The organism is uncultured Mailhella sp. (assembly GCF_944324615.1).
Taxonomy (GTDB): domain Bacteria; phylum Desulfobacterota; class Desulfovibrionia; order Desulfovibrionales; family Desulfovibrionaceae; genus Mailhella.
In genome coordinates, this window is the sequence record NZ_CALUWY010000010.1 from 1 (window position 1) to 56,797 (window position 56,797).

Annotated in this window: 50 protein-coding genes, 1 tRNA gene and 2 pseudogenes; 22 read left to right on the forward strand and 31 right to left on the reverse strand. The window is 60.5% G+C overall.

The features are described 5' to 3' along the window. Positions 1-298 precede the first annotated feature (298 nt). Entirely contained in the window at positions 299-808 is a 510-nt protein-coding gene (locus Q0K07_RS03970) for a DUF721 domain-containing protein (RefSeq protein WP_294556744.1), read from the forward strand. Between the two features lie 45 nt (positions 809-853). Here Q0K07_RS03970 and lptB read toward each other — a convergent pair whose 3' ends face one another. The 4 genes from lptB to Q0K07_RS03990 are packed head-to-tail and all read right to left on the reverse strand — an operon-like array spanning position 854 to position 3,403. Further along, on the reverse strand, positions 854-1,582 hold the full coding sequence (gene lptB, locus Q0K07_RS03975) for an LPS export ABC transporter ATP-binding protein (protein ID WP_294556746.1): 729 nt from the start codon (positions 1,580-1,582) through the stop codon (positions 854-856). After that, complete coding sequence (gene lptA, locus Q0K07_RS03980; protein ID WP_294556749.1) at positions 1,582-2,115, reverse strand: lipopolysaccharide transport periplasmic protein LptA; 534 nt, start codon at positions 2,113-2,115, stop codon at positions 1,582-1,584. Before lptA ends, lptB begins: the two co-directional genes overlap by 1 nt. Continuing rightward, complete coding sequence (gene lptC / locus Q0K07_RS03985; RefSeq protein ID WP_294556751.1) at positions 2,112-2,813, reverse strand: LPS export ABC transporter periplasmic protein LptC; 702 nt, start codon at positions 2,811-2,813, stop codon at positions 2,112-2,114. Before lptC ends, lptA begins: the two co-directional genes overlap by 4 nt. After that, entirely contained in the window at positions 2,810-3,403 is a 594-nt protein-coding gene (locus tag Q0K07_RS03990; RefSeq protein WP_294556754.1) for an HAD family hydrolase, read from the reverse strand. The genes lptC and Q0K07_RS03990 overlap by 4 nt, the downstream gene beginning before the upstream one ends. 295 nt (positions 3,404-3,698) lie before the next feature. On the opposite strand from Q0K07_RS03990, the gene Q0K07_RS03995 reads away from it, so the two are divergent. Beyond that, positions 3,699-4,655, forward strand: coding sequence for a glycosyltransferase (locus Q0K07_RS03995; RefSeq protein ID WP_294556757.1), 957 nt, complete (start codon positions 3,699-3,701; stop codon positions 4,653-4,655). 170 nt (positions 4,656-4,825) lie between these two features. Here the strand turns inward: Q0K07_RS03995 and Q0K07_RS04000 are convergent, their stop codons facing one another. The 5 genes from Q0K07_RS04000 to Q0K07_RS04020 form a co-directional block, all read right to left on the reverse strand. Next, positions 4,826-6,439: a polysaccharide biosynthesis/export family protein gene (locus Q0K07_RS04000; protein ID WP_294556759.1), complete on the reverse strand. Its 1,614-nt coding sequence runs from the start codon at positions 6,437-6,439 to the stop codon at positions 4,826-4,828. Positions 6,440-6,511: 72 nt separating this feature from the next. After that, positions 6,512-6,865: a DVU3141 family protein gene (locus tag Q0K07_RS04005; RefSeq protein WP_294556762.1), complete on the reverse strand. Its 354-nt coding sequence runs from the start codon at positions 6,863-6,865 to the stop codon at positions 6,512-6,514. A 321-nt stretch (positions 6,866-7,186) separates the two neighbouring features. Beyond that, positions 7,187-8,167 (reverse strand): UDP-glucose 4-epimerase GalE, encoded by a 981-nt coding sequence (galE, locus tag Q0K07_RS04010; RefSeq protein WP_294556765.1) that lies wholly within the window; start codon positions 8,165-8,167, stop codon positions 7,187-7,189. 277 nt (positions 8,168-8,444) lie between these two features. Further along, positions 8,445-9,770 carry a glycosyltransferase N-terminal domain-containing protein gene (locus Q0K07_RS04015; RefSeq protein ID WP_294556767.1) on the reverse strand — a complete coding sequence of 442 codons (1,326 nt, stop codon included), beginning with the start codon at positions 9,768-9,770 and terminating at the stop codon, positions 8,445-8,447. A gap of 242 nt (positions 9,771-10,012) precedes the next feature. Next, the gene (locus Q0K07_RS04020; protein ID WP_294556769.1) at positions 10,013-11,731 is read right to left on the reverse strand and encodes an FAD-dependent oxidoreductase; all 1,719 of its coding nucleotides are present in this window, start codon (positions 11,729-11,731) and stop codon (positions 10,013-10,015) included. A 172-nt stretch (positions 11,732-11,903) separates the two neighbouring features. Between Q0K07_RS04020 and Q0K07_RS04025 the strand changes: the two genes are divergently transcribed. The 7 genes from Q0K07_RS04025 to Q0K07_RS04055 all read left to right on the forward strand — a co-directional run bounded on the left by Q0K07_RS04025 (position 11,904) and on the right by Q0K07_RS04055 (position 21,802). Next, positions 11,904-12,197, forward strand: a complete 294-nt coding sequence (locus Q0K07_RS04025; protein WP_294556771.1) for a hypothetical protein — start codon at positions 11,904-11,906, stop codon at positions 12,195-12,197. Between the two features lie 528 nt (positions 12,198-12,725). After that, positions 12,726-13,685: a TRAP transporter substrate-binding protein gene (locus Q0K07_RS04030; protein WP_294556871.1), complete on the forward strand. Its 960-nt coding sequence runs from the start codon at positions 12,726-12,728 to the stop codon at positions 13,683-13,685. 58 nt (positions 13,686-13,743) lie between these two features. Beyond that, on the forward strand, positions 13,744-15,594 hold the full coding sequence (locus tag Q0K07_RS04035; protein ID WP_294556773.1) for a TRAP transporter large permease subunit: 1,851 nt from the start codon (positions 13,744-13,746) through the stop codon (positions 15,592-15,594). Between the two features lie 145 nt (positions 15,595-15,739). Next, positions 15,740-18,253 carry a glycyl radical protein gene (locus Q0K07_RS04040; protein WP_294556775.1) on the forward strand — a complete coding sequence of 838 codons (2,514 nt, stop codon included), beginning with the start codon at positions 15,740-15,742 and terminating at the stop codon, positions 18,251-18,253. A gap of 153 nt (positions 18,254-18,406) precedes the next feature. After that, positions 18,407-19,345, forward strand: a complete 939-nt coding sequence (locus tag Q0K07_RS04045) for a glycyl-radical enzyme activating protein (RefSeq protein WP_294556777.1) — start codon at positions 18,407-18,409, stop codon at positions 19,343-19,345. 27 nt (positions 19,346-19,372) lie between these two features. After that, the gene (locus tag Q0K07_RS04050) at positions 19,373-20,212 is read left to right on the forward strand and encodes an amidohydrolase family protein (protein ID WP_294556779.1); all 840 of its coding nucleotides are present in this window, start codon (positions 19,373-19,375) and stop codon (positions 20,210-20,212) included. 186 nt (positions 20,213-20,398) lie between these two features. After that, on the forward strand, positions 20,399-21,802 hold the full coding sequence (locus Q0K07_RS04055; RefSeq protein WP_294556781.1) for a sigma 54-interacting transcriptional regulator: 1,404 nt from the start codon (positions 20,399-20,401) through the stop codon (positions 21,800-21,802). Here Q0K07_RS04055 and Q0K07_RS04060 read toward each other — a convergent pair. Continuing rightward, the gene (locus Q0K07_RS04060; RefSeq protein WP_294556783.1) at positions 21,799-22,677 is read right to left on the reverse strand and encodes a DMT family transporter; all 879 of its coding nucleotides are present in this window, start codon (positions 22,675-22,677) and stop codon (positions 21,799-21,801) included. The genes Q0K07_RS04055 and Q0K07_RS04060 overlap by 4 nt on opposite strands. A 443-nt stretch (positions 22,678-23,120) precedes the next feature. On the opposite strand from Q0K07_RS04060, the gene Q0K07_RS04065 reads away from it, so the two are divergent. After that, a complete protein-coding gene (locus Q0K07_RS04065) occupies positions 23,121-23,849 on the forward strand; it encodes a sulfite exporter TauE/SafE family protein (protein ID WP_294556785.1) in 729 nt (242 codons plus the stop codon). Between the two features lie 70 nt (positions 23,850-23,919). On the opposite strand, the gene Q0K07_RS04070 is transcribed toward Q0K07_RS04065, so the two are convergent. From Q0K07_RS04070 to Q0K07_RS04085, 4 genes are all read right to left on the reverse strand, one after another. Next, positions 23,920-25,071 (reverse strand): alanine--glyoxylate aminotransferase family protein, encoded by a 1,152-nt coding sequence (locus tag Q0K07_RS04070; protein WP_294556787.1) that lies wholly within the window; start codon positions 25,069-25,071, stop codon positions 23,920-23,922. 167 nt (positions 25,072-25,238) lie between these two features. Continuing rightward, complete coding sequence (locus Q0K07_RS04075) at positions 25,239-26,426, reverse strand: class I SAM-dependent rRNA methyltransferase (protein ID WP_294556789.1); 1,188 nt, start codon at positions 26,424-26,426, stop codon at positions 25,239-25,241. Positions 26,427-26,541: 115 nt separating this feature from the next. Then, positions 26,542-26,916 (reverse strand): diacylglycerol kinase, encoded by a 375-nt coding sequence (locus Q0K07_RS04080; RefSeq protein WP_294556791.1) that lies wholly within the window; start codon positions 26,914-26,916, stop codon positions 26,542-26,544. A gap of 2 nt (positions 26,917-26,918) precedes the next feature. After that, the gene (locus tag Q0K07_RS04085) at positions 26,919-27,482 is read right to left on the reverse strand and encodes a hypothetical protein (RefSeq protein ID WP_294556793.1); all 564 of its coding nucleotides are present in this window, start codon (positions 27,480-27,482) and stop codon (positions 26,919-26,921) included. 209 nt (positions 27,483-27,691) lie between these two features. On the opposite strand from Q0K07_RS04085, the gene Q0K07_RS04090 reads away from it, so the two are divergent. From Q0K07_RS04090 to Q0K07_RS04110, 5 genes are all read left to right on the forward strand, one after another. Next, positions 27,692-28,069, forward strand: a complete 378-nt coding sequence (locus tag Q0K07_RS04090; RefSeq protein WP_294556795.1) for a hypothetical protein — start codon at positions 27,692-27,694, stop codon at positions 28,067-28,069. After that, positions 28,070-28,375 carry a ribosome biogenesis factor YjgA gene (gene yjgA, locus Q0K07_RS04095; RefSeq protein WP_294556798.1) on the forward strand — a complete coding sequence of 102 codons (306 nt, stop codon included), beginning with the start codon at positions 28,070-28,072 and terminating at the stop codon, positions 28,373-28,375. It abuts the gene before it with no gap. Between the two features lie 81 nt (positions 28,376-28,456). Next, positions 28,457-28,532, forward strand: a tRNA-Ala gene (locus Q0K07_RS04100). Positions 28,533-28,586: 54 nt separating this feature from the next. Beyond that, a complete protein-coding gene (locus Q0K07_RS04105; protein WP_294556800.1) occupies positions 28,587-29,264 on the forward strand; it encodes a phenylalanine--tRNA ligase beta subunit-related protein in 678 nt (225 codons plus the stop codon). A 2-nt stretch (positions 29,265-29,266) separates the two neighbouring features. Beyond that, positions 29,267-30,133, forward strand: a complete 867-nt coding sequence (locus tag Q0K07_RS04110; RefSeq protein ID WP_294556802.1) for an EamA family transporter — start codon at positions 29,267-29,269, stop codon at positions 30,131-30,133. 50 nt (positions 30,134-30,183) lie between these two features. Here the strand turns inward: Q0K07_RS04110 and mgtE are convergent, their stop codons facing one another. The 14 genes and pseudogenes from mgtE to der form a co-directional block, all read right to left on the reverse strand. Continuing rightward, positions 30,184-31,563 carry a magnesium transporter gene (mgtE, locus tag Q0K07_RS04115; RefSeq protein ID WP_294556804.1) on the reverse strand — a complete coding sequence of 460 codons (1,380 nt, stop codon included), beginning with the start codon at positions 31,561-31,563 and terminating at the stop codon, positions 30,184-30,186. Between the two features lie 819 nt (positions 31,564-32,382). Continuing rightward, complete coding sequence (gene hisA / locus Q0K07_RS04120) at positions 32,383-33,120, reverse strand: 1-(5-phosphoribosyl)-5-[(5-phosphoribosylamino)methylideneamino]imidazole-4-carboxamide isomerase (protein ID WP_294556806.1); 738 nt, start codon at positions 33,118-33,120, stop codon at positions 32,383-32,385. Continuing rightward, positions 33,117-33,752, reverse strand: a complete 636-nt coding sequence (locus Q0K07_RS04125) for a nucleoid-structuring protein H-NS (RefSeq protein ID WP_294556809.1) — start codon at positions 33,750-33,752, stop codon at positions 33,117-33,119. The genes hisA and Q0K07_RS04125 overlap by 4 nt, the downstream gene beginning before the upstream one ends. Then, positions 33,752-34,351: an imidazoleglycerol-phosphate dehydratase gene (locus tag Q0K07_RS04130; RefSeq protein WP_294556873.1), complete on the reverse strand. Its 600-nt coding sequence runs from the start codon at positions 34,349-34,351 to the stop codon at positions 33,752-33,754. The genes Q0K07_RS04125 and Q0K07_RS04130 overlap by 1 nt, the downstream gene beginning before the upstream one ends. Positions 34,352-34,353: 2 nt before the next feature. Next, positions 34,354-35,661, reverse strand: a complete 1,308-nt coding sequence (gene tatC, locus Q0K07_RS04135) for a twin-arginine translocase subunit TatC (RefSeq protein WP_294556812.1) — start codon at positions 35,659-35,661, stop codon at positions 34,354-34,356. Between the two features lie 88 nt (positions 35,662-35,749). Beyond that, positions 35,750-35,950, reverse strand: a pseudogene (gene tatB, locus Q0K07_RS04140) (Sec-independent protein translocase protein TatB); the annotation flags it as partial. 110 nt (positions 35,951-36,060) lie between these two features. After that, positions 36,061-36,357, reverse strand: coding sequence for an MGMT family protein (locus Q0K07_RS04145; RefSeq protein WP_294556816.1), 297 nt, complete (start codon positions 36,355-36,357; stop codon positions 36,061-36,063). A 161-nt stretch (positions 36,358-36,518) separates the two neighbouring features. Then, positions 36,519-36,992, reverse strand: a complete 474-nt coding sequence (locus Q0K07_RS04150; RefSeq protein WP_294556818.1) for a GNAT family N-acetyltransferase — start codon at positions 36,990-36,992, stop codon at positions 36,519-36,521. A 136-nt stretch (positions 36,993-37,128) separates the two neighbouring features. Continuing rightward, entirely contained in the window at positions 37,129-38,109 is a 981-nt protein-coding gene (gene guaA, locus Q0K07_RS04155; RefSeq protein ID WP_294556820.1) for a glutamine-hydrolyzing GMP synthase, read from the reverse strand. A gap of 38 nt (positions 38,110-38,147) precedes the next feature. Next, positions 38,148-39,707, reverse strand: a complete 1,560-nt coding sequence (gene guaA, locus Q0K07_RS04160; RefSeq protein WP_294556822.1) for a glutamine-hydrolyzing GMP synthase — start codon at positions 39,705-39,707, stop codon at positions 38,148-38,150. Positions 39,708-39,766: 59 nt separating this feature from the next. Continuing rightward, the gene (guaB, locus tag Q0K07_RS04165; protein ID WP_294556823.1) at positions 39,767-41,224 is read right to left on the reverse strand and encodes an IMP dehydrogenase; all 1,458 of its coding nucleotides are present in this window, start codon (positions 41,222-41,224) and stop codon (positions 39,767-39,769) included. A 623-nt stretch (positions 41,225-41,847) separates the two neighbouring features. Then, a pseudogene (locus Q0K07_RS04170) lies at positions 41,848-42,330 on the reverse strand (DUF1269 domain-containing protein); the annotation flags it as partial. Positions 42,331-42,415: 85 nt separating this feature from the next. Beyond that, on the reverse strand, positions 42,416-42,928 hold the full coding sequence (locus tag Q0K07_RS04175) for a GNAT family N-acetyltransferase (RefSeq protein ID WP_294556825.1): 513 nt from the start codon (positions 42,926-42,928) through the stop codon (positions 42,416-42,418). A 244-nt stretch (positions 42,929-43,172) separates the two neighbouring features. Then, a complete protein-coding gene (der, locus tag Q0K07_RS04180; RefSeq protein WP_294556828.1) occupies positions 43,173-44,597 on the reverse strand; it encodes a ribosome biogenesis GTPase Der in 1,425 nt (474 codons plus the stop codon). A 372-nt stretch (positions 44,598-44,969) separates the two neighbouring features. On the opposite strand from der, the gene Q0K07_RS04185 reads away from it, so the two are divergent. The 5 genes from Q0K07_RS04185 to Q0K07_RS04205 all read left to right on the forward strand — a co-directional run bounded on the left by Q0K07_RS04185 (position 44,970) and on the right by Q0K07_RS04205 (position 51,157). Further along, on the forward strand, positions 44,970-46,235 hold the full coding sequence (locus Q0K07_RS04185; RefSeq protein WP_077071475.1) for a phenylacetate--CoA ligase family protein: 1,266 nt from the start codon (positions 44,970-44,972) through the stop codon (positions 46,233-46,235). Between the two features lie 866 nt (positions 46,236-47,101). Continuing rightward, positions 47,102-48,310, forward strand: a complete 1,209-nt coding sequence (locus Q0K07_RS04190; RefSeq protein ID WP_294556830.1) for a dicarboxylate/amino acid:cation symporter — start codon at positions 47,102-47,104, stop codon at positions 48,308-48,310. A 2-nt stretch (positions 48,311-48,312) separates the two neighbouring features. Next, positions 48,313-49,134: an amino acid racemase gene (locus Q0K07_RS04195; protein WP_294556832.1), complete on the forward strand. Its 822-nt coding sequence runs from the start codon at positions 48,313-48,315 to the stop codon at positions 49,132-49,134. Continuing rightward, entirely contained in the window at positions 49,131-50,132 is a 1,002-nt protein-coding gene (locus Q0K07_RS04200; RefSeq protein ID WP_294556834.1) for a D-cysteine desulfhydrase, read from the forward strand. Before Q0K07_RS04195 ends, Q0K07_RS04200 begins: the two co-directional genes overlap by 4 nt. A 353-nt stretch (positions 50,133-50,485) precedes the next feature. Continuing rightward, entirely contained in the window at positions 50,486-51,157 is a 672-nt protein-coding gene (locus tag Q0K07_RS04205; RefSeq protein WP_294556836.1) for a GntR family transcriptional regulator, read from the forward strand. A 113-nt stretch (positions 51,158-51,270) separates the two neighbouring features. On the opposite strand, the gene Q0K07_RS04210 is transcribed toward Q0K07_RS04205, so the two are convergent. The 3 genes from Q0K07_RS04210 to Q0K07_RS04220 all read right to left on the reverse strand — a co-directional run bounded on the left by Q0K07_RS04210 (position 51,271) and on the right by Q0K07_RS04220 (position 54,101). Beyond that, entirely contained in the window at positions 51,271-52,326 is a 1,056-nt protein-coding gene (locus Q0K07_RS04210) for a L,D-transpeptidase family protein (RefSeq protein WP_294556838.1), read from the reverse strand. Positions 52,327-52,473: 147 nt separating this feature from the next. Continuing rightward, positions 52,474-53,772, reverse strand: coding sequence for an adenylosuccinate lyase (gene purB, locus Q0K07_RS04215; protein WP_294556841.1), 1,299 nt, complete (start codon positions 53,770-53,772; stop codon positions 52,474-52,476). Positions 53,773-53,780: 8 nt separating this feature from the next. After that, entirely contained in the window at positions 53,781-54,101 is a 321-nt protein-coding gene (locus Q0K07_RS04220; RefSeq protein ID WP_294556845.1) for a zinc ribbon domain-containing protein, read from the reverse strand. A 478-nt stretch (positions 54,102-54,579) separates the two neighbouring features. Between Q0K07_RS04220 and Q0K07_RS04225 the strand changes: the two genes are divergently transcribed. Both Q0K07_RS04225 and coaE read left to right on the forward strand, forming a co-directional pair. Beyond that, positions 54,580-54,984, forward strand: a complete 405-nt coding sequence (locus Q0K07_RS04225; RefSeq protein ID WP_294556847.1) for a PaaI family thioesterase — start codon at positions 54,580-54,582, stop codon at positions 54,982-54,984. Next, positions 54,977-56,617: a dephospho-CoA kinase gene (coaE, locus tag Q0K07_RS04230; protein ID WP_294556851.1), complete on the forward strand. Its 1,641-nt coding sequence runs from the start codon at positions 54,977-54,979 to the stop codon at positions 56,615-56,617. Before Q0K07_RS04225 ends, coaE begins: the two co-directional genes overlap by 8 nt. The last annotated feature ends 180 nt before the right edge of the window (positions 56,618-56,797 follow it).

Consider the following 56,797-nt stretch of genomic DNA (forward strand, 5'->3'; position numbering starts at 1 on the left):
GTGCACACACGTTCTTTTCGGCCATTTGTCTCGCTGCCATTGTCATCTTTTATATTTAATGAGTCCTGAACCTAAGCTCCGCCATCTCTCGCGCGGCCGCTTTTTGCGGAAACGCGGGAAGACAGGATGCGTTTCAGCCCCGCGCCCTTCGGCGCGGGGCTTTTGGTCACGGGGGAAATCTGCTAGCATCTTCTTCATCGGAAATGGGCAGCCGTGATTGCAGCGCAGGCAGAGGCATGAAAAAAGGGGCCTTTGCAGAGCAGACAGCAGGCGCGGCGGCCCGCATGCGGGGACTGTGATGGAGAAAAAACAGCATCGGCGTTTCGCAGGCTTCGACCTCGGGCGCAGAAGCGGCAGAACGACCCTTCTCGGGGAAGGGCTGGACGGCTGGCTTGCCTCCCACGGCATGCAGCCGCGCCATCACATGCTCACGGCGCTCTGGCAGAACTGGGACATCGTCATGGGCACGGAACTTGCGCCCCTTGCGCATCCTCTGGGGCACAGGGGCGATATTCTTCTCGTCGGCGGGGACGATTCCTGCGCCATGCAGGAGCTTTCCTATGCCGTGCCGGAAATTCTTGAGCGCGTGAACGCCTTCATGGATGAGGAATATTTCCGCAAGGTGGAGCTGCACCTTCTTCTGGGCAAGAATTCCCTGCGCAGGGTGGACATCACCCAGGCGCCGAGTCTTCCGCCCCCGCCGCGACCTCCGCGTCTCGGCAGGCTGAAGCTTCCCCCGGATTCGCCTCTTGCGGCCTGCTATGAGGCCTATGTGCGCTGTTTCGACGGTGATGAGGAAGAAAAATAAAGGCCCCTTTCAAAGGGGCCTTTGTTTTTGTCTGTGGGGCCGGGACTAGCCCAGGTGGAAATCTTCGCCGAGGTAGACCTCGCGGGCTCTGGCGTTGTTCACGATTTCCTCGGGCGTGCCGGAAAGGATGATGTTGCCCTGGAACATGAGGTAGGCCCTGTCGCAGATGGAGAGCGTCTCACGCACGTTGTGGTCGGAAATGAGCACGCCTATGCCGCGTTCCTTGAGGCCCCGGATGAGCACCTGAATGTCGCCCACGGCCAGGGGATCGATGCCTGCGAAGGGTTCGTCGAGCAGCACGAAGAGCGGGTCGCGGATAAGGCAGCGGGCAATTTCCAGGCGGCGGCGTTCGCCGCCGGAAAGATAGGAGGCATAGGATTTTTCCAGCCTCGTGAGGCCGAATTCCTCCATGAGCTGATCGGCGCGCTTTTTCTGCTCTGCGCGGGAAAGCCCGGTATGCTCAAGAATGATCTGCAGGTTCTGGCGCACCGTGAGGCGGCGGAACACCGAGCTTTCCTGCGGCAGGTAGGAAAGCCCCACGCGGGCGCGGCGGTACAGCGGCCATGAGCTTATCTCCTGCCCGTCCAGAAGCACCTTGCCCGCAGTCGGCTTGATGATGCCGGTGATCATGTAGAACGACGTGGTCTTGCCTGCGCCGTTGGGGCCGAGGAGGCCGACGATTTCACCCTGCTGCATGGACACGGAAACTTCGTGGACGACTTCCTTCTGACCGTAGCGCTTGCACAGGTGCTGGGCGGAAAGCGTGGAACTCATTACTTTCCCTTCTTGTCGTTGGAGGAGAACACGGCATGGACGCGCTGCTTGGGGCTGCCTTCCACAACGCTCCTGTTTTCATTGACATAATAGCGGATCACGTTGCCCTTGATGGAGTTGTCGCCGTCGTGCAGTATGGGGTTGCCCTCCAGCACGAGAAGGCTTTTTGCCGAATAGTAGGTGGCTTTCTGGGCGGAACCGGTCTGCGTGCCGTTCTGGAAGCGCACGTTCTTTTCCGCCACGATGCGGTCAAGGTCGCTCCCCTCCATGGAAGGCGCAGCGGAAGTTTTTTCTTTGGCGGCGTCGTTGGTGGATTTGAGGTACAGGGTGAGCAGCTCCGACCACATCCTGAATTCGCCGCGCACGGCCTCCACGCGGCCCTGGAAGACCACGGTGTTCTTGTCGGCGTTGTAGACCATGTTGTCGGCGGTCACGTCCACGGGAAGGTTGTCGTCCGCACCGGGCAGGGGGGCTGCCATGGCGCAGGTCGCACAGAGCACGACGATGAGAAGGGCAAGAACTATCTTTTTCATGACCGGCTTTCCTTTTGCGCATCGTTCTGCGCGTTCTCGGGTAAGGTGTCGGCGTCGGCTGCGCCGCCTGAAGTGTCGGTATCGGACGGCGTCCAGCGCATGCGCACGCCCTGATCGCCCGTCAGAATATTGGTGTTGAGATCCCATACCAGGCGGGTGGCCGTACCGGAAAGGGTGGGGCCGTCCAGTGCCGCGCCGTCGGGAAAGGTGAGTGTCCGGCTGGTGTTGAGAAAGACGGCAAGATCACCCGTGAGCACGTTTTCCTCATAGGTGGCGTGTACCTTGCCGGACATGGAAACCTTCTGGTTGCCGTCTTCCACGCGGCCCACGTCCGAGGTGGCCCGGATGACGCGCGCTTCTCCGCCCCCGGCGTTCTCCAGCATGTAGTGAATGTCGGGGTCCCGCACGGTAATGGCGCCGGAGTCCTGGTTCAGCGTGGCCCAGTCCGCCTTGAGGTCGAAGCTCTTGCGGCCTTCATTGCCCTGCGAGAGCATGATGCCGCGCACGGCGAGATCCACCGTGTTCTTCACTTCTTCCGGCGGGTCGGAAAGCAGCTTGTTCAGGTCGGCCGAACGGACGACGTTTTCCAGCGCTTCCAGCGCCTGGCGCGTCTTCCAGCTCTGCCAGCCGTACCAGCTGCCCCATACGGCCGCGCCCAGCACGACAAGGGCGAGGGTTCTTCGCAGGGAATCGTTCATACTTTCGCCGGTCCTGTCGCGGCGGTCCACAGATCCGCGGGATTTTTTCCGTCCATGCGGGCGGCGAGCAGAAATTCCACGGCCTCGCGCACCGCGCCTTCCCCGCCTCTGGCGGCGGTGATGTAGAGCGCTTCCTTCTTTACCTGTCTTACGGCGTTGGCCACGGCCATGGGCATGCCTACGGAGCGCATGGGGTCAAGGTCGATCCAGTCGTCGCCGAGGTAGGCCATTTCCTCCGGGGCGAGGCCGTATTTTCTGCGTATGGCTTCCAGCTTGGGCAGTTTGGATTCAAAGCCCGCGTAGTAGTCCTTCACGCCGAGCTGCGACATTCTGGCCAGCACGCACGGGTCGTTCCTGCCCGTGATGATGCCGACGCCGATGCCTGCAAGCAGCGCGGTTTTGATGCCGATCCCGTCCTGGGAGTTGAAGCATTTCATGGGATGGCCGTTTTCCTGAAAATACAGCTTGCCGTCGGTGCACACGCCGTCGACGTCAAGAACCAGAAAACGGACTTTTGCAGCGGCCTGAAACACGCCCTCATGGGCGGGAGTACCGGGAATATCGGGATATATGTCAGTGGAGAAGGGCATATTGTTCTCACTTGCCGGGCATGGTCTCGGGAAAGGGCGGAAAGGCTCCTCCCGCACAGGAAAATAGCCTGAATTTTCCGTTCCGTCAAAAATGAAGAAAGGCCGTTTCCGGCCGGGAAAGGGCTTTTCATCGTGCGGGAAGAACAGGCGGAGCCGTCTTTCTCATGCGTCATCTTCGGGGCGCATGGCCGGGGACGCTTGCCAGAATATGGCATATTTTTTATTCTTTCCCGGAATGCAGTCGGGCGGCCATGTCCGCCGGGCCTCTGACACGGTTTTTCTGAAGGAAACAGATATGATCCACTGCGCCATTTGCTTTCATGATTCCGGCACGATGTATAAAACGGTGTATTGCGCGCTGCTTTCCTGCTTTGAACATGCGTCGGAACAAGTTCATGTGCATGCGCTCATCGACGATTCCGTCAGGCCGTACAAGCATTTTCTGGAAGAGCTGTGCGCCTCCTTTCATAACAGGATCACCTTTTATGAACAGGTGAACGTGCCGCGGGACATTGTGAACATGTTCCCCGGGCAGACCGTGGGCATGTACACCGAGGCCAGTCTGTTCCGCATGTGCCTGCATGAAGAGCTCCCCGAAGAGGTGGAAAAGGTCGTCTACTTCGACTGCGACATCATTTTTGAACGCGACGTTGCCGATCTGTGGAACATGGAGCTGGGAAGCGCCTGGATGATCGCCGCCCATGATCCGGAAAGGGTGTGGTCGTCGCGCAAGAAGAAGTATTATCTCGGCGCGCTGGGCATAGAGGAGAGCCGCTATTTCAACAGCGGCGTGCTTCTCATGAATCTGAAGGCGCTGCGCGAAGCCTCCCGGGAGGAAAACGTGTTCTGGCGGGCCTACCGTCAGGGCGCGCAGAAGTTCGCCGCGCTGCCTTTCACCGTGTTCGATCAGGACCTTCTCAATTATCTTCTTGCCGGTGACAGGGAAAAGCTGAAGCTCGTCGATGCATCGTTCAACTATGAGCTGTGCCTGTTCGACCGGCGTTTTCTGCGGCTGAAGGAAATGGAGGGAAAGATTCTGCACTTTCCGTCCCTGAAGCCGTGGCAGAAGTTTTTCCCGGCCCAGCTGGCCTACTGGAAATATTTCATCAAGACGCCCTGGCGCGACGAGACCATGCCCATGATCGAAGAGCGCATCTTCGACGAGAAGGACAGAATATGGCCCGTGCTCCTCTGGATATGGCGCAGGCATGAGTCGCTGCGCTGGCTTGCCCGCCTGCGCGGAGCACGGTAGTCAGGTGGAAGGGCCGGGAAGGGCCTTCCCTGCGGATTCATGCCGTGCGGCGTTTCTGAAGCCTGTTTCTTCACCAGAGAACAGGGTTGAGCCTCAAAAAAAAGCCTCCGGTTCGACCGGAGGCTTTTTTATACGCTTTTCATGCCGGGAGCCGTTCCCGGGAGAAGAAATTACAGATCGAGGATGACCTTGCAGGCCACGGCCACCTGATAGAGGATTTCGGAAACTTCCTTGACGGCCTGCATGTTCTTGGAATCCACACGGGGCAGGACAAGGATCTGGTCGCCGGGGAGCACCTTCTTGGCCTTGGGCGTGACTTCCCCGTCGGGATGCACCACAAGGAGATTGGTGGTATCGGCGCGGTTGCTGAAGCCGCCCGCGCTCTTGATGTAGTCTTCCATGTCGCGGTCTTCGTTCCACACCACGGCCTGGGGCATGATGACTTCGCCGCTGATCATGACCACATCGGTTTTTTCGGGAATGACGATGACGTCGCCGTTTTCCAGCGCGATGTCGGCGATTTTGCCGCCGCTGCCCACCACCACGATGCCTTCAGGTTCCACCTTGCGGGCACGGTCGATGAAGCTGGAGAGCATTTCCGCTTCCTTGGCGCGGATCTGCGCTTCGTCGTTGCTGGAGGAGGTGGCGGTATAGGCGTTGTGCTCCAGGCGGTTCAGGGCGTCTTCAATGGCTTTTTTCTGCTGCTTGGCCGTGCTGATGCGCTTGATGTAGAGGCCGGAGAGGTTGGCCCTGTCCGGATCCACGGAAATGTAGCTCAGCACTTCCTGCAGACGGGCGTTGCGCCGCACGGGGAAACGCGAGGAACCGAGAATGGCCCCCTGGGCCTCCACCATGATGGTGTTGCCCGCAGTATCGGCCAGAAAGCGCACCTGATCGTCGTTGGCAAGGCGCAGCCTGTTGAAATCCTTGATGGAAAGGTACTGGTTGTAGGGCACGCCGTCTCTGAAGCCGGAAATGCTCACATGGGAGGCGCGGGAATTGGGATCGGCCAGACGCACCAGCGCTTCGCCGGTCATTTTTCCCTTTTCAAATTCAAAGCGGGCGGCGTTGCGGACTTCCCCGCTGGCCGAGACCGTGGGGCCTTTTTCCCCTACCACCACGGTGTCGCCGTCCTGAAAGCGTATGGAAGGAATCTGCCCGTACAGGATGAAGGGGTAGAGATCCGCCGTGGCAATGGGCTGCTGATTTCTGAGCACGCGGATGTCGCGGTAGCTGCCGCGCCGGGAATCAATGCCGCCCGCCTTGTCGAGGAAGGCAAGGACGTTGTCCGAGGCCATGCCTGCATAGCTTCCGGGATGATTCACAAAGCCGGTGACGAACACGGAGATGTTCTGCGTGTCCAGAGGGCGGGCATAGACCTGCACGTCGGTGATGCCGGAAACGTTCAGCTTGCTGATGATGGACTGCTGAAGCTGCGCGGCATCGTTGCGGGGCAGACCGGCAAGGGGAATGCTGCCGATTTCCGGCAGATCCAGCGTGCCGTTTTGCGACACCGTGAACACGTCGTCAAGGGTGCGGCCGCCCCAGAGGCGCACAAGGATGCGGTCGCCGCTCTGTATGGTGGAAACGGAACTGCCGGAGGAAAAGTTGCCCTGGAACAGGTTGCTGCCGAAGGGAAGACCTTCCTGGCTGGAAGAGGTCGAGGAGGAAACGGCCGTGGCCGTGGCCGTAGCGGTGGCCGTGGCCGTACTGGTGGATTCGGCAGCCGCCGCCGGAGCGGAGAACGAAAGAATCAGGATAAGAAAAAGAGCAAAGACGCGCACAACAGAACTCCTGCCCGAAGGCTGGAAGAAAAAACGGGAAAAAGACCCGGAAACGTCGTCAGGGCTGCGGGATCAGTCCAGTCCGCGTCCCCAGACGCGGGGCATGAGCTCCCAGTTTTCACCCTGACGGCAGAGAATGACGATTTCCGCTTCATGGGGAGGCCTGCTCACCACGGCCCGGCGGCAGTCGCGCCCGGTGGCGGAGGTGAAGGAACCTTCCACCATGACATCCACAAGGCCGCCGAAGGCCGGATCGTCGATGGAGGCCTGAGCGCCGGTATTGTTCATGGAAATAAACTGCGCCACAGGGGAAAGCGGCGTTTCCGGCGCAGGTTCTTCGGGAGCGGGGGTGCTGCCGAAGGGGTTGCCGAGGCAGCCGCCCAGAAGCAGACAGAGGGCGACGGTAAAGGCGGGAATGATACGCATGGGAATACCCTTATGAAAAATTCCGCGGAAATTCGCAGAAAGAATATATGTCCGCAGGGCTTGCCCTGTCCAGAGGGAGGGCAGGCCCCGGCACGGCATGGAATGCATCCGCAGGGAAGGAGAGGCGCTTTCTGCGGTGCCGGACATGCTGCGGATGCTCAATAGCACAAGGCCCGGGAGGTGAAAACTGTTTTGAACAATATTTTATTTTGTATAAATTCAACAGGATAATGAAATATTTTCACATGCCTTTCATGCTTTTCACCGCAAAAGGCCGAGGCGGGGAAGAAGAGAGTCCTTCTTCCCCGCCTCGCAGATGGCTCATGCCTGATCGAGTCGGTACCAGTTCCAGGCATCGCGGATGATTTCCTCGGCGCCTGAGTGGTCGGGTTTCCAGCCGAGCACTTCCAGAGCGCGGGAGGCGTCGGCCACAAGGCAGGGCGGATCGCCGGCGCGGCGCGGTCCCATGGTATGGGGCAGAGTACGACCGGTGACGTTTTCTATGGCATGCAGAATCTGCTTGACGGAAAGCCCTTCGCCCGTGCCGAGATTCAGGGCGATGCCCTCTCCGTCACCGCCGCGGGCCAGGCGTTCCACGGCTCTGATATGGGCCGAGGCCAGATCGCTCACATGGATGTAATCGCGGATGCACGTTCCGTCCGGCGTGGGGTAGTCGTCGCCCATGATGTGGAAGTCGCGTATCTTTCCGTCCAGCGCCATGAGGGCGCGGGGAATGAGGTGGGTTTCGGGCGTGTGGCGTTCGCCGGTTTCCCCTTCCGGGTCGCATCCTGCGGCGTTGAAGTAGCGCAGTGCCGTCCAGGAAAGGCCGCAGGCCCGGGCGAAGTCGGCCAGCATGCGTTCCATGAAGAGCTTGGTTTCCCCGTAGGGATTGATGGGATCGGCCGGACATTCCTCCGTGATGGGCATCTTTTCGGGGATGCCGTACACCGCGGCGGAACTGGATACCACGATGTTGCGCACGCCGGTGTCGCGCATGGCTTCAAGCAGGTTCAGCGTGCCGCCTATGTTGTTGCGGATGTATTTTCCCGGATTCTGAACGGATTCCCCCACCTGCGAGAAGGCGGCGAAATGAACGATGCCGTCGGGGCGTACGCTTTTCAGGCAGGAGCGGAGACGTTCACCGTCCAGAATGTCGCCTTCAAAGAAGGGCCCCCATTTCACGAGGTCGCGGTGCCCGGTGGAAAGATTGTCGTATACGGTAACGCTGTGCCCCGCATGGGCCAGCGCCTTGCTGGTGCAGCTGCCGATATAGCCGGCGCCGCCGATGACGAGAATGTTCATGACGGACTCCAGAAAAAATGACCGCGGTCATAACGCCGACGGTGTCGTGATGAAACAGCATACCCGGAGGGCAGCGTAAAGAAAAGCGTAAAATATCGGGGAGGGACGGGGCCGGAGAGCTGTTTCCACGGAAGATGCGGAGGGGAGGCGGCAGCAGGTCTTTTCCTGCGGCCGGAACGGACGGCGCGGCAATGCACGCCGGTTGTCGGGCGTCAGAAGGCGTCCGACAGCCGGGAGCATGCTGTCAGCCGGAAAATCTGCGGGGGTATGCGCGGCCTCAGCGGGAGCGCACGGCCTCTTCCATGAGGCGGGCGCTGCGGAGCGCGCCTCCCAGCCGGGGGGTGAGCCATTCCTGAAAGGCGTTCCGTATGTTTGTTCTGTCGCGGGTGGAGGCCGCCTGCCGTATCATGATGTTGATGACCTCACGGGGGGTATGGGCCACGCGCAGAAGTCCGGCTTCCTCAAGAGAGGGCATGGAAGGATCGCCCGTGCCCATGGCCCAGAGGAAATTGTGCGCTGAAGGACCGATGCAGGGAATGCGTCCCGCCGAAAGGGATTCAAGGAAGTTCTGTCCTCCCTGTCCGAAGCTGCCGCCCACGAAAACGGCCCTTGCCGCGGCGTAGAGATCGGGCAGGTCGCCGAAATGATCCCATATCAGCACATGCCTGCGCGGCAGCGTCCGCCCCGGAGCAAGTTCCGAGACCAGAACGGGCATGAGGGCGAGATCTTCCAGCACGCTTTTCCATGTGGCCACGCGGTGCAGGTGCCTCGGCACGATGATCACGGCCGCGTTGGGGACGGCCTTGTACAGGTCGGCAAGCTGGCCGGGAATGCGTGTTTCTTCGCACTGACGGACCGATGCGAACAGAAAGACCGGTCCGCTGACGTTGAAGGGAAGACTGCCTGCGGTAAGAGGGGTGGAGAGGCCTTTTGCCGCAAGATCGAATTTGATGTTGGGCATGATGTCCGTGGGGCAGGGGAAGATGCCGGAGAACATCTGCCTGTCGTAGCGGGAAATGGCATGGATGGCGACGGGCGCAATATCCGTCATGAGGGAGGGAAAGATTTTGCCGAAGTGCACGGTGGAGCTGTTGATGCGGCCGTTGAACATATGGACGGGAATGTTCTTTTCCCGGCAGGCGGCCATCAGGCCCGGCCACAGCTCCGTTTCCAGCAGCGCCACCATGCGGGGCGAGGCCAGAGCCACGGCCCTTCTCACGATGTCGGGCTGGTCGAAGGGGGCAAAACGTACGGCGAGGGTAAGAAGAGGGTGACTTTCGCGGAGGGAGGGAAGCGCCTGTTCCAGCACGTCCCGCCCCTGCCGGGTCCATGTAGTTACCAGCACGCGCAGGGGCGTATCGGCGCTGAAGTTCCGGCAGACAGCCACGGCGAGGCGGGCTTCTCCGCCGGAGGCGGCCTGCATCCAGATATCCGCGGCGTGCCCGTCGACGACGGGCAGATCATTCTTCAGCCAGTCGTCGGGTACCATGCGCTCCTGCCAGCCGTCGGTCAGGCGGGAACTGCGTTTCAGAAAGGGGCGCGCCAGCCTCCAGAGCGCACCGTATGCACGGAAGAAGGGACGTTGGAAAAGAGATGATGCCATAATACCCCCTCGTCCTCTTATGCTATAGATGTCGGAGGGATGCAAGCTTCCCGGGGAAGAGAAGTCCGTGGAGCCGGAATTCTGCCGGCAGGGCATGGCGAGAAAGTCCGTCGTTTTTATGGTGGAGGACGGGGCGATGCCGGAAGACGGGCATGTTTTTAGGAGCGGGGAGAGCAACGGCCCGGGCATGAAAAAAGGGCGGGCCTTCCGGCCCGCCCCATGTTCAGGTGTTATGCGGGAAATCAGAACTTCTCTTCGTCGCCGCGCTTGCGCAGAGCGGTGTGACCGCCGGCGGAGTTCACGGTTTCAATACCCATTTCGCGCAGCTTGAGCTGAGCTTCGTAGGCACGGGTGCCGGTATTGCACACGAGGGCCACGGGACGGTCGGTGGGGATTTCCTTGCTGGCGCGGGCGTTGAATTCTTCCAGCGGCAGGGAGAGGTACTGGCCGGGGTGGCGTTCTTCAATGGGCTTGCCGGCCTTGGCGGGACGGATGTCCACGAAGAGGTAGTTGTTCTCGTCGCGCTTTTCCCACAGATCCATGAATTCATCGGGAGTGATGGCATGGTGGTAGCCGCTCACCACGTTGTCGGCCACGTTGCCGGCAGCATTGATCACGTCCATGGCGGAGGCGAAGGGCGGCGCGTAGCACACTTCGAGGTTGGAGAGATCGTTCAGCGTGGGACGGGAGACCTGAAGCATGGCGGCCACGGCGTCGGTACGGGCCTTCACGGCGGAACCGTCGGTGCTCATGCCCTGGATGCCCAGCACGCGGCGGGTCTGCTTGTCCACCACCACGTTGATGCTGGTGTTGGTGTGGCCGGGATAGAAGTGGGCCTTGTCGGAACCTTCCATGCTCACTTCAATGGCGTCGAAACCGGCGGTGCGGGCCTGATGCAGGGTGAGACCGGCGCCGGAGGCATACATCTTGTTGAGCTTCACGCACCAGGAGCCGACCACGCCTTCAAAGGTGGCCTGGCCGCCGGCGAGGTTGGTGCCGATGACGCGGCCCTGCCTGTTGGCCATGGAGCCGAGGGGCAGGTAGGAGAGATCGCCGGAAATGAGGTTGCGGACCACGACCACGTCGCCGCCGGCATAGATGTCGGGGTCGGAGGTCTGCATGTGGGTGTTCACCAGAATGCCGCCGCGGGGATGGCAGGCGATGCCGGCATCCGCAGCGATCTTGGAGTTGGGGGTCACGCCGATGGAGAAGATGACTTCATCCGCGTCGATGGTGCGCTTGTTGGTCACCACCTGGCAGACGGCGCCGTCCTTGCCCTTGAGTTCCTTCACGCCTTCGCTGGTGAGCACGGTGATGCCCATTTCTTCCAGGTCGTGCCTGGCGATCTGGCCGAAGTTGTAGCAGAGCTGGGCGGGCAGGACATGGTCGAGCATTTCAATGACGGTGACCTTGATGCCCCACATGTCGGCCAGAGCCACGGCCATTTCCAGACCGATGAAGCCGGCGCCGATGATGACGGCATGGTTGATCCTGCGGGCGGCGCACTGTTCCTGAATGGCCTTGGCGGCTTCAAGGCAGGTGACGGAGGTGACGTTCTTCAGATCCGCACCGGGGATGGGAGGAATGCGGGGGCTGCTGCCCGTGGCGATGACCAGCTTGTCGTAGGGCATGTCGCTCTTTTCGCCGGTCTGGGTGTTCTCGACGGTGACGGTTTTTTCCTTGCGGTTGATGGAAAGGGCACGCGTGTGGCAGATGGCGTTGACGCCCTTGAGTTCCTTGAAGAAGGCTTCGTCGCGCACAACGCCGGCATTGGTGGTGCGCAGACCGTTCATCTGGGGCACGTCGCCGCCCACGAAGTAGGGGATGCCGCAGCCGCCGTAGGAAATGTAGGTGCCCTGGTCAATCATGGTGATGTTGCTTTCGGGCATGAGGCGTTTGGCGCGGGCCGCAGCCTTGGGGCCGAGGGCGACGCCGCCGATGATGAGAATATTGGGAGCCATGTGGAAAACCTCCAGAGAATAAAGGTTCGTTTCGCAGCAAAAAAACTATCGCCCGAGACTTTATCAGCAAATTGTCGGAAAAGGCAAGATAATTACCCCCACCCACGGGCTCTTCACAAATTCTTTTCCCTTGTCCGGCAGGGGAAAAGCATGGATAAGCCATGTAATTTCAATGAAATATACATTATTTTCCCGTGGAAGAATCTCCTTGTTAAATGTTGCCGGCGCAAGGTCCCCCCCGAAAGAGCATGCCCTGCCCGCGGCAGAAGGGTGCAGGCCTGCCGGAAAAGACGACCATGCGCTCAACAGCCTGTTCCTTTTGGAAAAAGGCAAGTTCTTTTTTTATCAAAGAGAAAAAAGGGACGCAATGCCGTTCTGCAGCGCCGCCTGGGAGCCGATGCGGGGCGGCTCTTCACAAACGGGCGGTTTCTTTTTACGGGGAAAGAATAAAAAATGTATAAAATAAATAAGTTACAGTATTTTCCCATGCCATGCGCCAAGCAGAGGACAGTATGCGGATCTGCATAGGCGGCACGGAGCGGATTTTTATAAAAATAAAGAAAAACAATATAATAAGGTAAAGTACGGAGTCCTGCCTTTGCCGGTATGCATATTATGCAGATATGCATAGGTTTTTACATAAAACATAAAAATCACAATATACTGTAACTATATAATATCATGCATCTTTTATGCGTAGTTCGCAACCTGCCCGGAAAAGGGGAAAACGTGCCCCAAAAGGGGCTGTTTTTTTAAAAATATATGTTGTTTCAGTGAAATATGTATATTTTCCCCGGAAAAATCCATCCTGGCACGCTTCTTGCTTTATAAGAAGGTATCTCGCGGAAAAATTCCGTGTTTCCTGAAATTGATCCAAAAAGCTCAAAATGACGGACAGGAAAAACAGCCGGGAGGTCCGGCTCAATCGTGTAACCGAGAAGGAGAAGCCATGAAACTTTTTCGCACGTTGCTTTGCGGTGTCGCCGTTGCCGGCATGATGGGCGTCTGCACTCCGGCCGAGGCCGCCCGTCCCCTTACCCTGCGCCTTGGTCATCCCATGGCTCCGGGCAACAACGTCACCGTGGGCTATGAGAAATTTGCGGAACTGGTGAAGGCAAAATCCGGCGGCAAGATCAGGATTCAGATTTTTCCCAACTGTCAGCTTGGTTCCGATCGTGTGACCACGGAAGCCGCGCAGGCCGGAACACTGGATCTTTCTTCCAGCTCCACGCCCAATCTTGCCAGTTTTTCCAAGGATTACATGGCCATCGACCTGCCCTATGTGACATCTTCCAAGTACCAGCAGAACCTTTACAAGGCTCTTGATGAGGGAGAACTCGGCAAGGCGCTGGACAGGGTGGCGGAAAAGTGCGGCCTGAAGACCATCATGTTCAGCGAATACGGCTACCGGAACTTCGTGAGCGCGGGCAAGCCGCTCGATTCCGTGAAGAGTCTCATGAACCTGAAGGTCCGTACCACCGATTCTCCCGTGGAAGTGGCTGTGGCCACGGAACTGGGCATGAATCCCGCCCCTGTGGCCTGGGGGGAAACCTACACTGCTCTCCAGCAGGGCACCGTGGATGCCGAGGGCAACACCTTCTCCCTGCTCAATGATGCCAAGCATACGGAAATTCTGAAGTATGCCATGAATTCCGAGCACAACTACTCCATGCACATCCTGCTCATGAACAAGGCCCGCTGGGACGGCCTGACCCCCGAACAGCAGAAGATCATCATGGAAGCCGCGCACGAAGCCACCGTGTGGCAGAGGGCGGAGACCATGAAGCTGGAAGAAGCCGCCTGGCAGGCCTTCCGCGACAAGGGCATCAAGATTCACATGCTCACCGACGAGCAGAAGGCCGAGCTTTACAAGCTCACCCAGCCCGTGCGTGATCAGTTCGCCAAGGAAATCGACCCCGATCTGTTGAAGCTCATTGCCGACACCCAGAAATAATATCCGCCTGCGGGCGGAGCGATCCGCCCGCTTCATACCTGTCTGTGAGGCTTGATACATGAGCATCGACACTGAAAAATCTTCCGGCGTTCTGCAGTGGCTTGACGAGAATTTTGAAAAGATCTTTCTGGTTTCAGGCCTTCTGGCCATCATCTGCTTCATTACCTGGCAGGTCGTTTACCGCTACTTCATCACGCCCTTCATCGACCGTGCGGGTGCGGCCGTATGGACCGAGGAAATTTCCCGCTACATCTTCATCTGGATATCGTACCTTGCCGTAAGCGTGGCCATCCGCAAGCGCAGTTCCATCCGCATCGACTTTGTGTACCAGATGCTGCCTCCCCGGCTTCAGCGCATCAGCTGGATCTTCGTGGAGCTTATTTTCCTCACCCTCACCCTTACCATCGCCTATTACGGCTGGGGACAGATAGAACGCCTTCAGCGCTTTCCGCAGCATACCGCGGCCATGCGCATTCCCTTCCTCATCCCCTACCTCATTCTTCCCATCGGCTTCGGACTCATGAGTCTGCGCCTCGTGCAGTCCATGGTCAGACAGATCAGGGTAACGGGCGTCCTTGACTCGATCATCGGTGCGGTGCTTGCCGTGGCGGTCATGTCTCCCTGCGTGCTTGCCGAGTATATCGACCCCGTTCCCGCGCTCTTCGGCTATTTCCTCGTGTTCTGCGTGACCGGCGTCCCCATTGCCATAGGCCTCGGCATGTCCGCCCTGACCACCATTCTCTGCGCCGACACGCTGCCCATCGAATACCTCGCGCAGGTGTCCTTCACCTCGCTGGACAGCTTCCCCATCATGGCCATTCCCTTTTTCATCGCCGCCGGCGTGTTCATGGGGGCGGGCGGACTTTCCCAGCGCCTGCTCGGCCTGGCCGATGAAATGGTGGGCGGCATGTACGGCGGCATGGCGCTGACCACCGTGGCCACCTGCATGTTCTTCGGCGCCATCAGCGGTTCCGGCCCGGCCACCGTGGCGGCCATCGGCGCCCTCACCATTCCGGCCATGGAGGAGCGCGGCTACAGCAGAACCTTTGCAGCGGCCATCGTGGCCGCGTCGGGCGCCATCGGCGTCATGATCCCGCCGAGCAACCCCTTCGTGGTGTACGGCATCGCGGCCCAGGTTTCCATCGGTGATCTGTTCATAGGCGGCATCGTGCCCGGCGTGCTCATGGGCTATTCCTACTACGCGGCCCGGAAGAACAACTGGCGCGGCTCCGGCCGCACCCGCACCCTGGGCTCGGTAAGCCGCGCCGTGTGGGATGCCAAGTGGGCCCTGCTTGTTCCGGTCATCGTCCTCGGCGGCATCTACGGCGGCCTCATGACCCCCACCGAAGCCGCGGCCGTGGCCTCCTTCTACGGGCTCATCGTGGGCGTGTTCATCTACCGCGAACTGGACTTCCGCAAGGTGTGCACCTGCTGCGTGGAAGCGTGTGAAACCTCCGCCGTCATCATCGTGCTCATGGCCATGGCCACGCTGTTCGGCAACATCATGACCATTGAAGACGTGCCCGGCACCATAGCCCGCGCCATTCTCAGCGTGACCAGCAGCAAGATTGCCATTCTGCTCATCATCAACGTGCTTCTGCTCATTGTGGGCGTGTTCATGGAAGCTCTGGCCGCCATCGTCATCCTGGTGCCCATTCTTCTGCCCATCGTCACCGGCGTGGGCGTCTCGCCCCTGCACTTCGGCATCATCATGGTGGTGAACCTCGCCATCGGCTTCCTCACCCCGCCCGTGGGCGTCAACCTCTTCGTGGCCAGCGGCATATCGGGCACGCGCATCGAGCAGATAGCCAAGGCCAGCCTGCCCATGATCGGCCTGATGCTCCTCGTGCTTCTTCTCATCACCTATATCCCGGCCATTCCGCTCTGCCTGGTCGGCGGGGCCGGATAGTTCCGGACAACACGCGGCAATACGGATCTTCCCGGAGCCTTTTCCGGGAAGAGGTCTCCCTCCTCACCCCATTTTCAGGAGCCCGTCGCTCCCGGGTTCCCCGCCGGAAGGCGGGGCCCGCAACGAACCATCAAGGAGTTCAGTCATGAGTGCCATCGAAATGCTCAATCCCGAAGCCTGTGAATGTCATTCTCCGCAGGAACAGCGCATCTTCGACGAACAGAAGGGCAAGAAGGACAAATACTACGACACGCATGCCCGTGTGTTCGACCTCATCGCCAAGTTTGAAGGTCAGACGCCCGTCATCGACGTGGAACGCGCCCTGTATTTCACCCAGTCCATGAAGAAAACCGAAGGTCAGCCTCTGGTTCTGCGCTGGGCCAAGGCCCTCATGCACATCGCCAGAAACATGACCGTGGAAGTGGAGGACGGGCAGCTTCTTCTCGGCCGCGCCGGCGCCAAGATAGGCCGTTACGGCATCCTGTACCCGGAACTCGACGGCGACTTCCTCGACATCGCGGTGCGCGATCTGCCCACCCGCGAACAGTCTCCGGCCACCATCAGCCCGGAAGACGCGAAAATCGTCATGGAGGAAATCGCTCCCTACTGGAAGGGCAAGACCTATCACGAAGCCCTGAACAAGGCTCTTCCCGAATGGGTGCACAAGCTCACCTATGTGGACGATGAAGGCCTCATTTCCCGCTTTGTGGTGAATGAAACCTCATCCTTCCGTTCCTCCATCCAGTGGGTGCACGACTATGAGAAGGTGCTCAAGCGCGGTTTCAACGGCATCAAGGCCGAGGCCGAGGCCAGACTTGCCGCCCTTGACCCTGCAAGCCCCGTGGATCAGGCCGACAAGCGTCCCTTCCTGGAAGCCGTGGTCATCGTGTCCGACGCCATCATTCTGTGGGCGCGCCGCTACGCCGCCAAGGCCCGGGAAGTGGCGGCCCTCACCACCGATCCCGTGCGCAAGGCCGAGCTTCTGAACATGGCCAGAATCGCGGAAAAGGTTCCTGCCGAACCGGCGGACAACTTCTATGAAGCCGTGCAGTCGCAGTGGTTCGTGCAGATGTTCTCCCGCATCGAACAGAAGACCGGCACCACCATTTCCAACGGCCGCATGGACCAGTACTTCTACCCCTACTACAAGAAGGATATGGAAGCCGGGGTGCTCACTGAAGAAAAGGCCATGGAACTTCTGGAATGCATGTGGGTGGGTATGGCCGAGTTCATCGACATGTACATTTCTCCTCAGGGCGGCGCCTTCAACGAAGGCTACGCGCACTGGGAAGCCGTGACCATCGGCGGACAGACCAAGGACGGTGTGGACGCCACCAATGAGCTGACGCACCTTTTCCTCCGCTCCAAGCGTGAGTTCCCCCTGCATTACCCGGATCTCGCCGCCCGCGTGCACGCGCTTTCTCCCGACGAATACCTGTGGGACGTGGCCGAAACCATCAAGTACGGCTCCGGCTTCCCCAAGCTGTGCAACGACGAGGAAGTGGTGCCTCTGTATGCCTCCAAGGGCGGCACGTTTGAAGAAGCCCTGGATTACGCCGTGTCCGGCTGCACCGAAACCCGCATGCCCAACCGCGATACCTACACCTCCGGCGGCGCCTACACCAACTTTGCCGCAGCGCTGGAAATGGCCCTGCGTCAGGGCAAGATGAAGAAGTACGGCGACGAGCAGCTCGGCATCGCAACGCCCGATCCGCGCACATTCAAGACCTGGGACGACATGTGGAACGCCTACAAGGCGCAGCAGGAACTGTTCCTTCGCGCCACCTTCACCCAGCAGTACATCGTCACCAAGGTGCGCGCCGAGCACTTTGCCCAGCCCATGGGTTCCGCGCTGCATGACCTGTGCATGAAGCACTGCCTGGACCTGCACACCCGTCTCATCCCCGAAGGCGCCAACTTCGGCTACTTCGAGTTCATGGGCTTCGGCACCGTCATCGACTCCCTCGCGGCCATCAAGAAACTGGTCTTTGAGGAAAAGCGCATCACCATGGATCAGCTCCTGGAAGCCATGGATCACAACTGGGTGGGCTACGAGGCCATTCAGCAGCTCGTGAAGAGCTGCCCCTGCTACGGCAACGACGATCCCTATGCCGACGAAATCGGCAAGGCCATCGACCGCATCTGTGTGGAGTTCGCCCAGAAGTATTCCCCTGAAATGGGCATCAACAACGACGTGCGCTATGTGCCCTTCACCTCCCATGTGCCCTTCGGCAAGGTGGTGAGCGCAACGCCCAACGGCCGCACGGAATGGTTCCCGCTTTCGGACGGCTCCTCCGCCTCCCACGGCGCCGACGTGAACGGCCCCACGGCCATCCTGCTTTCCAACTACAAGACCAAGAACTACGGCCTGCGCAACCGTGCGGCCCGTCTGCTGAACATCAAGTTCACGCCCAAGAGCGTGGAAGGCGATTCCGGCACCGAAAAGCTCGTCCAGTTCATCCGTACCTGGTGCGATCTCAAGCTGTGGCATCTGCAGTTCAACGTGCTCAATCAGGAAACGCTCCTTGCCGCGCAGAAGGACCCGCAGAAGTACCGCAACCTCATCGTGCGCGTGGCCGGCTACAGCGCCTACTTCGTCGACCTCTCTCCCGATCTTCAGAACGACCTGATCGCTCGTACCGATCATGACGATCTGTAGCAGACAGGGGGCCTGAAGCCCCGCCGGCTTCTCCTCCCTTCCGGGGAGAAGCCGGTTTTCCCTGACATAAGGACCGGGGAAGAAGCCGCCGCGGCTTCTTCTGCCACATCCGGGCCGTCCTCGGCGCGGCCTGAAGCGGTACGCGAGGTTACCATGAGTACGTTTGACGACAGAAAAACCACCGGCGTGGTGTTCAACATCCAGAAATATTCCGTGCACGACGGGCCGGGCATTCGCACCATCGTGTTCACCAAGGGCTGCCCCCTGTCCTGCCGCTGGTGCAGCAATCCGGAATCGCAGTCTCTCAGGCCGCAGATGGCCTTCAACCCGGGGCGCTGCATTTCTCCGGCAAAATGCGATTTCTGCATTCCGTCCTGTCCTTATGGTTCCATCCGTGCCGAAAACGGAGCGCTTTCCATCGACTGTTCCCGCTGCGCCGAGTGCGAAAGCATAGCCTGCGCCGCGGCGTGCCCCGCCCAGAGCCTCATCGTGTACGGCAAGAGCCGTACCGTGGAGGATGTGCTCCGCGTGGTCGCGCAGGATTCCATCTTCTATTCCCGCTCCGGCGGGGGCATGACCATATCCGGCGGCGAACCTCTGCTGCAGAAGGAGTTCGCCCTTGCGCTGCTGCGCGAAGCCCGCAGACGCCGCATCAAGACCGCCGTGGAAACCTGCGGCTGCGTTCCGTGGGAAACGCTGGAAGAAGCCGCGCCGTATCTCAACAACATTCTTTTCGACGTGAAGCACCCCGATACGGAAAGGCACAGATGGGGCACGGGCGTGGGCAACGAGCTTATCCTTTCCAATCTGAAGAAGCTTCTGGAAAACTTCCCCGACAAGCCCGTGCTGGTGCGCACGCCGGTGATTCCCGGTTTCAACGACGATATGGAGACGGCCCGCGCCATAGGACGCCTGCTCCGGGGATATGCCAATGTCTCCTATGAGGCCTTGCCCTATCACCGGCTGGGCACGCAGAAATACATGTTCCTGGGCAGGGAATATCCCATGGGAGAGGTGTCTCTTCCCGCAGGGGTGGCCGGGCGTTTTCAGGCCGTGGTGGATGAGGAGCGCGGAGCGGACCGCTCCCTTTAACAGCCTTCACTTCATGAGGAATCCGTGATGAAGATTATCGACTTCCGTTTCCGGCCGCATACCGAGGCCATTCTGAACGGCATTAAAAACAGTACCATGTTCAAGGCCAGCTGCGAGGCCAGCGGTTTTGACAAATGGCAGGCTCAGCCCCTCGATGCCATCGTCGCCGATCTGAAGGCCCGCGGCGTGGAGCGCTGCGTCGTTACCGGCCGCGACTGCAGCAGCACCTACGGCTTTCCCGACAACAACGGCAGTGTGCTGGAATTCTGCCGCGCCTTCCCCGACATGTTTTTCGGCTTCTGGGGCATAGATCCGCACAAGGGCATGGACGCCGTGCGCGAAGTGGAAAAGGTGGTGACGGAATACGGCATGAAGGGCATTGCCACCGACCCGTACCTTGCCCACATAAGCCCTGCCGAGGCCCGCTATTATCCCGTTTACGCCAAGTGCTGCGAACTCGGCGTGCCCGTGTTCATCACCATGGCGCCGCCGCCCCAGGTGCCCGGCGCGGTGATGGCCTGTACCGACCCGCGCGACGTGGACGTGGTGGCGCGCGATTTTCCCGAACTCACCATCATCATGAGCCACGGCGGCTACCCCTTCGTGCATGAGGCCATTTATGCCTGTTACCGCAACAGGAACGTGTACATGGACATTTCGGAATACGAGGCCGCGCCCATGTGCGAAACCTACATAAGCGCCATGAAGTCCATGATCGCCGACAAGGTGCTTTTTGCCAGCGCGCATCCTTTTGTGGAAATAGGTGAATGCCTGGCCCATTACGCCGCCATGGACCTGCCGGACGAGGTGCGTGAGAAGATCATGTACAAAAACGCCTGCAGGGTGCTGGGGCTTGCCGAAGCATAGCACACCGCCTCTCCGGAAGAAGAAAAGTGTGCTCCGGGGCCGCTGCGGAAAGGGCTGGAACGGGTCCTGTTTCCGGGGCGGCCCTTTTCCTTCCGGAGCACTCCGGGGAAAGCGGTTGTGAATGGTGTGAAATTGTTGCAGAATACTCCCGTGGGGGTAAAAGTTCAGCATACTGTCGGATTGTCCATGGATTCGGTACTTCTTGAATATATAGAACAGGCTTTTGACGTCTTTCAGGACGGCATCTGGATAAGCGATGCGGATTCCACATGCCTTTTCGTCAATAAAAAGTATGAGGAACTGAGTGGCTTTACCAGGAAGTGGATGATGGGCAGAAAGGCGACGAGCATTGTCGCCGAAGGTATTTTCGACGTGGCCGTCAACCCGGAAGTCATCAGTACCGGGAGGCCTGTTTCCAAGATACAGACGCTTTCCAACGGCCGTCATCTGTCCCTGGACGGTTTCCCCATTTTCAACAGGGAAGGAAAGGTGATCATGTGCATCACCTTCATCCGCGACATCAGCACCATTGTCAATATGGAGAACAGGCTGGCGCAGCAGCGCGAGCTTCTGAACACGCTGGTGCGCATCAACAACAGCGCGGGTCTTCAGGCCGGAGAGGACGGGAGCGATTTCATTTTCAGTTCCGCCATGGAGGCCTTTCTTTCCAAGGCCCGCATCATGGCGCAGACGGATATTTCCATTCTCATTCTCGGGGAAACCGGCGTGGGCAAGGATGTCATGGCCCAGCGCATTCACGCCATGAGCCGTCGGGCGGACAAGCCCTTCATCAAGGTGGACTGCGGCAGCATTTCCCTGAATCTCATCGAATCGGAACTGTTCGGCTACATAGGCGGGGCCTTTTCCGGCGCGAGCAGGGGAGGGCGCATAGGCCTTATCGAGGCCGCCGCCGGGGGCACGGTGTTCTTCGATGAAATAGGCGAGCTTCCGCTCCCGCTTCAGACACGACTTCTGCGTTTTCTGCAGGACGGCGTCATCGTGCGGGTGGGGACGAACACGCCCAAGAAGGTGGATGTGCGCGTGGTGGCCGCCACCAACAAGGATCTGGAAAAGGCCGTGAGCCGGGGGGAATTCCGCAGCGACCTTTACTACCGCCTGAAAATCGCGGTGCTGAACATTCCGCCCCTGCGGAAAAGAAAGGACGACATTCTGCCCCTGGCAAAATTTTTCTTCCGGTATTTTTCAAGGCGCTACAACAGGCCTCTGACCATGACGGACGAGGTGGAGCCGCTGCTTCTTTCCTACGAGTGGCCCGGAAACGTACGCGAACTCAAGAGCATGATGCAGGAAGCCGTGGTCACCTGCCCGGAAAGCGAGGTGCGTCCGCATCATCTGCCTATCAAGGCGGGCATCCCCGTGCGGGAGGAAACGGCCTCTGCCGGGGAGTTCGATTTCGAGGGCAAGGATTATCACGACCTCATGCGGGAGATGGAATGCCGTATGCTGCGCGCCGCCATCGCCCGTTTTTCCGGCAATATGACGGCGGCGTCCAGAATGCTCCGCATGGACAGAAGCACCATGTTCCGCAAGATACGGGAGCTGGAGAAGCACGGCCTGAAGGTGATTTAGTCTCTTTTCTGCGGCTTACCGGAGAGCAGGGCCAGGCAGATGCCGCCGAGTATGGGCACGGCGCACAGCACAAGGCGCAGCGTGACGGGTTCCGAAAGAAAGATCACGGCAAGGGCGGCGGTGATGAGCGGCACGCTGAGCTGAATGATGGAAGCGCCGGTGAGGCTGTAGCGCGGCACGATGACGTACCAGAGTATGTAGCCGAGGGCGGAAGCCAGACCGCCCGCCGCCAGCGCGCAGGCGTAGGCCTCAGGCTGCGCGGGCTTTTCCAGCACCAGCGCCGCAACGCCAGCCGCAAGGGCGGCGAGGGAGGCGCGGAAGAAGTTGCCCGCCGTGGCCAGAGAGGCGGAGGAGGCGTTTCTGCCGCAGATGCTGTAGCCGCCCCAGGCAAGGCCGGTGACGACCATGAGCAGGGAGGCTCCCAGGGGCGGAGCCGTGAGACCGGGGGAAAGAAGGGCCAGCAGGCCGGCAAAGGCCATGACAAGCCCGGCCGTCTGACGCCCGGAGAGGCGCAGGCCGTGGAGCACTCCCCAGCCCATCATGCCGAACTGCACGGAAATGTTGATGATCAGGGTGCCTGCGGCCGAAGGAATGTTCTTGTAGGCAAGGGAAAAACAGATCATGTACAGGAAGAGGAAGAGCGCGCCCGGCCAGGAGCTTTCCTGCCAGGCCTGCTTCCATACGGAACCGTGTTCCCTGCTTCCGTGCACCAGACGGGCGGCGCAGAGAAAGGCCAGCATGGCTGCGGCGGAAAGGCCGCGCACGGCGGTGTACTGCAACGGGTCCATGTCCCAGATCACGAGGGCGGCACGGCAGAGAATGGAGTTTGAGGCAAAAAGCGTGAGGCAGAAGGCGGTGGAAAGAAAGAGCGTCATGGCAGAACCCGGTATGCTTTGGAATGGAAATCTTCCATGCATGTTCCGTGCCGTGCGCGGCGTGTGAACGCACAGGGCCGGATGTTTTTGTTCCTGCTTCTGAAGCGGAAGAGAAGCAGTGCGGCAAAATCTGAAAAAAGTCGGAAAATTCCACAGGATAGGTGACTGCGGAACATTTTTCCGGGGCTGAGCCGGCATGCGGCGTGCGCTTCCTGCGGGAAGACCGCTATGTTCGTACGGCTTTTTCAGGCGGAAAGGCAAGAGGCGTTTTTGCAACAGCAGGCAGGAATGCATAGGCGATATTGCACGGGAAGAATGGAAATATACTGAAAATTTCCATGGTTGTATGGTGAACGGAAGGGCCGCGTCCGGCGGCCTGGCGATGATTTCTTCCTGCGGGCCGTGCCTGAAGAGGCCATGGCCGGGAGGGACGGGGGACGGCGATGACCATATTTCTGGCATTGAGTTTTGTGGTGGTGGGCTTTCTTTGCGGGGCCACCAGCATAGGGGGCATTCTGCTTATTCCGGCCATACAGTACGGCACGGGCATGCCGCTGCCCCTGGCTTCGGGCACGGCGCTGTGCAGCTTTTTCTTCACCGCGGCCGTGGGGTCCTGGCTGCACTGGCGGAGGGGCAATCTGAAGAAGGAGCTGGTGCTGCCGCAGTGCCTGGGCGCGCTTTGTTTCAGCTTCTTCGGTGCGCTCACCAAGCATGTGGTGGGGGATGTGGCGCTGAACGGCATCCTTGCAGTGCTCATCATTCTTTCCGGCGTGGCGGCGCTCAGGCAGGCCCGTCCCGTGCGCAGCATGGAAACGGAGCGCGGGCGTTTCCGGTATCTTCTGTTCGTGGGGTCCTTCGTGGGCTTCATGGCCGGGCTTACGGGCATGGGCGGTCCCGTGCTTTCCGTACCCATGATGATCGTCATGGGCTTTTCGCCCATGGCCACGGTGGCGGCGGCCCAGCCCTTTCAGATGTTCGCCTGCCTTTCCGGGAGCGTGGGCAACATCATCATCGATCAGATCAACTGGCAGGTTGCGCTTTTTTCCGTGGTGCTGCAGAGCGTGGGCGTATGGGCGGGCATCCGTGCGGCGCGCGGCATGAATACCGCGCTCCTCAGAAAGGCCATTGCGTTTTTGTGCGTGTTCACCGGGGTGTTCATGCTGCTTCGCTGACGTTTTCCCGGAAAGGGAGCGTAAAAAAAGGCCGGAATCGTTCCGGCCTTTTTTTGTGCATCATGCGGGCTTATTCGCCGAGAGCCTTGTGGTAGGCTTCCAGCGCCTTTTCAAGGTAGGCGCCTTCGGGCTTTTCGGGCAGGCTCCAGGCAAGGGCGTGCAGACCGGCGGCAAGGTCGGCCCAGTCCACCCAGCCCATGTGGGCGAGGCGGATGACCTTTTCCTTGAGGTCGCCCTGTCCTGCGGTGAGGATGACGGAGCAGTCCTTGTAGGCCTTGGCCACAATGGGGCCTGCAGGCATGGAATCGGGCATTCTGATGCTGGTCAGGCCCCAGGTGTAGCGGCCCTCTTCCTTGACGAAGAGTTCCAGACCCATGGCCGAAAGCCCGGTTCTGGCCATCTGCGTGAGCGCCCACTGCTTTTTGAAGATATTGTCCATGCCGAATTCCAGCAGCATGGTCAGCGCCTCGTGCAGGCCCACCAGCAGGCTGATGGGAGAGGTGTAGTGCGTCTGGTTCTTCTCGCAGTTGGCCCTTTCCTGAATGAGGTCAAAATAGTAGCACTGGGGGCTCACCTGTTCCGCCTTTTTCCAGGCGCGGGGAGAAAGGGCGATGAAGGCCAGACCGGGGGGCAGCATGAGCCCCTTCTGCGAACCGGTGATGAGGCAGTCTATGCCCCATTCATCCATGGGCACGGGGGAGATGGATACGGCGGAAATACCGTCGGCCACCAGAAGAACATCCCGTTCGCGGGTGACGGCGGCGATTTCACGCACAGGGTGCAGCACGCCGGTGGAGGTTTCGGAAATCTGCATGAAAACGCCGCGGATGGCGGGGTCGGCGTCCAGCATGGCGCGGATGTCCTCAGGATCGAAGGATTCTCCCGCGTTTCTGGAAAGCACCACGGGTTCAAGGCCGCGCATCTTCACGATGTCCACCCAGCGGTTGCCGAAATAGCCCGCCGTGGCCACCAGCACCTTTTCTCCGGGAGAGAACAGGTTGAAGGCCGCAGCCGTCATGCCGCCCGTACCGGAACAGGCAAGGGGAAGCACGGGCGAGGAGGTGCAGAACAGCTTTTTCAGCATGACCTGATTTTCGGCCAGAATGGTCTTGAACGCATCCTTGCGGTGATGGGGCAGGGGAGCGGCCATGGCCAGTCGGACACGGTCGGGAATGGGCGTGGGACCAGGGGTGAGCATACGGGTAGCCTGAATGGAAGACATGGCGGAACCTCTTGTGCCGGCAACTTGTCGGAATGTTGTGCGCGGAAAATACGCGCCTTCACGGTATAGAAAAACGCCTCCTGCGGCAAGTTCCGGGGCGGGCGGAAAAGAAAGCCCGCGGCATGGTGATGTGCCGCGGGCGTTTTTTCGGGAAAAAGGGCGTGGGCTTACGCCGGAAGATGGAAGAGGAAGGCCTTGAGATAGGCGGTTTCCGGCATGGCGGGATGTATGGGGTGATCCGGGCCCTGGAAGCCCTGAAAGAGCAGCCTGGCGTTTCTGCGGCGCTTTGCGGCCGCCCGGGTGACGATTGCGCGCAGGGCGTCGGCTTCCAGATGATGGGAGCAGGAACACGTCATGAGCATGCCGCCGGGCCGGACCAGATCAAGCCCCAGCTCGTTGACGCGGGCGTAGGCTTCCAGCCCCTGCCGGGCATCCTTTCTGCGCTTGATGAAGGCCGGCGGATCGAGGCAGACCATATCGAAGGTGCGCCCTTCGCGGCGAAGATCGGCCAGCAGGGTGAGGGCGTCGCCCTGAAGGGTTTCCACTTCGGCTCCCGCCGCTTCGCCGTTCTTCCGGGCATAGGAAAGGGCCTGGGCCGAGGCGTCCAGAAAGCTTACTCTGCCTGCGCCGTGTTTTGCCGCCAGCGCGCCGAAGCCGCCGGCGTAACAGAAGGCGTCCAGCACATGACAGCCGGGCAGGGACTGCACAAAGGGCGCGAGCGCGGCGCGGTTCACACGCTGATCGTAGAACCAGCCGGTCTTCTGGCCGCCCTTGAGGGGCAGAACGTAGGTCAGGCCGTTTTCCTCTATCTGAAGCTCTTCGGGAGCTTCGCCCAGGGCGGAGCGCTGGAAGCGTTCCAGACCTTCCAGATCGCGGGAGGCCACGTCGTTGTCCAGCAGTATGGAGGCGGGGTGCAGCAGCTCGTCGAGTACGCTCACCAGCTCTTCGGTATGAACGTCCATGCCCGCCGTGGTGATCTGGCAGACGACATGGTCGCCGTGGCGGTCGGCCACAAGGCCGGGCAGAAAATCGCCTTCGCCGTGGCAGAGGCGGTAGAAGGGTCTTTGAAACATGCGTTCGCGCAGGGCCAGGGCGTCGGAGAGACGGCGGCGCAGAAGATCCGCATCAAGGGTTTCCTCCGCCCTGCGGCTGATCATGCGCACGGCAATGAGCGAGGCGGGGTTGACGTAGCCTGTGCCGAGAATCCGGCCGCCGCAGTCGGCCACAAGCACGGATTCTCCCGGCGTGAAGGAGACGAGCGGGGAACGCTTCACGTCGATTTCGTTGCTGAATACCCACAGATGGCCTGCGCGCAGACGGCGGTCTTCGCCTTTTTTCAAGAAAACGGTTTCCATGGCACAATGATCCGAGTGTGTTGACGGCTTGCGGAAATACGCCGGAAAATCAGGGAAAGGGCATGGCGCGGGCGGCTTTTGAGCCGCCCGCAGAAGATGCGTTCCGGCCGCAGGCTTAGAACAGGTTCAGGATGAACATGCACAGCCAGAGCGCGGCATTGACGGCGAGCATGAGGAACACGGCGGCGGAGGCCATGTCCTTGGCGTTCTTCACGCCGATGTTGTACTCTTTGGTGATGAGATTGAGGGTTTCCTCAATGGCGGTATTGATGAGCTCCGCCATCATGACGAGAAGCCAGGCTCCCAGGGCGATGAGCCAGGTCGTGACGGGCTTCTGATACACGGCCAGCAGGATGACGAGAAGGATGAGTATGCCCGTTTCCTGCCGGAAGGCCAGACTGAGGCGGAGCCCCGTGGCGAGTCCGGCCAGGGAATAGCCCGCGGCCTTGAAGATATGGAAGAAGCCTTCCTTGAAGCGTTCGCTGTTCATGGTTACGCCTGCTGCTGCGGTTCGCCGCCGATTTCAAAGGAGCGGAACTGATTGGCCTGACCGTTGGCCTTGGGGCATTCCCTGCGCAGGTAGCAGATGTCGCATGCGCCGTGGAAGGGATAGGGCGTGAGCACGCTGAACTTGGGCAGCATGGAATGGGTGATGTCCTGATAATCCAGCCCTTCCTGTGCAAGAACGTCGCGCAGCGTGGCGGTAGGCTCAGGAGCGGGGGCGCAGCCGGCTTCCTCCACTTCGGGCATGAGCTGGTAGATGGCGCACTGGCACATGGTCTGGGCAAGGGCGCTCAGGCGGTATCCGTATTCGGAAGATTTGGCCCACTGTTCGTCCACTTCCTTTTCCACGCTTTCTTCCAGCCACAGGGCGAGGTAGCGGCCCTTGCCGGTTTCCAGCTTGACGGCGTGCAGCAGGGGAAGCCAGCGTTCCCAGGTTTCGGCCAGCTCTTCGACCACCTTGCCGCCGAGGCGCTTTTCGGAAAGAAGGCTGAGCAGAAGCTCGAAATCGAAGACAGGGCGGACGGGCAGAGTTTCCTTGGTATAGCTGTTCATAAGAATTCCTTTTGGAGTGAAGTCGGAGGGCCGGGTTCCTCGGGCCGTCCTGAATGCCCCAATGTGCCGCGCGACAGGCCGTCCGTCAAGTATCCCGGGAGGCTGCGGGCGGCCCTTTCCGGGCATAAGATCCTTTACTTGCAGGGCTGTTCGGGATATGACGGGATCTTGCGGTCAGCCCGTGAGGCGGCTGCTTCTGAGAGGTTTGCATGAGTCAGATCAGATATCCCAGCAGGGTGCGCTACGAGTACAGTCAGGACCCCGACTGCCGCCTTCAGTACACGCACGGCGTGTGGGGCGGCATTAATCCGCAGGGCGAGATTGAAGTGAATTTTTATGTGGAAAGCGACAAGCTTCCCTCGTTTTCCGAAAGGGCCGTGGAGCCGGACGGAGCCTTCGGCGCGGAAGTGGTGCCCTTCGATGAGGAAGAGAGGGTCATCAACCGCCACATTCATTCCCGCGTGCTTTTCAACTATCACACGGCCCGTGCGCTCATGGAGTGGCTGGAAGAGAAGATAGACACGCTGGAAATGGAAGAAAGCGCCAATTACAACCCCGAAGAGGGCACCTCCGAGGTGCAGCAGTAAATGCCCCGCAGAAACCGTTACCAGATAGGCGGCGAGGAAGAGAAGGAGCGCGTGAGCCGTTCGCAGAAGAAGCGCGACAGTTCGGCGCTTCAGGAGGTGGGCAGGCGCATTGCCGATATTCCCGCCGTCAAGAGGGCGCGTCTGCCCCTGCCCGGGGATCTGCGCGACGCTCTGGAGGAATACGACCGTCTTTCCGGCTTCGAGGCGAAAAGGCGGCAGTTTCAGTTCATCGGCCGCCTCATGCGCGAAGCGCAGGAGGAAGGGACGCTTCAGCCCGTGCTGGACGCCCTTGCCGTGCTGGAATAACGTTCTGCCGGGGAAAAATCGGCCGGACGCATATTTTTGCTTGACTGCCGGGGCCGAATCTGGCAAACCTACTTCTGCAACGGGGATGTAGCTCAGTTGGGAGAGCGCTTGAATGGCATTCAAGAGGCCAAGAGTTCAATTCTCTTCATCTCCACCAGAATTTCAGCCGCCTGTACATACAGGCGGCTTTTTTCATATCTGAGGAGTAGACATGACCGGACCGAATATACGCATCGACGACGACATGCTTGCCCGGTGCCCGGAATGCCGGCTGGGCTGGCTCATTTATGAGGCGGAACCGGCGGAGACGTGCCCGGCCGTGTGGGAACGCATGGAAGCCGTGCTGCCCGGTCTGAAGGCCCGGCTGGAAGCAACCCCTCTTGCGGACATGCCCAATCTCGGAGAATCCCGGCGCGCCTACAAGGCCTGCGGCAAGGATCCGGGCCGCTGGCGCGTTTCTTCGGAGGCGCTGTATCGTCGCGTGCGCCAGGGCAGGGAGCTGTACCGCATCAATTCCGTGGTGGATGTGAACAACCTTGTTTCGCTGCAGACGGGCTTTTCTCTGGGCACCTATGACAGGGATCATCTGCACGGGGCGCTCATGCTCAGGCGCGGCCTGCCCGGAGAGCGCTATGCGGGCATAGGCAAGGACGGTGTGGAGCTTGAGAACATGCCGCTGCTTGCGGATGAGGAAGGCGCGGTGGGCAGCCCCACCAGCGATTCCACCCGGGCCATGGTGACGGCGGACAGCCGCAGGTTTCTGACGCTGATCTATTCCTTTTCTTCCCGTAGGGAAGTGGAAAAGGCGCTTGCGCTTGCCTCCTCCCTTTTTGCGGAACTGGCCGGAGCAGGCGGGATGATGTGCGGCATCGTGGAGAAAGAAGCATGAAGATGCTGATGAAAGATCGCGGTTTCTGGGTAGGAACCGCCTACTGCGTACTGGCGGCTCTGGCATGGGCCATCATCGGCCCCATTTCCCGCATCTGCTTTGCGGAGGGGATGGAGCCTGCATCCGTGGCTTTCTGGCGCATGGCCATTTCCGGCCTGTGCTTTCTGGTGCACGCCCTGCTTCGCGGCGGAATCCATGCCCGGGGACGCGACCTTGTGAGCATGGTGCTTTTCGGTGCGGTCAACGTTTCCCTGGTCATTCTGTCCCTGCAGATTTCCATTCAGAAAAGCGGAGGAGCCATTGCCATCATTCTCATGTTCACGGCTCCGGCATGGGTGGCGTTTTTCTCGCGCATTCTGTTCCACGAGGCCATAAACTCGGCCAAGATGACCGCCCTGCTGCTGGCCATGGTGGGCACGAGCCTGGTCTGCCTTTCGGGCGGCAGTCTCGGTGAGGAGGTTTCCTATGTGGGCATAGGCTGCGGCCTGCTTTCCGGCTTCACCTACGCCTTCCAGTTCCTCTTCTTCACCTGGTACAAGGACCGCTATTCCACGCAGGAGCTTTTTGCCGTCACGTTTCTCCCGGCGGCGCTGGTGCTTTCGCTGTTCACGGATTTTCAGCCGCTGACGCTCCATGCCGCGGGGGCGCTGCTTGTGCTCAGCGTGGTGTCCACCTATGTTTCCTACTTCTGGTACGGGCAGTCGCTGCGCTACCTTTCCCCGGTGCAGGCCGCCATTCTGGGCAACCTGGAACCGGTGGTGAGCACGCTTCTGTGCTGGTGGTTCTGGAACGAGAATTTTTCGTTCATCGGCTGGGCGGGCTGTGCGCTGGTCATAGGTTCCGTGCTGCTGCTCACGCTGAAGAAATGACGGATGCTTCACGAAGAAAAAGGCGCCTCCCCTGCGGAAGGCGCCTTTTTTCATGCCTGAATCAGAAGATCGGCCAGGAACAGATAGGCAAAGGCGAAGTAGATGAACACCCCGAACAGATCCATGATGGAGGTGATGAGCGGGGAGGAGAGCGTTGCCGGGTCCGTGCCCATGCGGCGGGCGAGGAAGGGCAGCAGAAGACCGATGACGCCTCCTGCGGCGGTGCAGACGAACATGCTGAGCGCCACGGTGATGAGCACGTCGAGGCCTATGCCCTTGGAAAACCAGGCCAGAACGCCTTCCAGCACGGCGACGGTAAGGCCGAGGGCGCAGGCGACGGGAAGTTCCCGCCGGAGCACGCGCCATATGTCGGACAGGCGAAGCTGTACGTCGCCTACGGCCATGGCCCGGATGACCAGCGTGGCGGACTGACTGCCCGTATTGCCGCCCATGTCCACGATGGGCGCAATGAAGGCCGCAAGTACGATGACCTTGGAGAGAATTTCCTCCTGCGCGGCCACAAAGCTGCTGGTGATGACCCCGAACACGGTGAGGAAGATGAGCCAGAACACGCGCACCTTGAACATGGCCGAGAGCGGGGAATGCAGGATGTCGAGGTCGGTGTCGTCGGCCGTGGCCGTGCCGCCGAAGCGGGCCAGCTGCGAGGCGTCCTGTTCCTTTTCGATGTCCATGGCGTCGTCCACGGTGATGATGCCCATCATCCTGTTTTCCTCATCCATAACGGGCAGGGCCAGCAGGTCGTAGCGGCGGATCAGTTCCGTGGAGCGGGAACAGGGCCATGAGGCGGGCACGGAAACGGGGCGGCGGCGCATGATGCTTTCCACAGTGGCCTCGTCATCGGCAAGCAGCAGCTCCCTGAGGGATACGGTGCCGAGAAGATGCTTTTCCTTGTCGAGCACATAGACGATGTAAATGGTCTCACTGCCGCGCGCCACGGCCCGCACGGTTTTCAGCGCGGCGGCAACCCGCGTTTCGGGAAGCACGGAAATATATTCGGAAGTGGTGGCGGAACCGGTGCTTTCTTCAGGAAAGGCCGCCAGCCTGAGCATGTCGTCGCGGATGTCCTTTTCCAGGCTGGGGAGCAGCTTCCGCCTTGCCTGCGCGTCGAGAAGCCCGTAGAAGTCGGCCCGCTCGTCGGAGGGCAGATGCTGCAGCAGGCGGGCCGCATCGCCGGAATCCATCTGGTGGAAGAGCTCGGTCTGAAGCTCTTCGGAAAAATAGCAGAACAGGGACGCGGCCGTTTCGGCGTCCAGAAATTTCAGCAGATCGAGGGTGACGGCGTGCGGAAGCGCGGCAAGTTCTTCCGCCATGTCGGAGGGATGGAGGTGTTCCGCCGCTTCGGCAAGGGCCTGGAGACGGCGATCTTCGGGCAGTTCACGGAGAATGAGCAGAATATCCTTACGGGTCATGGCATGATTCCTCTTTGCATTCTGTTGAAGGGGAAAAGACGGGACGGGGGGACGAAGGTCGGCCGGTACTGTCGGGGTGGCTTTCCATGGAAGGCTCCTTTTCGGCTGAAGGTGACGAAGGCGCGTGCGGGGCGGGTGACGCCTGCGCCGCGTTTTTTTGTTGCGGAAGGTTCTGGGCGGGCGGAAGGTGCCGGACCGCCGTGTTCCTTATGGGATGAGGGGAGTTAAAAGAAAATCGTACCGTCATACCCGGCATCGGGCGGCAGCGCCCGGCGCAGAAGGAGAAACGGCATGCGGCAGAGACGATGCGACGGCGCAGGCAGAGGCACGCATGCCCATGCAGGGGAGAGGGCACGGAAAAAGACGCTGCGGCGCTCAGGGCGTCCGCCGCTGTGCGGAAGGGAAAGGAGAGGGAGAAGCATGGGACCTCCTCGTCAGGCTGCACGACCTGCGGGAGGATGGGCGCAGATCGTCAGCTCAGGAGTGTGAGCGGGGTGAAGCGTTGACTGTGACTTTCTGCGGACATGGAAACTTCCCTGGTTGATGAAGTGTCTATGGACAGCCTCTAGCCTGAGAAGGGCGGCTGTGTCAAGTCATAACATTCCGTATTTCTGACAAAAATTTTGTGTTCCGGGAAAGGGTGAGGCCCGGGAGGGGAACCGCCCCGGCAGGCGTGCAGGGCGGAGAAAAACGGTCAGATCCGGAAGGGATGCTGTTTTCTCCCTGCGTTTTTTGCCGTTTCCGGCTGCGCGCTCCGGCATGAAAAAAAGCCCGTGTTCCTTGCAGGAGCACGGGCTTTTACAGGTATGGGGAGAAGGTTCAGGCCTTCTGTGCGCGTATCCAGGCCATGGCCTCGGGCAGATTCAGCGTGCCTTCGTAGATGGCGCGCCCGGAAATGGCGCCCTGCAGGTTGGCGTTCACACTGAGGGGGTAGAGGGCCTTGATGTCGTCAAGGGTGGCCACGCCGCCTGCCGCCACCACGGGCACGGGGCTTGCGGTGGCAAGGTGCGTGAGCATGGGCATGTTCACGCCGCTCTGCATGCCGTCGCGGGCGATGTCGGTATAGATGATGAAGGCGGTGCCGTCTTCCACCAGGCGGGGCAGAACTTCATCCACGGTGAGGCCGGTATCCGTCACCCAGCCGCGCGTCTTGAGCCGTCCGTCGACGGCATCGAGGGAGACGCCGATTCTGCCGGGGAAAAGCGAGCAGAGGCGCGCGTATTCCTTGGGCTTTTCCAGCGCCATGGTGCCGATGATGAGGCGCGTCACGCCTGCGTCGAACCACATGCGCGCGGCATCCTCGTCACGGACACCGCCGCCGAGTTCCACGGGAATATCGAGGGCCGCGCTGATGCGGGACACAAGTTCCGCATTGACGCTTCTGCCCTGAAAGGCTCCGTCGAGGTCGATGAGGTGCAGCCACTCCGCCCCCTGCTGCTGCCAGTGCAGGGCGGCCGCCACGGGGTCGTCGTTGAAGACGGTGGATTCCTCGGCCTTTCCCTGTTTCAGGCGAACGGCCTTGCCGTTTTGCAGATCCACTGCGGGAAAGATGATCATAAGCCGAATTCCTCCACGGCCTTGTCCATGCCTTCGGCCGCAAGTTCCACGGCCGTGAGCCAGCTGCCGCCACGGCGGAAGAAGGAGCCGATCTTGGTGATGTCGCTGGCGAGGGGCTTCTGCTCTTCGGCGTAATGGCTGCGCATCACGAGGGTGGCGGGGTCACGCGCGTCGATGAGGTAGAAATCTTCGTTGACGGAGGCGGCGGAAATGACGCCTGCCTTGCCGCCCACACGCTCCTGCATGGTGATGATGTGCGGCACGACGATCATGTCCGCACCGGCGGCCCGGGCGCGCGTTGCCCAGGTGACGAGGGCGTTGCGGCGGCCGCGCGCATCTCTGGCCATGTCGCCCGAGATGTCGGAATCGCTCAGGAACACATAGGAGCGCTTGCCGTTCTTCAGCTTTTCATGGAAGAGCGCATCAAGCTTTGCCAGCGTTTCTTCGGAGATCTTCTTCTGGTCTTCGGGAATGAAGCCGGAGAGAAGCTCCGTCGTCTGCGTGGGCTGAGTGAAGGGCGCCACGGCCACGACGAGATCGGGCATGATGAGGCGCTGCTGCTCGGGGGCCTTCTGGCAGCCGGCCAGAAGGCAGAGGCTGCACAGGGCAAGGAGGAAATGGCGGAAGAACATCAGTCGAGACTCCCCTTGGTACTGGGCATGCGGTCGTTGCTGCGTCGTACAGCCTGCGCCAGCGCAAGGCCCAGCCCCTTGGCGGCGGATTCCAGAAGATGATGGCCGTTTTTGCCGTACTGGAAAGAAATGTGAAGGTTGCACTGGGCCGACGAGGCAAAGGCCTTGTAGAATTCCCGCCACACGTCCTTTTCCTCGCCCGCCATGACGGGGGGCAGCAGATCGTCGCCCCGGAATTCCAGCCACGGGCGGCCGGAAAGGTCGAGGGTCACGTCGGCCAGGGCTTCGTCCATGGGAACTCTCGCCCAGCCTGTGCGGGCTATGCCCTTTCTGTCGCCGAGAGCGTCGCGGAGCGCCCTGCCGAGGCACAGTGCCACATCTTCCGTGGTGTGGTGGGCGTCCACATGCATGTCGCCGGAACAGGTGAGGCGCAGGTCGAAGCCCGCCCAGAAGGTGGTGAGGGTGAGCATGTGGTCGAGCATGCCGAAGCCCGTGGAAACGGTGCAGTTTCCCGAACCTTCAAGGACAAGCTCCAGTTTCACCGAGGTTTCCCCGGTGGAGCGTGAAACGGACGCGGAGCGCACGGGGCAGGCTTCCATCATCAGGCCTCCTTCTTTTCACCGGCCGTCTCGGAATCCTTGCCGGAATCTTTTTTTCTGTAGGCCATGGCCGAAACGTAGATGCTCACTTCATAGAGAACCAGCATGGGCAGGGCCATGAGGCACTGGGAGAAAACGTCCGGCGGGGTGAGAATGGCGGCCACGATGAAGATGACCAGAATGGCGTATCTCCGGGTCCTGCGCATGAACTCCGGCGTAAGAAGGCCAAAGCGCGAAAGGAAATACGCAAACAGTGGCATTTCAAACACCAGCCCGAAGGCGATGAGGAGCTTGAGCGCGAAGCTGAGGTATTCCTCCACCGAGATCATGGGCACGATGGTTTCCGTGGCAAAGCCCATGAAGAACTGGAACGCGATGGGGAACACCAGGAAGAAGCAGAACGCCGCGCCCGCCAGGAAGAATATGGAGGAGAAGAAGGCCAGCGGCAGTACCGCCCGACGCTCCTCCCGGTAGAGTCCGGGGGCGATGAAGGCCCAGAGCTGATAGAAGCTGAAGGGACTTGTGCCGAACAGCGAGGCCACGAGGGCCACCTTCATGTAGGTGAAGAACGCGCCCTGGGGAGAGGTGTAGATGAGCTTGCTGCCTTCGGGCATGCAGGCCTGAAGGGGAGCGGAAAGAAAGGCGTACAGCGGTTCGGACACGCCGTAGAACGCCACGAAACCGAGAATCACGATGATGACGATGCGGAAAAGCCTGCGCCGGAGTTCGTTGAGGTGCCCCATGATGCTCATGGGCACGTCGTCTTCCGCGCCTTCCTCTTCGTCCTCATCCTTGTGTTCTTCCGGCTTTTCCGGGGCCTGGAAGGCCGCAAAGGCGGGCACGTCGGAGGAGGGCTGAGGCTTTTCTTCCGCATTGTCCTGCTCTTCGGAGGAGGACTGCGGCTTTTCTTCCGTCTTGTCCTGTTCTTCGGGAGCCTTTTCGTCCTGATTTTTGTCTTCCGCGCCTTCTGCAAACAGGTTCAGAGGGCCGTGGGGACTGCCGTCATCGGAGATGTCGGCGGCATCCGCGTCCTGTTCCGGGGCTTTTTCGTCCCGCACATCCTGTTCCGGCAGGTTCTGCGCTTCGCTTCCCGCTTCTCCGGCGCTTTCTTCATTGTGCGCGGAGTCTTCGGCAGGCGCTGCGGCCTCGTCGTTCCCGGGGGTGTTTTCCTCATGAAATTCATACCCGGTGGAGGCGGCTGAGGCGGCGGAAGCGTAATAGGAGGCCATATCCGGTTCCGCATTGGCGGAGGCGTCGGCGGAAGTGCCCCCCTCCGGGGAGGGGGTATTGAGAATATCTTTCTTTTCCATGCCTATCGTCCGCTCAGGCCTTTTTTTCCGTATCCGTCTCAGCATTTTTGACCTGCGCGGCCTTTTCCGTTTCGGCTTCGGCGGCGGCCTTTCTGGCCTTGGCCTTTTCCGCCTCTTCCTCAAAGGCTATTTCCGTATTGAGCGTACGCTGAAATTCCGTGGAAACACGGCGGAATTCACCCATGGCGCGGCCGAGGGTATGGGCGATTTTGGGCAGGTTCTTGGGGCCGAGAACCAGAAGGGCCACAACCAGGATGACCAGCAATTCAGTGCTGCCGATGCCAAACATCTATAAAAACTCCTCAAGAGGGTTATCTCTCCGTCAGCTTTGGACGGTAGCATATCGTTTGTGGGCCTTCAAGTGCATCCTTGCACCGTACCCGGTGGAAACAGGCCCTGTCAGAGGCCTTCAAAGTATCTGCGGGGCACGCGCCCTTCCTCGTCGAAGGTTACGCCCTCTTCTTCCAGAAGGCGGCGCTGTTCGTCTGCGCTTTCCGGGGAAAGGGCGGGAAGGGATCCGTCCTTGCGGATGACCCTGTGCCAGGGCACGCCCTCTTCGGGGCAGACATGCAGCGCCCAGCCCACCTGACGGGCCATGCGCGGATTGCCCGCAAGAAAGGCCACCTGTCCGTAACTAATGACCTGCCCGCGCGGCACGGAACGGACAACGGCATATACTTTTTCAAAGAAATTCATGGCAGGCTCTCTGATGCGTTGCTGGCGTGAAACGTGTTCTGCGGCGGAAGAGGGCGACCTTCCCCCGGAAGGGGAAAGTGCGTTCGGCAGGGGCGTGGGCTTTGCGCGTGCTGGCGGATTCAGGATCCTTCTCCGGAGTTTTTCCGGCCTTCGGGCGCCGATCAGAACGTGAAGGTCATGACCATATCCTCTTCCTGTTCCCGGGTGATACGGAAGCCGAGTCTGCAATACAGCGTTGCCGCAGGATTCTTTCTGTGTACGGAAAGAGAAACCTTTTTCCAGCCCCGGGCTTTCAGCTCTTCGAGCATGCGCATCATGAGCGCACGCCCCAGGCCTCTGCCCCGGAAGGGGGCATGCAGGGCGACGGCAAGTTCCGGCGTTTCATCATCCACAAAGCCGAAGCCCTGCATGAGGCGCACCCACACCGCTCCCGCGACGCGGCCGTCGACTTCCGCACAGAAGCAGAGATCGCCCTTTTTCGTGCCGAAGTCCCTGACATAGGCATAAAGCGCAGGAAGGCGCGTGATGCTCCGGGGCGGCTTTTTTTCTCCTTCCTGCAGGAACACGGCTTCATAGAGAAAATCTTCCAGCAGCGGATATTCGCTTTCCTTCATGGGACGGATGAGGCATTTCATGCGCATGCTCCGAAGAAAAGAGGCGGAAGGGTAGGTTCATGTCCGCGTTCCGGGGAAGAAGCCGGAGTACCGGCCTTTTTCGGCGGAAGGCATAAAAAAAGCCCCGGAGGCCTTGCAGCTTCCGGGGCGGAGAGGTTTATTCCCATTCAATGGTGCCCACGGGCTTCGGCGTCAGGTCGAAGAGCACGCGGTTCACTCCGCTCACTTCCTTGGTGATGCGGTCGGTAATGTGCTGCAGCAGCGCGAAGGGCACGTTTTCCACGGTGGCGGTCATGGCGTCCACGGTGTTGACGGCACGGATGATCACCGGATAGGCGAAGGTGCGCTTGCCGTCGGACACGCCCACGGACTTGAAGTTCGGCACCACGGTGAAGTACTGCCACACCTTGCCTTCCAGACCGTTCTTGGCGAATTCCTCACGCAGGATGGCGTCGGATTCGCGCACGGCTTCGAGGCGGTCGCGGGTGATGGCGCCGAGGCAGCGCACGCCGAGACCCGGGCCGGGGAAGGGCTGGCGGTACACCATGCCGTCGGGCAGGCCGAGGGCCTTGCCCACCACGCGCACTTCATCCTTGAACAGGAATTTCAGAGGTTCCACCAGGGAGAACTTCAGATCTTCGGGCAGGCCGCCCACATTGTGATGGGCCTTGACGGTGCCGCTTTCCAGAATGTCGGGATAAATGGTGCCCTGCGCCAGGAATTCGATGCCTTCCTGCTTGCGGGCTTCCTCTTCAAACACGCGGATGAATTCCGCGCCGATGATCTTGCGCTTCTGTTCCGGTTCGGACACGCCTTCGAGCTTGGTGAGGAAGCGTTCCACGGCATCCACATACACAAGGTTGGCGTTCATCTGGTTGCGGAAGACTTCGATCACCTGTTCCGGTTCGCCCTTGCGCAGAAGACCGTGGTTGACGTGCACGCAGACGAGCTGACGGCCCACGGCCTTGATGAGCAGGGCGGCCACGACGGAGGAGTCGACGCCGCCGGAAAGGGCGAGCAGCACCTTCTTGTCGCCGATCTGTTCGCGCAGGGCCTTCACCTGTTCTTCGATGAATGCCTGGGCGAGCGCTTCGGTATTGATGCGGGCCATGGATTCAGGGCGGACATTGCTGGACATGTTATTCTCCTCGGAGGAAGGATTGAAGATTCTTTGGACTATTCCCATTCGATGGTGGACGGCGGCTTGGAGGAGATGTCGTACACCACGCGGTTGACGCCCTTGACTTCATTGATGATGCGGCCGGAAATCCTGGCCAGGAGGTCGTCGGGCAGGCGCGCCCAGTCCGCAGTCATGGCATCCACGCTCTCCACGATGCGAAGAGCGATGACGTGTTCATAAGTGCGGCCGTCGCCCATGACGCCCACGGTCTTGAGCGGCAGAAGCACGGCAAAGCCCTGCCATACCTTGCGGTACCAGCCGGAGGCGCGCAGTTCGTCCATGACGATGACGTCGGCCTTGCGCAGAATGTCCAGCCTCTGCCTGGTCACTTCGCCGATGATGCGGATGGCCAGCCCCGGGCCGGGGAAGGGATGACGCCAGAGTATGGATTCGGGAATGCCGAGTTCCGCACCCACGGCGCGCACCTCGTCCTTGAAGAGCTCGCGCAGGGGTTCGATGAGCTTCATGTTCATCTTTTCCGGCAGACCGCCCACATTGTGGTGGCTCTTGATGACGGCGCTGGGTCCCTTGTAGGACACGGACTCGATGACGTCGGGGTACAGGGTGCCCTGGGCGAGGAACTTCACGTCGTGGCCGGCGTCCTTGATGGCCTGGGCTTCCTTGTCGAAGACGTCGATGAAGGTATGGCCGATGATCTTGCGCTTCTTTTCCGGATCATCCACGTCGGAGAGCAGGTCGAGGAAGAGATCGGCGGCCTGGACGTACTTGAGGTTCAGGTCGAAATGCTCGCGCAGGTAGCCCACCACCTGTTCGCCTTCGTTCTGCCTGAGCACGCCGTTGTCCACGAAAATGCAGTGCAGCTGATGGCCGATGGCCTTGTGGAGCAGAACGGCCACCACGGTGGAATCCACGCCGCCGGACAGGGCGCAGATGACATGGCTCTCACCCACGGTTTCGCGCACTTCCCTGACCACGCGTTCCACAAAGGAGCTCATGGACCAGTCGGGTTCTATATGCGCCACGTTGAAGAGGAAGTTGCGGATCATCCGCGCGCCTTCCTCGGAGTGATGCACTTCGGGGTGGAACTGCAGGGCGTAGATGCCGCGTTCCTCGCAGCTCATGGCCGCCACGTCCAGCGTGGCGGTGCGCCCGGTGACGATGAAGCCGGGCGGAGGCGTCTGCACCTTGTCGCCGTGGGACATCCACACGCGGGAACTTCTGCCTTCGGCAAAACTTTCCATGCCGTCCCACAGGGGGCTGTCGGCCACCTTTTCCAGATCGGCCGGGCCGTATTCCCGGGTTTCCGACTGGGCGAGGGTTCCGCCGAGTTCGTGGGCGAGAAGCTGCATGCCGTAGCAGATGCCGAGCACGGGCACGCCGAGGGAAAGAATGCCTTTGTCGAGACGGGGAGCGTCTTTTTCGCCCACGCTGGCCGGACCGCCGGAAAGAATGACGGCGTCGGGGTGCATGGTGGCGACTTCCTGCGCGGAGATCACGCAGGGGTGAATTTCGGAGTAGACACCGGCTTCACGCACGCGACGGGCAATGAGCTGCGTGACCTGGGAGCCGAAGTCGAGAATGATGACTTTGGACATGAGTGTTCCGGAAAGTAAGGCCCCGCCCCGCCTTGTTCTGGCTGGGCAGGGCCGTTTTGTTAGTTTTCGACCTTGTAGTTGGGGGCTTCCTTGGTGATGATGACGTCGTGCACGTGGCTTTCGCGCAGGCCGGAAGCGGAGATTTCCACCATGTGGGCCTTTTCGTACAGTTCATCCAGCGTGGCCGCACCCAGATAGCCCATGCCGGAGCGCAGGCCGCCCACAAGCTGGAACACGGTGTCGGACACGGGACCGCGCGCAGGCACGCGGCCGACGATGCCCTCGGGCACCAGCTTCTTGGTGGGGTTCTGGAAGTAACGGTCCGCACTGCCGGAGCGCATGGCGTCGATGGAGCCCATGCCGCGGTAGGTCTTGTAGGCACGGCCCTGATACAGAATGGTTTCACCCGGGCTTTCATCGGTACCGGCAAGCATGCTGCCGATCATGACGGAGTGGGCGCCGCAGGCAAGAGCCTTCACGATGTCGCCGGAGAACTTGAGCCCGCCGTCGGCAATGCAGCAGCGGTCGGCTTCGCGGGCCGCGCGGCTGCCTTCCATGACGGCCGTGACCTGGGGAACGCCCACGCCGGCCACCACGCGGGTGGTGCAGATGGAGCCGGGTCCGATGCCCACCTTCACGGTGTCCGCACCGGCCTTGATGAGGGCCTTGGCGCCTTCATAGGTGGCGATGTTGCCCGCGATGAGCTGGCAGTTCGGGAAGGTGGAACGCAGCATTTCCACACTGCGCAGCACGTTGGCGGAATGGCCGTGGGCGCAGTCGAGCACCAGAACGTCCACGCCGGCGGCAAGCAGTTCGGAGGCGCGGTATTCGCAGTCCTTGCTGATGCTCACGGCGGCGCCCACGCGCAGACGGCCCTTGTCGTCCTTGCTGGCGAAGGGATACTGCTGCACCTTGTCGATGTCCTTCATGGTGATGAGGCCGCGCAGCTGGCGGTTTTCATCCACGACGAGGAGCTTTTCGATGCGGTGGGCGTGCAGGTGATGCTTGGCTTCCTCAAGGGTGGTGCCCACAGGCACGGTGACGAGGTTTTCGCGGGTCATCACTTCGCAGACGAGGGTGGTCTGCGGTTCGGTGACGAAACGCACGTCGCGGTTGGTCAGAATGCCCACAAGAGCGCTGTTTTTCACTACGGGCAGGCCGGAAACGCGGAAGTCGGACATGAGGTCGAGGGCGTGCTGCACCGTGTCGTCGGGAGCCACGGTGACGGGATCGAGAATCATGCCGCTTTCGGACTTCTTGACCTTTTCCACCTCAAGGCGCTGGCGGGCGACATCCATGTTCTTGTGGATGATGCCGATACCGCCCTGACGGGCCATGGAGATGGCCATTTCCGCTTCCGTCACGGTATCCATGGCGGCGGAGATGAAGGGTACGCCCAGCTTGATGCTGGGAGTCAGCCATGCCGACACATCGACCATGTCCGGCGTGACTTCCGAATATTCGGGAACCAGAAGGACATCGTCGAATGTCAATGCCTTGCCAAGCACTGTGGCCATATTTTCCTCCAGGGTTGGATTAAATTCGGAAAAAGATAGGTCAGAATATCTATGGCTTTTCTTACTGTCAACAGCGGAAGGGGGCTCCTGCCCCGCGTCCGGCGCTTCCGGCAGGGAAAAACGGCAGGTTTTCCCTTTTTTGCGTGCAGAAAAGGCCGTGCCGCCCCATTCCCCGGAGAAACGGGAATAAAAAAGCCGGGAAAACATTCCCGGCCAGTATGATTCACGCAGGAACCATGGGATCAGCAGCGCAGGTTGGAACCTCTGCCGGCATTTCTGGAAATGGCTTCCTCGGCCACGTCGCATTCGTTTTCGGAAGCCTTCTTTTCCTCAGCCGGGGCGCAGCGCAGGTTGGAATTTTTTCCCGCATTTCTGGAGATGGCCTCTTCGGCCACGTCGCATTCGGTATTGGCGGGGTATTCCTGTGCAGGCGCGGCTTCTTCCGCCGCACCTCCGCAGCGCAGGTTGGAACCGCGTCCGGCATTCCGGGAAATGGTTTCTTCCGCCGCGTCGCATTCGCTTTCGGCAGGTTCCTCAGCCGGAGCGTCGTTGCAGCGCAGGTTGGAACCTCTGCCCGCGTTTCTGGAAATGGTGGTCTCGGCGGCGTCGCATTCATGGTCGTCGGCGCCTTCCATGGCTCTGCGCAGGCGATTTTCGTCCTCATGAGAGAGGGAGGTGCGGATGAGGGTGCCGCCCGTGCCTTCCAGTTCCTGGAGGGCCTTGTCCATGGTGATGCTGCGGAACAGCACGAAGAGCATGGAGCCGCCGGGCTTGAGGTTGCGGCCCAGGCTCTTCATGAACTCGTCGTCGATGCCCACATCGGCCAGGGCGCCGGAAACGGCGCCCGCGCCCGCGCCCACGGCCGCGCCGAGCAGGGGATTCATGAAGAGCAGCCCGATGAGCAGGCCCCAGAAACCGCCGGAAACGGCGCCCGCACCGGTGAGATTATAAAGCTGAAGCAGCTTGACCTTGCCGTTTTCCTTGCGGACGGCGATGACGGCGTCTTCCAGATCGACAAGATATTCCTTCTGCATTTTAAGAAGGCGCAGACGCACTTCTTCTGCCTGGAACTCATCAGGGTAGGCAACAACAACAAGAGTACTCATGGAACCTCCTTTTTTTTTCCTGTATAGCAGGGCTGATGGAAAAAATCCATGAGTTTTGTGAAAGGAAAGTGGGCTTGCCGCAAGTTTATTTTTCAACAAGCTCACAGAGAATGACGGGTTCATCATTCTCATGCGGAAGAGCCGTCATGGGAGTGTGTTGCACATGCAGGCAGAGGTGCAGTATGGGGAAGGGCAGGCCGAGACCGTCCTTTTCATCACGCCCCGTGACGGCAAAGCCCATGTGCCGGTAAAAGGCGAATGCCTCAGGGTTCTGCTCGTTCACGTCCACAAAACGGGCTCCCTGCGCCAGTGCAAGGCGAAGAAGTGCGCCTCCCAGGCCCTTTTTGCGGAAGTCGGCCTCCACAAAGAGCATCTCCACATGTTCCTTGTCCATGCCCAGAAAGGCCGATGCGCGTTCCTTTTCACCGGCGATGAAGAGCCGGGGAACCTTGGTCAGTGCCTCCCGCACCAGGGGCCGGAGCATGTCGATGTCGGCGGGGGAAAGAAAGTCGTGCGTGGCCCGCACCGAGGATTCCCAGACGCGGACAAGAGCATCAAGAAGTGCCTTTGGGCGAAGTTTCACTTCCTCAATAACCATGGAACCTCCTGAACGTGCGGTATTTTTTCGGTGTGAGAAACGCGGCTTCTTCCTGCCTTTTGGTAAAGCGCGCGCCTTTGCGTCTTCCGCAGTGCTGCGGGAGGTGAGTGTTTGACGCAAAGAGGCGCTGCGGGCGCGGAATCCCGCGGCGTTCATGGGCGGAAGAGCTCGGAAAAACATATCGCCCGGACACCGAAAGAGTGCCCGGGCGACAACAAAGACGTGGAAGGCGCACTTCCCGCGCCTATTTCTTTTCTCTCTTGGCGTGGGCGGAGCGCAGGTGCAGGCGCATGGGAGCGTGACGGATGCCGAAGATGCGGCGCAGGGAACGCTCCAGGTAGCGGGCATAGGAGTCGGCCACCCTGTCGGCATCGTTCACGAAGCAGACGAAGGTGGGCGGTTCGCTTTCCGCCTGGGTGAGGTAGAAGAACTTGGGCCGCACGCGACGCACCACGGGGGCCTGATGTCTGGTCAGGGTTTCTTCCATGGCGCGGTTGAGCAGACCGGTGGAGACGCGGGTTCCGCATTCGGCATAGATGCGTTCCGCAAGGGGAATGAGCTTGTTCAGCCCCTCGCCCGTGCGCGCGGACGTGGGTACCAGCGGCACATGATAGCAGAAGCTCAGCTCCTCCTGAAGGTTCTTCAGAAGCTCGGTGCGCGCCTTGGCGGGAATGAGGTCGATTTTGTTCACAATGATGAGGAAGGGCGTCTTGCGTTCATCCAGAAGCTCGATGAGGCGCTTGTCCTGCGTGGTGAGGCCTTCGGTGGCGTCGAGCAGAAGGAAGGTCACGTCGGCCTTGGTGGTGCTCTTCAGGGAGGAGTTCACGGAAAAGCGTTCCACCGTATCGGTAATGCGCGAACGGCGGCGCACGCCTGCGGTATCCACGAAGGTGTAGGTCTTGCCGTTCTTTTCCACGGTCACGTCCACGCTGTCGCGCGTGGTGCCCGCCTGATCGCTGACGATCATGCGGTCTTCCCCGATGAAGGCATTGGTCATGGACGATTTGCCCGCGTTGGGGCGTCCCAGAAGGCAGAGGCGGAGATGATCGGTGACCTTGCGGCGGCGGATGCCGGGCTTGTCGCGGTCTTCCTCCAGTTCCTCCTTCCCGTCGTCTTCCTCTTCGTCTTCCAATTCGTCGTCTTCCGGCAGAAGGTCGCGGATTTCTTCCTCAAGAGCGCGCAGATTGTGCCCGTGTTCGGCGGAACAGGCGATGAGGGGAAAGCCCAGACCGTGGAATTCCGCAAGCAGCAGCTCTTCCTTTTCCGCGCCGTCCACCTTGTTCACCACCAGAAGTATGGGCTTGTCGCATCGGCGGAGGTACGCGGCGAGGTGTTCGTCAAAAGGCATGAGCCCGTCCTTGCCGTCCACCACCATGCAGATGACGTCGGCGTCCTTCAGGGCCGCTTCGGCCTGGCGCAGAATGTCGGCTTCAAAACCGCGTATGCCCGCAGGCCCTTCGGCCACGGCCTGATGATGATCGAGGGTGATGCCGCCCGTGTCGATGATGGTGAAGTCGCGCCCGAAGCGGGAACGCACCACGCCTTCCATGCGGTCGCGCGTGACGCCGGGCCGGTCGTGCGTGATGGCGCGGTTGCTGCGGATAAGGCGGTTGAACAGGGTGGACTTGCCCACATTGGGGCGTCCCAGCAGAACGACTTTGGGCATCATGGGCGGGCACCTCATATCGGTTTGTTTTGGAGCGTTGCGCCTTTGCGCGGGAAAAGGCCTTTCATGGGCAGAGGCGCGTGCATGCGCGCGGCCCTTGGGGGAGATCGTTCCTCCTCTTCGGGCGGCGTACCGTCCGGCAGCACTGCCCGGGCGGAAAGAACGGAGGGAATCTTTTACGCCCAAGGGCGGATTCTGTCCAATCCTTTTCAGGATACATCCCCGGTACGGGGGAAGGCAAGCGCGTGGAAATATGCAATATAACCTATTGAAATATAATAAAAAATAAAAAAATCCTTGCAATGTTTCTCCATTTCGTCTATAAAGACATTTTTTCCGCTCCAGAAAGACATATCCATATCACGGAGTCCCGCCATGACCCGCAAAGACCGTACGGAAGGAATTTACAGTCGCCGCGAAGTGCTCGACGAGAGCGAACGCCGCCAGTATAACCTCATCCAGCTCAAGGATCTGCTCTCCTACGCCTACCGCTACTCGGAAGACGTGAAAAAGCGTTTCGACCGCGCCCAGTTCAACGTCGAGAAGTTCAAGACTCTCTCCGACCTCAAGCATATTCCCATCCTTAAAAAGAAGGAGCTCATCTTCCTGCAGACCATGGGGCCCCGCCTCGGCGGTCTGCTCACCAAGGATATCGGCGAACTGCGCCGCGTGTTCCTTTCCCCCGGACCCATCTTCGACCCGGAAGACCGCAACGACGATTACTGGGGATATACCGAAGCCTTCTATTCCGTGGGCTTCCGCCCGGGCGATGCCGTGCAGGTGACCTTCAACTATCACCTGGCGCCTGCCGGTCTGATGTTTGAGGAACCCCTGCGCAATCTGGGCTGCGCCTCCATCCCCGCCGGTCCCACCGACGCGGCCACGCAGCTCGACATCATGCAGAAGCTGCGCGTGTCCGGCTATGTGGGTACGCCGAGCTTCCTCATGCACCTTGCCCAGCGCGCCGAGGAAAAGGGCCTCAACCTGCGCAAGGACCTCTTCCTGGAAGTGGCCTTCGTCACCGGCGAACGCCTCTCGGAAAAGATCCGCAGCCAGATGGAAAAGAAGTACGACATCATCATGCGTCAGGGCTACGGCACCGCCGACGTGGGCTGCATCGGCTATGAATGCTTCCAGAAGAACGGCCTGCACATTTCCAACCGCTGCTATGTGGAAATCTGCCATCCCGACACGGGTATTCCGCTGAAGGACGGCGAAGTGGGCGAAGTGGTGGTTACGGCCTTCAACAAGACCTATCCGCTTATCCGTCTCGCCACCGGCGACCTTTCCTACATCGACCGCACGCCCTGCTCCTGCGGGCGTACCAGCCCCCGCCTCGGCAGCATCGTGGGCCGCGTGGACACCACCGCCCGCATCAAGGGCATGTTCGTCTACCCCCATCAGGTGGAACAGGTCATGGCCCGCTTCGAGGAAATCAAGCGCTGGCAGATCGAAGTCACCAACCCCGGCGGCGTGGACGAAATGGTCCTTTATGTGGAAGCGAGCAACTTCAAGCGCAAGGAAGAGCTTCAGCATCTGTTCCGCGAACGCATCAAGCTGCGTCCGGAACTGCGCATTCTCGCTCCCGGCAGCCTGCCTCCCCAGATCAAGCCCATCGAAGACAAGCGCGTCTGGGATTAACCTGTCGATTTCCGGCGGCGCGCACGTCCGGCGCGCCGCCTGCAGAAAAAGCCATCCTTTCGGGTGGCTTTTTCTGTTATGGTCAGGCGCAGGGGAGGGCTTTCCGGCAGGGATTGACGCGGAAGCCGCAGCCCGGCAACGCCATGAGCGGCACGCAGTTTTTTTCCTTGCGGCTTTTCGTGACGGGCGCTGTGAAGGAGCGCCTGCGGCGCGACGGAGCAGGCCTTTTCTGAGCCGGGGAAGGAGGGCGATGCACAGAGGGTGCGCAGAGAAGATGCCGCCCCGCCCGGGGGATTCCTGATGCGGGAAGGGGAGCGCCTTTCTGGCCGGAGGGCGGAAAACACGGGACAGAAAGCCGGAGCTGCGGCGTGGATCGGCTTTTTTCCCCGGAAGAGGCCCTGTTTTGGGCACGGAGTGCCCCTGTATTGTGATTTTTTGACCAATACGGGCGAAAAAAGGGTGCATTTCTTTGGAAAATAAGCATTTTTTGCGGCACGTCCTGCATGAGAAGGAAAGAAAAAAAGTGCGCGGGAAGATGAGTTCCTGCGGGACATCCCTTGACATCGGATGAAAATTCTCTAAAAATGTCGACATTCGACAACCCCTCTTGTGCTGATTTTCATTTGTCGGCCTGGGGAGGCGGAGCGCATCAGGCAGGGAAGCTGGACACGCTCCGGAGGCAGGGAGTTTCTTTCGGCCGCCCCGCCCGCGCAGGGCGGCATGGTGTCCGCATACAAGGAGGAAGCAGAGGAAAGAGAAACGGCGGAAGAGGCATTTCTGCAGGCATGACGCGAAGAGGCGGAAGCGCTCTTCAGGCCTTGCGGGGATGCGCGAAGAGTGCAACGTATTTTTCCTTGAGAGTGGTTATGTCAAAGCATTTAGGTCTTCCCGCCCAGATGGGCATCGGTATGGTTCTCGGCGTCATCGTCGGCGCCCTGGCTCCTTCCATCAGCATCGACGCCAGCTGGTTCAAGCCTCTGGGCGATCTGTTCATCACCCTGGTCCGCATGGTGGTGGTTCCGCTGGTCTTCACCACCCTTGTGGCCGGTGCGGCAAGCGTGTGCGACGTGAAGGAACTCGGCCGTGTCGCTTCCAAAACCCTGATCTATTATCTGCTCACCACCACCGTGGCCGTCATCATCGGCCTTATTCTCGCCAATATCATCCGTCCAGGCCTCGGCCTCACCCTTTCCATGGAAAACCTGGCGGTGAAGGACGTGTCCGCGCCTCCGCTCATCAAGGTGCTCATGGACATCGTGCCCCTGAACCCCATTGATGCTCTGGCCAAGGGCAACATGCTTCAGGTCATCTTCTTCGCCATTCTGTTCGGCTTCGCGCTCAGCATGCTGGGCGACAAGGGCCGTCCCGCCTTCGTGTTCTTCGACTCCTGCGCCGAAGTCATGATCAAGGTGACGGGCATCGTCATGCACTATGCTCCCATCGGTGTGTTCGGCCTCATGGCCTTCACCGTGGCCAACCACGGCCTGAGCGTGCTTCTGCCCCTCATCAAGCTGGTGGCGGTCATGTACCTTGCCTCCCTGCTGCAGATCCTTGTGGTCTACCTGCCCTGCGCCCGGGTTTCCGGCCTGACGCCGAGCGCCTTTTTGAAGGGTCTGTCCGAACCTCTCATCATCGCCTTCTCCACCTGCTCCAGCGCCGCGGCGCTTTCCTCCAATCTGCTTTCCGTGCAGAAGCTCGGCGCCTCCAAGTCCGTGTCCAGCTTCTCCATCCCCCTCGGCAACACCATCAACATGGACGGCGCGGCCATCTACATGGGCGTGGCGGCCATATTCGCGGCCGAAGTGTACGGCATCCCCATGCCGCTGGATAAGCAGCTCACCGTCATTCTGCTCGCAGTGCTGGCCTCCATCGGCTCCATGGGCGTGCCCGGCGCGGCGCTCATCATGATCACCATGGTCTTCACGCAGGTGGGCATTCCGCTGGAAGCCATCGCCCTCATTGCCGGTGTCGACCGTATCATGGACATGGCCCGTACCACCATCAACGTCCTCGGCGACGCCACCGGCGCCCTCCTGGTTTCCAAGCTGGAAAACAACGGCGAGTGCAGGGAATAACCGTGGTTCAACGCTTTTTCGACCATTTACCCGAGCCCCGTACCATAGGCATAGTGGGGGGGCTCGGCCCCTATGCGGGCTATGATCTTGTGCGCAAGATCTTCCGCTGGACAAAAGCAGGCACGGATCAGGAGCATCTGCCCCTGATGCTCCATTCCTTCCCCGGATGGATACCGGAACGCCCCGCCTTTCTGCTGGGTGAGAAGAAGGAAAACCCGGGAGAGGACATCGGCGGCATCATGGTGCAGCTGGCCGAAAACGGCGCGCGCGTCATCGGCATGCCGTGCAACACGGCGCACAGCCCCCGTATCCTCAACGTGGCGCTGGAACGCCTGTATGCCACAGGCCTTGATGTGACGTTTGTCTCCATCATCGAAAGCGCGGTGAAGCACATGAGCGCGCTCTGCCCCCGGGGCGGGCGCATAGGCCTCATGGGTACGGTGGCCACCCTGCGCACCCGTCTGTATCAGGATGCGCTGGAAAAGGCCGGCCTTGAACCCGTGCTTCCCGATGACGACGACTGCTCCATGGTGCAGCGCGCCATCAGCGACCCCGCCTTCGGCGTCAAGGCCTTTTCCGATCCCGTCACCGCCAGAGCCAGACAGATACTGCTTGACACGGCGCGCCGTCTGGTGGAGGTGAAACATGTGGACGCCATACTCCTTGGCTGCACGGAAATACCGGTGGCGGTCACCGAGTCCTGTCTGTGGGATACTCCTGTCGTGGACGCCACAAGCGTGCTCGCTCGGGAACTGATCCGGGCCAGTTGCCCGGAACGACTCAAAGAATCCCTGGATTCTTCACCAGAAAAGGAAACGTCATGAATCTCGCCAAGTTCCCCCGTCGTGGCTATGTCAAGGAAGCGACCCCCATCGAATATCTGCCCAATTTCTCCAAGGCTCTGGGCAACAAGGTCAACGTGTACATCAAGCGCGACGACCTGCTCCCCGGCTGCGCAGGCGGCAACAAGACCCGCAAGCTCGACTTCAGCATCGCCGACGCTCTTTCCAAGGGTGCCGATACCCTCATCACCTGCGGCGCGGTGCAGTCCAACCACTGCCGTCTGACCCTCGCCTGGGCCGTGCATGAAGGCCTCGACTGCCACCTCGTGCTGGAAGAACGCGTGAAGGGCAGCTACAACCCCGAAGCTTCCGGCAACAACTTCCTCTATCAGCTCCTCGGCGTGAAGAGCATCACCGTGGTGCCCGGCGGCTCCCCCATGATGGAAGAAATGGAAAAGGTGGCCGAAAAGCTGCGCGCGGAAGGCAGGAAGCCCTACATCATCCCCGGCGGCGCTTCCAACCCCATCGGCGCCCTTGGCTATGTTTCCTGCGCGCAGGAAATCATGCAGCAGATGTTTGAGATGGGCATCAATTTCGACCATGTCATCGTGCCGAGCGGCAGCGCCGGCACCCATGCCGGCATGATCGCCGGTTTCTACGGCAACAACATGGACATCCCCATGTCCGGCATCGACGTGAGCCGTCCCGGCGAAGTGCAGCAGGCCCTCGTGCACAAGCTGGCGCAGGCCACCCTGGACTACATCGGCGCGGGCGTGCAGCTTCCTGAAGAAAAGGTCGTCTGCTACGGTGATTACTATCAGCCCGGCTACTCCATCCCCAACGACGGCATGATCGAGGCCGTGAAGCTCCTTGCCCGCACCGAAGCCATTCTGCTCGACCCCGTGTACAGCGGCAAGACCATGGCCGGCATGATCGACCTCATCCGCAAGGATTATTTCCCCAGGGGCGCCAACGTGCTCTTCCTGCACACCGGCGGCTCCCCGGCCCTCTATGCCTACCTGCCCACCTTCCGCAAGTAGTCTCTGAACGGCCGCAGCATAACCGTTGACAACCCCTCCCCCGCCTTCGGCAGCCGGAAACGGCTTCCGGGGGCGGGATTTTTCGTGTCCGGAAGATACCCGGAAAAGGCGGCCCTTTTTCAACGCACATGCGCGCGTCCCTATGCCGGCATACGGAAAACCATGCGGCGCGCTGTGGAAAAAAGGCTCCGCCGGATGTTCAGAACATGTCCTGAGCACTTTTTTTTCGCCACAGGCCACAGTAGCGGTTGAAAGATGAGGCATTTCATGTGTAAGCTGGATGAGGAACTTTTTCACATTTGCGTGCGCTTCCGCAGGGCGGAGCGGCGTTCACCGGAAAACCTTCATCAGCCATGCAGTTCAAAAAAGAAACCTATAGTATACAGGCCGCCGCATACATCCGCAATCTCATCCGTTCCGGGGCACTCAAGCCCGGTCAGCCCGTGCGCGAGGCGCAGATATCGGAAGAACTCAACATCAGCCGCGCGCCCATCCGCGAGGCGCTGCTCATGCTGGCGCATCAGGGGCTCATCAGTTCCGAACCCCAGAAGGGCAAGTATGTCCGTTCCATGAGCGCCAAGGAAATTTACGACAGCTATGTGGTGGCGGGCATTCTGGAGGGCGCTGCCGTGGCGCAGTCTCTTCACCTCTGGACGGAGAAGGAGGAGAGCGCTTTTGCCGACGTGGTGCGCCGGCTGGATGAACAGGTGAATTATGCCGTACACCTCGACACGCTCACCGAAATAGACGAAGCGTTCCACATGACGCTGCTTTCCGCCTGCACCAACGAGCGCCTCATCGAGCTTGCGCGCACGTCCTGTTCCTCCCTTGCCAAGTTTCTCTATTATACCTACTGGCGCACCCTGTTCACGCCCAAGGAATTCTACGACCGGCATCACCTCATTGCCGAGGCCGTGCACGGCAGAGACCTCATGCACATCGAAATGGTGCTGCGCGACCACTATAACGAAGTGGGGCAGCGTCTTTCCGAGCTGGTGCACGAAGGCTCCGACGGGGAGGCGTGACGGGATTTTTCCTGCGGAAGCGTCGCGCGGCATGGCGCCGCTTTTTGTCCATGAAGGTCTGGTAACGAAGGAGCCGTGCGGAATTTCCGCACGGCTCCTTCGTCTGAGGCGGCTCAGTTTGAGATCCACACCTCGCCTATGATGAAGAATTCTCCCTTCTCGTCGGGCAGCCAGTACAGGGCCTGAAGGCCGTGATGGAGCACGCCCTTGTGCTCATAGCTCTTGATGAAGCAGGAAACCCAGTAGCCCGGCCCCTCCATGAGGCGTATGCCTTCCTTGTCGAGGAAAAGATCCTTCTGGCGGCTGAATTCCGAACGGAGGCGCTTTTTCAGGGAGGAGAATTTTTCCCGTCCGGCGCGGGGATAGTTTTTCCTGTCGTAAAGCTCCACGATGTCGTCGGTCTGCCGGAGGCGTCGATCCATCCAGAGCAGCGTTCTGCAGCGCACCGACTCTTCGGAAGAGAGCAGGGCGGCCTCCGGAGCAGGCGATGCGGAAGAACCGGCAAGGGGAGGGCATGCGCTCTGTCCGGCATTCTGCCCGGGCGGAGGACACAGCTCGGCGGCGTGCTCAGGGGAATGGAACACGGCTGTTTCGCCCTGGGGAAGAGGCGCGGGCAGGGGCGCGGGAGCGTCGCCGCTTTTCTGCGCGCTTTCAAAGGGGGCGCCTTCCAGGTGTTCCGCCACGATGACGGGCGTACCCGGAATGAGCAGGGGCACGAGGTCTTCGATCTCGTACATGTCTATGGCCATGCAGCCCCGGGTGGTGAGTCCTTCAATGGGCTGCCCCTTGCTGTGCAGCCAGATGCCGCCGCCGGTCTTGCCGCGCAGGCGGTCGGCGGGGTTGGGATAATTGAGGTTGAAGGCGTGGGGCCCGTATTCCATGAAATCGAGCTTCCGCTCTATCTTGTGCGTGATGAAATACACGCCCTCCGGGGTGCGCAGATCCCCTTCCTTCTGCTTGTCGCCCTCTCTGCGGCCGTGGATGCAGTCGAAGGTCCGGGTGATTTCGGGCGCACTCTTCCGGTGCTCTACCTGAAAGAGCAGCTTGCGGCTTTTGTCTGCGGCAAGGAAGTACTCCGGCGCGCAGGAGGAGAGGCGGGCCGTCCAGTCGGCAAGGGCCGTGGCCGGGAGCAGAAGACAGGCGAGAAGAACAAAGAGGAACCTTGGCAAGGGAATCTCCTTGAAGGGGGCAGATGTGGAGGCGCAGAAAAGCGCCGCCTGCATTTTAAGAGAAATCGTCCGGGAAGACAATGCCGTATGAAAAGAGCGCCGCATCCGGGGAGGAAGCGGCGCTCTTTTCATGCTTTTTTCGTGGTCTTACTCTTCGGCAAGCACGCGGTCGACGATTTCGGACTCATAGCGGGTGTAATGCCTGATGTCGAAGATGGCGTCGAGTTCGGCGGGGGAGAGATGGGCCTTGATCTCCTCATCGGCACGGATGAGGTCGGGGAAGGACTTGTGGGTTTCCCAGCTTTCCATGGCGCGCTTCTGCACCACCACATAGGCCTGCTGACGGGGCATGTCCTTCTCGATGAGCGCGGTGAGCACTCTCTGCGAGAAGAAGAGACCATAACTGCCCCAGAGGTTGCGTTCCACGTTTTCCGGCAGAATGCGCAGGCCTTCGATCAGGCGGTTCAGGCGGTGCAGCACATAATCCATGAGAATGGTGGAATCGGGAGTGATGATGCGTTCCACCGAGGAATGGCTGATGTCCCGTTCATGCCACAGGGCCTGGTTTTCCAGAGCGGCGAAGGCGTTGGAACGGATGACGCGGGCAAGGCCGCACATGTTTTCCGCAGAAATGGGGTTGCGCTTGTGGGGCATGGCCGAAGAACCCTTCTGCCCCTTGGCGAAGCCTTCCTCCACCTCGTGCACTTCCGTGCGCTGAAGGTGACGCAGCTCCACGCAGATGCGTTCCACCGTGCCCGCGGCAATGGCCAGGGAGGTGAAGTAATGGGCGTAGCGGTCGCGCTGCACGATCTGGGTGGAGATGATGTCGGGCTTCAGGCCGAGCAGCTCGCAGGCGCGCGCTTCCACAGCGGGGGTGATGACGGTATAGGTGCCCATGGCGCCGGAGAGCTTGCCGGTGCGGATGTCTTCCACCGCGTCCGCAAAGCGCTTCTTGTCGCGCAGAAATTCCGCGTAGAATCCCGCAAACTTGAAGCCGTAGGTCACGGGTTCTCCGTGCACGCCGTGGGAACGGCCCATGCAGATGAGCCCCTGATGGGCGCGCACGAACTTCTTCAGCGTGCCGAGTACGAGGTCGAAGTCGTCGAGGATCATTCTGCCCGCTTCCACCATCTGCAGAGCCATGGCGGTGTCCACCATGTCGGAAGAGGTGCAGCCGAGGTGGATGAAGCGTGCGGAGGGGCCTATCTTCTGTTCCAGATAGGTGAGGAAGGCGATGATGTCGTGGCGGGTCACTTCTTCGATTTCAAGGATCTTGTCCACATCGAAGTCCACATCCTTCAGGATGTTCTTCAGATCCTCATCGGGAATGACACCCTGTTCGTTCCAGGCGCGGCATACGGCCTGCTCCACCTTGAACCAGTAGCGGTAGCGGTTTTCCAGTGTCCAGAGACGGGCCATTTCCGGCCGGGAGTAACGCTCTATCATGATGGCCTCTATTTTGTTCCGGCGGACGTGTCCGCGCTTTTCGCGGGGGCCGGGCTTTCGGCTTTGGGGGTGGAAGGCGCGCTTTCTTCCGACTTTCTGTCGGAAACGGCGGGAACGCCCTTGCTCTTGTCGAAAAGATTGCTTGTGCCGTGCCCGTAGGAGGAGGCAAACCAGCCGCCGCCCTTGAGGATGAAGGACGTGTTGGACAGAACGCGGTGGCAGATTTCACCGCAATCAGGGCAGGGCTGCGTTTCGGCGTCGTCGCTGGAGTGCAGCCATTCTTCAAAGGTCTTGCGGCATTTGGGGCAGGCGTATTCGTAGATAGGCATGGGAAAAAAAGGGTTGGGACAGAAAAAAAGAAACGGCGTGTCCGCACGAAAAGCCGACACGCCTCAAACCTACTCTGCAACCGGAAGGCCGCAGGCACAAGCAGCCAGGCTTACTTCTTGGCAGCGGCCTTGGCTTCGTGGATGCGTTCCTTGATGCGCTGAGCGCGACGATGGCGACGGCGATCAAGTTCCTTGGCACGTTCGATCTTTTTATGGGCCATGAGATTGCTCCTTAAAAGAAAATGTATCCAGAAGATATAAACTCTCCGGCGGGCGCTGTCCAGTGAAAGAAGGGCGTCCGTGCCGGACGCCTGTTTTTTTTCCTGCGTTTTTTCTCCCCTGCGCGCGGGAGTTTTTCCGGGCGGCGGAACATCCCTGTACAGGAAGGCCGGGCCGGATGCGGCGTTTCCGGCCGGCCTTGTCAGGGGAAATGGCCGCGCGTATGCTTGTACGCCGCAGCATACATTACGGGGGAATCATGAACGAAGTCATCACCGAAGGCACGCTCTCCAGTCTTCTGGGCATAGAGCTGGAAGGATTTGACGCGGAAGGCAGGGGCGAGGTGTCCATGCCGCTGGACGAACGCCACAGAAATTCGCTGGGCAAGGCCCACGGCGGAGCCATCTTCACCCTGGCCGACATGGCCTTTGCCGCCGCCTGCCGGGGGGCGGGCCTTGTATGCGTGAGTGCGCAGTGTTCCATTTCCTATCTTTTTCCCGGAGAGTGCGGGCCGTTGCGGGCCAGAGCCTGTCCGGTGAAGCTCGGCAGCACCCTCGCGGTGTTCGACATTCAGGTGTACGACGCTGCGGGCAGAACCATCGCCAGGGCCGTCATGACCGGATACATCATCAAGAGGCTGAAGGCCGGAGAAGGGCATGAGTGAACATACGCTGCCGACCGGGGTCTGGGATGAGGACCTGACGGAAGAAGAGATCCGGGATGAGGAGCGCGTCTTCATCGTGCCTGAAAACGCGCGGAAGATGCGCCTTGACGCTTTTCTTGGCTCCGTTGCGGATTTTTCCCGCAGTCGTCTGAAAAAACTGGTGGAACAGGGGCGCTGCACGGTGGAGGGCGCAATCTGCACGGATGCGGATACGCGCGTCAGGCCGGGCTGGAGCGTGACCCTGCGCCTGCCCGGAGCCTCGGAGGAGCTGACGGCCGAGGAAGGCCCCCTCGATATCGTGTACAGTGATGAGGATATCGCGGTGGTGAACAAGCCTGCGGGGCTGACCATGCATCCCTGTCCGAGCTGCCCGAAAGGCACGCTGGTGCATCGCCTGCTTGCGCGCTTCCCCGGTCTTGCCCTTCAGGAGGGGCCGAGGCCCGGCATCGTGCACCGTCTGGACAAGGATACCTCCGGCCTGGTCGTCATCGCCCTTTCGGAAAGAGCGCGGCTGCGCCTCATCGAAGATTTCGCCGCACGCAGGGTGCACAAGACCTATCTTGCCGTGACGCGCGGCGTGCCGTCGGCAGAGGGCGGGAGCGATCTTCCCATAGGGCGGCACCCCGTCATCAAAACGCGCATGGCCGTTGTTCCTGAAGAGAAGGGGGGCAGAAGCGCCCTCACGAAGTGGAGCACGCTTTACGCTTCGCCTTCCGGTCGTTTTGCCCTGCTTGCCGTGCGGATTTTCACCGGCCGTACCCATCAGATCCGCGTGCATCTTGCCCAGGCGGGCTTTCCTTTGTGGGGCGATGCCGTGTACGGCCGCGAAGACAGGCATTCTCCGGCGGCACGGCAGCTGCTGCATGCATGGAAACTGGAGTTCGAGCACCCCGTCAGCGGCAGACCGCTTTGCTTTCTCGCGCCCCCTCCCGACGATTTTCCCAGAGCCATGCTGGCGCTGGAAGAGAAGACGCGGCGCGTCATACTTACCGGCATGCCCGGCTGCGGCAAGTCCGCCGTGCTGGAGAAGCTGGAAGAGCGTCATATTCCCGTATGGAGTGCGGACAAGGCCGTGGCGGTCCAGTATCAGCCCGGCGCCGACGGCTGGCTTCTCATGCGCCGGCGCTTCGGCGAGGCCTTTTTCCGGGCCGACGGCACGGTGGACAGGGCGGCGTTGACCAGCCTTCTGGCAGGCACTCCCGGCATGCGCCGGGAACTGGAACGCCTCATACATCCTCTGGTGCGTGCCTCCATGGACGAGTTTTTTCAGAAGGCAGAGTCTCAGGGCAGGGAAGCGGCCGTGGCCGAGGTGCCGCTGTGGTTTGAAACCGGGTGGACATGCCCGGGGGCGGACATCACGGTCATCGTCTGCCCCGATGAGGTGCGGCACGAGCGCCTGCAGAGAACGCGCGGCTGGAGTGCGGAAAAAATCGCCGCCGTGGAAAGCTGGCAGTGGAAGCAGGATGAGAAGATCGCCGCTGCCGACCTTCTCATCCGCAACGCGGGCTCGCTGGAGGAGCTGGATGCGGAAGTGGGGCGCTTTCTGGCGGAACTGAAGGAAAGAGAACAGAGGGAAGAGAAGGCGCTTGTGGAAACATGGCGCGGCCTGTGGAGCGGGGAGATACCCGACTGAGTGCCGCGTTGCAGGTGACGGCGCAGACGCGCCGTTTTTCTGCGGCCTGGATGAAAGCGCTCTGCCGGATACGGAGCATTTCTTTTAATACCGCGGAATCCATGAGCATGTTTTTCTGAGGGAAAGCCTTTTTCCTGCGTGTGCCTCTTCCGTGCCCTGCAAGAGGCGGGCATGTTCTCT

Bases quoted from the DNA above. Each gene is read 5' to 3' on its own strand.
- Q0K07_RS04005 (WP_294556762.1), bottom strand. From the start codon at position 6,865: ATGCGTATCATTCCCGCCTTTACCGTCGCCCTCTGTCTGCTTCTGGGC.
- Q0K07_RS04200 (WP_294556834.1), top strand. From the start codon at position 49,131: ATGAATCTCGCCAAGTTCCCCCGTCGTGGCTATGTCAAGGAAGCGACC.
- Q0K07_RS04150 (WP_294556818.1), bottom strand. From the start codon at position 36,992: ATGAAATGCCTCATCCGTCCCATGAAGGAAAGCGAATATCCGCTGCTG.
- Q0K07_RS04125 (WP_294556809.1), bottom strand. From the start codon at position 33,752: ATGTTCTTCCGCCATTTCCTCCTTGCCCTGTGCAGCCTCTGCCTTCTG.
- yjgA (WP_294556798.1), top strand. From the start codon at position 28,070: ATGCCCCGCAGAAACCGTTACCAGATAGGCGGCGAGGAAGAGAAGGAG.
- Q0K07_RS04045 (WP_294556777.1), top strand. From the start codon at position 18,407: ATGAGTACGTTTGACGACAGAAAAACCACCGGCGTGGTGTTCAACATC.
- Q0K07_RS04085 (WP_294556793.1), bottom strand. From the start codon at position 27,482: ATGAACAGCTATACCAAGGAAACTCTGCCCGTCCGCCCTGTCTTCGAT.
- Q0K07_RS04040 (WP_294556775.1), top strand. From the start codon at position 15,740: ATGAGTGCCATCGAAATGCTCAATCCCGAAGCCTGTGAATGTCATTCT.
- coaE (WP_294556851.1), top strand. From the start codon at position 54,977: ATGAGTGAACATACGCTGCCGACCGGGGTCTGGGATGAGGACCTGACG.
- Q0K07_RS04020 (WP_294556769.1), bottom strand. From the start codon at position 11,731: ATGGCTCCCAATATTCTCATCATCGGCGGCGTCGCCCTCGGCCCCAAG.
- Q0K07_RS04080 (WP_294556791.1), bottom strand. From the start codon at position 26,916: ATGAACAGCGAACGCTTCAAGGAAGGCTTCTTCCATATCTTCAAGGCC.
- Q0K07_RS03970 (WP_294556744.1), top strand. From the start codon at position 299: ATGGAGAAAAAACAGCATCGGCGTTTCGCAGGCTTCGACCTCGGGCGC.
- Q0K07_RS04090 (WP_294556795.1), top strand. From the start codon at position 27,692: ATGAGTCAGATCAGATATCCCAGCAGGGTGCGCTACGAGTACAGTCAG.
- mgtE (WP_294556804.1), bottom strand. From the start codon at position 31,563: ATGACCCGTAAGGATATTCTGCTCATTCTCCGTGAACTGCCCGAAGAT.
- galE (WP_294556765.1), bottom strand. From the start codon at position 8,167: ATGAACATTCTCGTCATCGGCGGCGCCGGCTATATCGGCAGCTGCACC.
- Q0K07_RS04035 (WP_294556773.1), top strand. From the start codon at position 13,744: ATGAGCATCGACACTGAAAAATCTTCCGGCGTTCTGCAGTGGCTTGAC.
- Q0K07_RS04025 (WP_294556771.1), top strand. From the start codon at position 11,904: ATGAAATATACATTATTTTCCCGTGGAAGAATCTCCTTGTTAAATGTT.
- Q0K07_RS04190 (WP_294556830.1), top strand. From the start codon at position 47,102: ATGTCAAAGCATTTAGGTCTTCCCGCCCAGATGGGCATCGGTATGGTT.
- Q0K07_RS04130 (WP_294556873.1), bottom strand. From the start codon at position 34,351: ATGGAAGCCTGCCCCGTGCGCTCCGCGTCCGTTTCACGCTCCACCGGG.
- Q0K07_RS04070 (WP_294556787.1), bottom strand. From the start codon at position 25,071: ATGTCTTCCATTCAGGCTACCCGTATGCTCACCCCTGGTCCCACGCCC.
- Q0K07_RS04065 (WP_294556785.1), top strand. From the start codon at position 23,121: ATGACCATATTTCTGGCATTGAGTTTTGTGGTGGTGGGCTTTCTTTGC.
- Q0K07_RS04050 (WP_294556779.1), top strand. From the start codon at position 19,373: ATGAAGATTATCGACTTCCGTTTCCGGCCGCATACCGAGGCCATTCTG.
- Q0K07_RS04220 (WP_294556845.1), bottom strand. From the start codon at position 54,101: ATGCCTATCTACGAATACGCCTGCCCCAAATGCCGCAAGACCTTTGAA.
- Q0K07_RS04175 (WP_294556825.1), bottom strand. From the start codon at position 42,928: ATGGTTATTGAGGAAGTGAAACTTCGCCCAAAGGCACTTCTTGATGCT.
- hisA (WP_294556806.1), bottom strand. From the start codon at position 33,120: ATGATCATCTTTCCCGCAGTGGATCTGCAAAACGGCAAGGCCGTTCGC.
- Q0K07_RS04205 (WP_294556836.1), top strand. From the start codon at position 50,486: ATGCAGTTCAAAAAAGAAACCTATAGTATACAGGCCGCCGCATACATC.
- tatC (WP_294556812.1), bottom strand. From the start codon at position 35,661: ATGGAAAAGAAAGATATTCTCAATACCCCCTCCCCGGAGGGGGGCACT.
- Q0K07_RS04060 (WP_294556783.1), bottom strand. From the start codon at position 22,677: ATGACGCTCTTTCTTTCCACCGCCTTCTGCCTCACGCTTTTTGCCTCA.
- guaA (WP_294556820.1), bottom strand. From the start codon at position 38,109: ATGTCCAGCAATGTCCGCCCTGAATCCATGGCCCGCATCAATACCGAA.
- Q0K07_RS04185 (WP_077071475.1), top strand. From the start codon at position 44,970: ATGACCCGCAAAGACCGTACGGAAGGAATTTACAGTCGCCGCGAAGTG.
- der (WP_294556828.1), bottom strand. From the start codon at position 44,597: ATGATGCCCAAAGTCGTTCTGCTGGGACGCCCCAATGTGGGCAAGTCC.
- Q0K07_RS04055 (WP_294556781.1), top strand. From the start codon at position 20,399: ATGGATTCGGTACTTCTTGAATATATAGAACAGGCTTTTGACGTCTTT.
- Q0K07_RS04225 (WP_294556847.1), top strand. From the start codon at position 54,580: ATGAACGAAGTCATCACCGAAGGCACGCTCTCCAGTCTTCTGGGCATA.
- Q0K07_RS04015 (WP_294556767.1), bottom strand. From the start codon at position 9,770: ATGGCATCATCTCTTTTCCAACGTCCCTTCTTCCGTGCATACGGTGCG.
- Q0K07_RS04110 (WP_294556802.1), top strand. From the start codon at position 29,267: ATGCTGATGAAAGATCGCGGTTTCTGGGTAGGAACCGCCTACTGCGTA.
- guaA (WP_294556822.1), bottom strand. From the start codon at position 39,707: ATGTCCAAAGTCATCATTCTCGACTTCGGCTCCCAGGTCACGCAGCTC.
- lptC (WP_294556751.1), bottom strand. From the start codon at position 2,813: ATGAACGATTCCCTGCGAAGAACCCTCGCCCTTGTCGTGCTGGGCGCG.
- Q0K07_RS04145 (WP_294556816.1), bottom strand. From the start codon at position 36,357: ATGAATTTCTTTGAAAAAGTATATGCCGTTGTCCGTTCCGTGCCGCGC.
- lptB (WP_294556746.1), bottom strand. From the start codon at position 1,582: ATGAGTTCCACGCTTTCCGCCCAGCACCTGTGCAAGCGCTACGGTCAG.
- Q0K07_RS04075 (WP_294556789.1), bottom strand. From the start codon at position 26,426: ATGGAAACCGTTTTCTTGAAAAAAGGCGAAGACCGCCGTCTGCGCGCA.
- guaB (WP_294556823.1), bottom strand. From the start codon at position 41,224: ATGGCCACAGTGCTTGGCAAGGCATTGACATTCGACGATGTCCTTCTG.
- Q0K07_RS04030 (WP_294556871.1), top strand. From the start codon at position 12,726: ATGATGGGCGTCTGCACTCCGGCCGAGGCCGCCCGTCCCCTTACCCTG.
- Q0K07_RS03995 (WP_294556757.1), top strand. From the start codon at position 3,699: ATGATCCACTGCGCCATTTGCTTTCATGATTCCGGCACGATGTATAAA.
- Q0K07_RS04105 (WP_294556800.1), top strand. From the start codon at position 28,587: ATGACCGGACCGAATATACGCATCGACGACGACATGCTTGCCCGGTGC.
- purB (WP_294556841.1), bottom strand. From the start codon at position 53,772: ATGATAGAGCGTTACTCCCGGCCGGAAATGGCCCGTCTCTGGACACTG.
- lptA (WP_294556749.1), bottom strand. From the start codon at position 2,115: ATGAAAAAGATAGTTCTTGCCCTTCTCATCGTCGTGCTCTGTGCGACC.
- Q0K07_RS03990 (WP_294556754.1), bottom strand. From the start codon at position 3,403: ATGCCCTTCTCCACTGACATATATCCCGATATTCCCGGTACTCCCGCC.